This is a genomic window from Sinisalibacter aestuarii (assembly GCF_027923545.1).
GTDB lineage: Bacteria > Pseudomonadota > Alphaproteobacteria > Rhodobacterales > Rhodobacteraceae > Sinisalibacter > Sinisalibacter aestuarii.
Map to the genome: position 1 here is coordinate 1 of NZ_BROH01000012.1, position 55,393 is coordinate 55,393.

Below are 55,393 nucleotides of genomic sequence, written 5' to 3' on the forward strand. Positions count from 1 at the left end.
ACCGGAAAACCGGAAAACCGGAAAACCGGAAAACCGGAAAACCGGAAAACCGGAAAACCGGAAAACCGGAAAACCGGAAAACCGGAAAACCGGAAAACCGGAAAACCGGAAAACCGGAAAACCGGAAGGGTCTAGACTAGCAATCTAGTGAGTTCACGAACGAGGGTATCGTGATCCTTGCGCCAACGCCATTCACATTCCTTAAGGTGCAACTCGAAATTGGCGCGTGTTCCGTTGAACATCGCGAGCCGCCGTTTGGCAAAGGACCAGAAGCTTTCGATACCGTTGATGTGGACCGCGCCATCGACGAAGGCGGGGTGGCCGCTGGCCGCACGTTCGGCCTTTCTGATCCGGTAATGGGCGTCGTATCCGACATCGACCAGCCCGTCATAGCCGACCCATCCATCTGACATGATGACGCTCTCCAATGCCACCTTTCCCCGGATAAGGCCCTGTAATGTCTTCTTTTTACAATCCGGCACGACCTCGGTAAACACCCGCCCGTCACGCTCGATCACACCGAAGACCGGCTGCTTCTCCGAGCCCCGGCCGCGCCGCTTCGAACCGGGATCGCCGCGCCGGCGCGTGGCGCCGAAATAGCTCTCGTCCACCTCGACGGTGCCGGTGAACTGCTCGCGCAGGCCGAACTGGTGGGCACGGATCTGTTCGCGGAATATCCGGTAATACCTCCCTCTCGGGCATTTCATGCCCTGCCAGGCAATGATTAACGGTGTTGCGGTTGAAGCCGCCCACCCGGGCGGCCTGGATCGCGGTCAGATCGGCGCAGAACAATGAAACGAGTTTGCGCTGACGATGGCGGGACAAGCCATTCTTTTTGTCCATAGAAGTAGACTAGCCTTCCTGTTTTGCTAGTCTAGACCCATCCGGTTTTCCGGTGAACGGCGTCTCACAGCCTCTTGTTTGTCAACGGGTCGCTCCACAAGGAGCGGTGGCGCTATCTCGGCCGCCAGACCAGCCCTAGCTGTCACCCTTGTCGGGCATCCGGTCGCTCTTGGTCCCCCCGTCGCCGGCGCAATGCACCCGGGCCATGCCGTTGGAGTATCGGGTGAACAGGCGCGAAAAGGATTGAATATCCTCCGCGCTCCAATCGGCGAAAACCGTAAGCAGCTTGTCCCATTTCGCATCGCGGAACTGGCTGAAGGCATCGCGCGCCTTGTCGGTGATCACCAGGATCGACTTGCGCCCGTCGCCCTGCGCCACATCGCGGCGCAGCCAGCCCTCGGCGATCAGCCCCGAGGCGATGCGGCTCGCCCGCGACGGGTCGATCGCCATTTCCTCCGCAAGCAGCCCCACCGTGGCGGGTTCGGCCTGGGCGCGGGCGATGCCATGCTCGATGCGGTTGATCGCCATCAGGGCAAAGAACTGGCTGAGCTCCAGCCCCAGATCCATCTCCGAAAGCAAAAGCCCCACCAGCTCGCCCTTGGCCGCGCGGCGGTGCCAGACGAACATCTCGGCATCGAGCCCCAGCAGCGCCTCGACCACCGCCGGCGCAAATCCCGCCGCTTCCAGCCTGTCCGGCAGGTCGGCGTGAAACCGGGGCAAGGTCTTGGCATTGGCGCTCATGGCGGCGGTGTCGCAAGTTATCGTGCGATTGTCAATAATATGCCGTACACAATTATGTGCGGTTGACACATATATGCCGGAGGCGTAGGGAACGGCCATCACGGAAAGACGCGCGATGACCATCACAAACCCATCCCCCACCCCCTCCGCCGCTTCGGACACGCAGTCCGAACCCACCTCGATCCGGCTGATCATCGTGTCGATCGGCGCGCTGCTGCTGCTCGCCTCGCTCGACCAGACGATCGTTTCCACCGCCCTGCCCACCATCGTGGCCGATCTTGGCGGGCTCGAACATCTGAGCTGGGTGGTCACCGCCTATATTCTCGCCTCCACCATCGTCGCGCCCCTCTATGGCAAGCTCGGCGACCTCTACGGGCGGCGCAACATGGTGTTCATTTCGGTGGGCCTGTTCCTGCTCGGCTCGGCGCTGGCCGGCGCGGCCTGGTCGATGACCTCGCTCATCGTTTCGCGCGCCATTCAGGGGCTGGGCGGCGGCGGATTGTTCGTGCTCGCGCTGTCGGTGATCGGCGATGTGATCCCGCCGCAGGACCGGGGCAAGGTGCAGGGCGTGTTCGCCTCGATCTTCTCGGTCTCCTCGGTGATCGGGCCGCTGATCGGCGGCTGGTTCGTCGAACAGGCGAGCTGGCACTGGATCTTCTATATCAACATTCCCATCGGGATCGCCGCGCTGATCGGCTTCGCGATCTCGTTCAAGCCCACCGGGCGCCGCGTGCAGCACAAGATCGACTGGCTCGGCGCGGCCATGCTCTCGGTCACGCTGGCCGGGGTCACGCTGGCCACCAGCCTGGGCGGGCGCAGCTTTGCCTGGGCCAGCCCCGAGATCATCGGCCTCGGGCTGATCGCGCTGGCCGGCCTGCTCACCTTCCTCTGGGCCGAAACCAGGGCCTCCGAGCCGATCCTGCCGCTCGGGCTGTTCCGGATGAACGTGTTCTGGGTGACCTCGATCATCGGTTTCATCTCCGGCGCGGCGATGTTCGGCTCGGTCACCTTCCTGCCGATCTACCTGCAGATCGCCAAGGGCACCTCGCCTACGGTTTCGGGCCTGATGCTGGTGCCGATGACGGCCGGGATCCTGATCTCCTCCACCCTCGCCGGCCGGTATATGGGCCGCACCGGGCGCTACCGCTACCTGCCGATCATCGGCACGAGCTTTCTGTTTCTCGGCATGATCCTGCTGTCGACGCTTCAGGCCGATACGCATTGGCTGATCTTCTCGATCTTCCTCGCCTGCGTCGGCCTCGGCATGGGCAACATCTTCCCGGTGGTCACCACCTCGGTGCAGAACGCCGTGCCGCGCCACCAGCTCGGCACCGCCACCGCCGCCGGGCTGATGTTCCGCCAGGTCGGCGGTTCCATCGCCGTGGCCGCATTCGGCGCGCTGTTTGCCACGGGCATGGCGGCGAAGATGGGCGCGGCGGGGGCCGAGTTTGCCGGGGGCGGGCTGGAAATCAGCCCGCAGATGCTGGCGGCCCTGCCCGCCGAAGCGCGCGAACAGATCGGCGCAGCGGTGGTGAGCGCCATCCACCCGGTCTTCCTGATCGCCGCCGGACTTGCGGTGATCGGCTTCATCTTCGCGCTCATGCTGGAAGAAATCGCCCTGCACAACCGCGTGGTGCCGAAGGGCGAATAACACCACATTCCGCGCTCCGCCCGCAGGCGCGCGCAAACCGCGCAGGCCTGCCGCGGCACCTTGCGCCGCAGCGCAGCATACCCTACGACTCTGGCAAATGTCCGACAGGCCACGGAGAGACCGATGCCGGAATTCAACAAAATCCTCATTGCCAATCGCGGCGAGATCGCCATCCGCATCATGCGCGCCGCCAACGAACTCGGGAAGAAGACGGTCGCCGTCTATGCCGAGGAAGACAAGCTGGGGCTGCACCGCTTCAAGGCCGACGAAGCCTACAGGATTGGCGAGGGGATGGGGCCGGTGGCCGCCTATCTCTCGATCCCCGAGATCATCCGGGTGGCAAAGGAAGCGGGCGCGGACGCAATCCATCCGGGCTACGGCCTGCTGTCGGAAAACCCCGAATTCGTCGATGCCTGCGAAGCGGCGGGCATCACCTTCATCGGTCCGAAAGCCGAAACCATGCGCGCCCTCGGCGACAAGGCCAGCGCGCGGCGCGTCGCCATCGAGGCCGGCGTGCCGGTCATCCCCGCCACCGAGGTTCTGGGCGACGACATGGAGGCGATCAAGGCGGAGGCCGCCGAGATCGGCTTTCCGCTCATGCTCAAGGCAAGCTGGGGCGGCGGCGGCCGGGGGATGCGCCCGATCCACAATGTGAAGGAATTGCCAGAGAAGGTGCTCGAAGGCCGGCGCGAGGCCGAGGCCGCCTTCGGCAATGGCGAGGGCTATCTTGAAAAGATGATCACCCGCGCGCGCCATGTCGAGGTGCAGATCCTCGGCGACACGCAGGGCAATATCTACCACCTCTGGGAGCGCGATTGCTCGGTGCAGCGGCGCAACCAGAAGGTCGTCGAACGCGCGCCCGCCCCCTATCTGAGCGAGGCCCAGCGCGAGGAGATCTGCACGCTCGGCAAGAAGATCTGCGAACATGTGAACTATACCTGCGCCGGCACCGTCGAATTCCTGATGGATATGGAGACGGGCAAATTCTACTTCATCGAGGTCAATCCCCGCGTGCAGGTCGAGCACACGGTGACCGAGGAAGTGACGGGCATCGACATCGTGCGCGCCCAGATCCTGATCGCCGAGGGCAAGAGCCTGACCGAAGCCACCGGCGTGGCCAGCCAGTATGACGTGAAGCTGCACGGCCACGCGCTGCAATGCCGGATCACCACCGAAGACCCTCAAAACAACTTCATCCCCGATTATGGCCGGATCACCGCCTACCGCACGGCGACGGGCATGGGCATCCGCCTCGATGGCGGCACCGCCTATCCCGGCTCGGTGGTCACCCGGTTCTACGACTCGCTTCTGGTGAAGGTCACCGCCCATGGCCAGACGCCCGAACAGGCGATCGCCCGGATGGACCGGGCGCTGCGCGAATTCCGCATCCGTGGCGTGAGCACCAATATCGCCTTCGTGGAAAATCTGCTCCGGCACCCCACCTTCCTGTCGAACGCCTATACCACGCGCTTCATCGACGAGACGCCGGAGCTGTTCGAGTTTCCCAAGCGGCGCGACCGGGCCACGCGCCTGCTCACCTATATCGCCGACATCACCATCAACGGCCATCCCGAGACGGTTGGCCGCCCCGAACCGCATCCCGACCTCAAGCCGCCGCGCTGCCCGGGCCTGAAAGCCGACACGCCCCCCGCCGGCACCCGGCAATTGCTGGACGAGAAAGGCCCCAGGGCCGTGGCCGACTGGATGCTCGCGCAAAAGCAGGTGCTGCTGACCGACACCACGATGCGCGACGCGCACCAGTCGCTGCTCGCGACGCGGATGCGCAGCTTCGATATGGTGCGCATCGCGCCGGCCTATGCCGCCAACCTGCCGCAGCTCTTCTCGATGGAAATGTGGGGCGGCGCGACCTTCGACGTGGCCTACCGTTTCCTGCAGGAATGCCCCTGGCAGCGCCTGCGCGACATCCGCGCCCATCTGCCCAACGTGATGACCCAGATGCTGCTGCGCGCCTCCAACGGCGTGGGCTACACGAATTACCCCGACAACGTGGTCCAGGGCTTCGTGAAGCAGGCCGCCACCAGCGGCATGGACGTGTTCCGCGTCTTCGACAGCCTGAACTGGGTCGAGAACATGCGCGTGGCGATGGATGCCGTGATCGAGAACGACAAGGTCTGTGAAGCGGCGATCTGCTATACCGGCGATATCCTCGACCCCGACCGCTCGAAATACGACCTGAAATACTATGTCTCGATGGCGAAGGCGCTCGAAGCCGCCGGCGCCCATGTGTTGGGCGTGAAAGACATGGCCGGGCTTCTGAAGCCCAAGGCGGCGACGGCGCTGATCTCTGCCTTGAAAGACGAGGTCTCGATCCCGATCCACTTCCACACCCACGACACCTCCGGCGCCGCGGCCGCCTCCGTGCTTGCGGCGGTGGATGCGGGCGTCGATGCCGTCGATGCGGCGATGGACGCCTTTTCCGGCTCGACCTCGCAGCCCTGCCTCGGCTCGATCGTCGAAGCCCTGCGCCATACCGAGCGGGATACCGGCCTGGACCCGACCGAGATCCGCAAGATCTCGAATTACTGGGAAGCGGTGCGCGGGCAATACGCCGCCTTCGAAAGCGGGCTGGAGGCACCCGCCTCCGAGGTCTACCTGCACGAAATGCCCGGCGGCCAGTTCACCAACCTCAAGGCGCAGGCCCGCTCGCTCGGCCTCGAAGAGCGCTGGCACGAAGTGGCGCAGGCCTATTCGGACGTGAACAAGATGTTCGGCGATATCGTGAAGGTCACCCCCTCGTCCAAGGTGGTGGGCGACATGGCGCTGATGATGGTGAGCCAGGGCCTGACCCGGGCGCAGGTGGAAGACCCCGCCACCGAGGTCAGCTTCCCCGACTCGGTTGTCGACATGATGAAGGGCAATCTCGGCCAGCCGCCCGGCGGCTTCCCCGCGGGGATCGTGGCCAAGGTGCTCAAGGGCGAAAAGCCCGATACCGAGCGCCCCGGCAAGCATCTGGCGCCGGTCGATGTGGAAGCGGTGCGCGCGGAGGCCAGCGAGGCCCTGGAAGTGACGCTCGACGATGAAGACCTCAACGGCTACCTGATGTATCCCAAGGTCTTCTCGGACTATACCGAGCGCCACAAGCTCTATGGCCCGGTGCGCACCCTGCCGACGCGCACCTTCTTCTATGGCATGGAGCCGGGCGAGGAGATCGAAGCCGAGATCGACCCCGGCAAGACGCTCGAAATCCGCCTGCAGGCCATCGCCGATACCAATGACGAAGGCGAGGCCAAGGTGTTCTTCGAGCTGAACGGCCAGCCGCGCACCGTCCGCATCGCCGACCGCAAGGTGACCGCGACCAAGGCCGCGCATCCGAAGGCCGATCCGGGCAATCCCGCCCATGTCGGTGCGCCGATGCCGGGCGTGATCGCAACGGTGGGCGTGCAGCCGGGCCAGGAGGTGCGCGCCGGCGACCTGCTGCTGACCATCGAAGCGATGAAGATGGAAACCGGCATCTCCGCCGAACGCGATGCGGTGGTGAAAGCCGTGCATGTGCAGCATGGCAGCCAGATCGACGCGAAAGACCTGCTGGTCGAATTCGAAAGCTGAGATGAGGGGGGCGGAAAGCCGGTTTCCCAGTTTTCTGACATCCTTCTGAAAATGTGCAAAAAACCGGCCCATGGGCCGCCCGCGATCACACCGCTTTCAGTGCCGGTTTGCCCCTGGCTTTCGCCGCGCGCTTCTTCTTCGCCTGTTCGGCATGAGCGCCTGCGTTCTGGTCGATGAATTCCAGCACCAGCGGGCGGATATGATTGCGCCACGATTTGCCGGCGAAAATCCCGTAATGGCCCGCGCCGATCTCGATATAGCCCGCCTTCTTCTCTTCGGGCACGCCGGTGCAGAGCGGCAGGGCGGCGGCGCATTGGCCGGGGGCGGTGATATCGTCCTTCGAGCCTTCCACCGTCTTGATCGCCACATCGGTGATCTTGCCGATATCCACCCTGTGGCCGTTCACCACGAATTCGTTGCGGGCGATCTCGCGGTTCTTGAAGATGCGCTCGACGGTGGACAGGTAGAATTCCGCGGTCATGTCCATCACCGCGAGATATTCGTCGTAGAATTTGTTGTGCTTGTCGTGGTCGCCCGCCTTGCCCTTCATCACCTTCGAGATCTGGTTGGTGAAGGCGTTGGAATGCGTCTCGGCATTCATCGACATGAACCCGGCCAATTGCAGCAGGCCGGGATAGACCTGCCGCCCCACGCCCTTGTACTTCGCGCCGACGCGCTGGATCGCCATTTCCTCAAGCTGGCCCATCGTCACCCGGCGGCCGAAATCGGTCACATCCGTGGCGGCCACGTCCGGGTCGATCGGGCCGCCGATGAGGGTGAGCGTCTGCGGCTGCGCCTCCGGGTCGAGCTCGGCCAGATAGGCGGTGGCGGCCAGCGTGAGCGGGGCGGGCTGGCAGACGGCGATGACGTTGATATCCGGCCCCAGCGCGCGCATGAACTCGACGAGGTAGAGCGTGTAATCCTCGATGTCGAACTTGCCGAGCGAGGCGGGAATGTCGCGGGCATTGTGCCAGTCGGTGATATAGACCTCGGCATCGGGCAGGAGCGACGACACGGTGGAGCGCAGGAGTGTGGCGTAATGCCCCGACATCGGCGCCACCAGCAATACCCGGCGCGGCTTCGGATCGCGGCCCTGCACCTTGAAATGGATCAGATCGCCAAAGGGCCGCTCCACCAGTTTCTCGACCGAGACGACGTGATCGCGCCCGTCGGCGCCCACCACCGTGTAGATCCCCCAATCGGGCTTGGCGACCATCCGGGCGAAGCTGCGCTCGGTGACTTCGCCCCAGGCGGCGAGCCATTCGAACCACGGGTTCGGCAGCGCGGCGACGGCGGGGTAATTGCCGAAGGCAGCCGCCGTTGCGCCCAACCACTGGTTGGTGTTGCGCATCGTCTCCATCAGATCGTAGGTCGCCGTGTAGCGCATCTGTCGCCTCGCTGTTGCCTGCACCGGCCCCTCTCAGATAGCGTGGAACCAGGCAGGTGCCCCCGTGGCAAAATGCTGCGGGTGCAAAATAAGATAGGATCAATTTATTAACATGACAACAAAAGACATTGACCCGCCGGCCGTGAGTGAGACGCTGCAGGAAAACCTTGCGCGGATCGAGGCGCTGACGGCGCGGCTCGCGGCGGCGATGTCGCAGAAGAAGATGATCCGCCCGTCGCTGCAGGGGCCGGGGCCGGATTTTTACGGCAAGGCGATGGGGGCCTATTGGGCCGAATTGATGCAGAACCCGGCCAAGGTGTGGGAGAGCCAGCTCGAATACTGGTCGAAAACGCTGTCGCATGCGGTCGAGGCGCAGCAGGCACTGCTCGACGGCGCACCGCTGGTGCCGAAGGACGAAACTCCGAAGGACCGGCGCTTTTCCAACCCGCTATGGCAGACGCATCCCTGGTTCAATTACCTCAAGCAGCAATATTTCATCTCCTCCGAGGCCATCGAGAAGGGGGTGGAAGAGCTTGACGGGATCAGCGACCATGAGCGCCAGAGGATGCGCTACTTCACCCGGCAGATCGTCGACATGATGGCGCCGACGAACTTCTTCGCCAGCAACCCCGACGCGCTGGAAAAGGCGATCGAGACCGAGGGCCAGTCGCTGATCGACGGGCTTGAGAACATGATCCGCGATCTCGAAAAGAACGATGGCGAGCTGATCCCCACCTTGTCGGACCCGGACGCTTTTACCGTGGGCGAGAATCTTGGCACCTCCGAAGGCGCGGTGGTCTACCGCAACCGGATGTTCGAGCTGATCCAGTACAAGGCGCGCACCGAACAGGTGCACGAGACGCCGCTCATCATCTTTCCGCCCTGGATCAACAAGTTCTACATTCTCGATCTGAAGCCGGAAAACAGCCTGATCCGCTGGATCACCGAGCAGGGCTATACGCTGTTCGTGGTGTCCTGGGTGAACCCCGCCGATTCCAGCTATGCCGATGTCGGGCTGGAGACCTATATCGAAGAAGGCTTTCTCACCGCGATGCGCGAGGTCAGGGTGATCACCGGCGAGGAGAAGGTGAACGCCGTCGGCTATTGCATCGCCGGCACCACGCTGGCGGTCACGCTGGCGCTGATGAACAAGCGCGGCGATGACAGCGTGAACGCCGCCACCTTCTTCACCGCGCTCACCGATTTTTCCGATCAGGGCGAGGTGGGCGTGTTTCTCGACGACGATTTCGTCGACGGGATCGAGGAGGAGGCGCGCGAGACCGGGCTGATGTCGTCGCTCTACATGGCGCGGACCTTTTCCTTCCTGCGGGCGAACGACCTGATCTATCAGCCCGCGATCAACGCCTATATGCTCGGCAATCCGCCCCCCGCCTTCGATCTGCTCTACTGGAACGGCGATGGCACCAACCTGCCGGGCAAGATGGCGGTGGAATACCTGCGCGGGCTGTGCCAGCAGGATGAATTCGCCGGGGCGGGTGAGGGCTTTGCGATCCTTGGCGAGCGGCTCAGGATCACCGATGTGCAGGTGCCGCTCTGCGCCATCGCCTGCGAGACCGACCATATCGCCGCCTGGCGGTCGAGCTACCGGGGGATTCGGGCGATGGGGGCAGAGGACAAGACCTTCATCCTGTCGGAATCCGGCCATATCGCGGGGATCGTGAACCCGCCGGCAAAAAAGAAATACGGCCATTACACCAATACCGACTGGCCCGCCGATCCCGGGGCCTGGCGCGAGAGCGCCGCGTTCCACGAGGGCACCTGGTGGTTTCGCTGGAACGACTGGCTGGCGCCGCGCTCGGGGCCGATGGTGCCGGCGCGGGAGCTGGGCGATTCGGAGCATCCGGTGCTCGCCCCGGCCCCCGGTACCTATGTGCTGAGCCAGCCAAAGGCTTGATCCGGAACGGAATTGGCCCCGTGCCCGGGCTTTATGCTGCAGTGCAGAAAAAAATCTTGATTTTCTGCACTGCAGCATCCATATTCTTTGCAGACGCAGAATTTACCCCGGCGGGGCCGGGACGTTTGGAGAAAAGCAATGGCGAAGAAAAACGACTACATGAAGATGGTTCAGGACATGATGGGCAATTTCCCGATGGATATGTCGGCCTTTGAAGATGCGTTCAAATCGCAGGCCGCCCTCGGTGAGAAATTCTCGAAAGTGGCGCTGGACGCGGCCGAAAAGTCGGTCGAAATCTCGACCAAGTGGACGAAAGACACCCTGTCCAAAGTGGGTGACATGACCGCCGCCAAGACCGAAGCCGTCGACTACTCGAAAGCGATGACCGATTTCGCCTCGTCGCAGGCCGAGATGGCCGCCGAGAACATGGCCGCCTTCGCCGAAGTGGCGAAGAAGGTCCAGACCGAGACCGTTGAACTGATGCTCGCCGCCGGCAAGGACATGGGCGCCGAAGCCACCGCCGCGATGAAAAAGGCCACCGACGAGGTGACCAAGGCCGCCAAGAAAGCGACCGAAGCGGCCAAGTAATCCGACTTCCCGACGCCGGTCACCTCCTCCCGGCCGGCGCAACTTATGGGGCGAGCCAGCAGGCTCGCCCTTTTTTGCATCTGCCGGGCTTCCATTCGGCCCTGTGGCGAAGGGACGCTTGCTTTTCGTTTCAGCCGTAACGTAGAATTTTCTGCAATGGCGAAATGCCGAGATCCACAGGGAGGACATCGCGTGGCCAAATCCGGGGACCCGCTGCTCATCAAGCGCTATGCAAGCCGTCGGCTCTACAACACCGAGACGTCGGATTATGTGACGCTGGACGACATTGCGGGGTTTATCCGCGATGGCCGCGAGGTGCAGATCATCGACCTCAAGACCGGCGACGACCTGACCCGCCAATACCTGCTGCAGATCATTGCCGAGCACGAAAGCCGGGGCGAGAACGTGCTGCCGGTGGCGGTGCTGACCGACCTTGTGCGCACCTACAGCACCCAGGCGCAGTCGGTGGTGCCGCAATTCCTGGCCGCGTCCTTCGAGATGCTGCGCGACAGCCAGTCGAAGATGATGGAAAATCTCGGCGCGATGCCCAACCCGATGAAGAACGTGCCTGGCTTCGAGGCGATGCAGGCGCAGCAACAGGCGTTTCTGAACGCGATCATGCAGGGCTGGGGCGCGGCGGGCACGACGGCGCCGCAAGCCGGGGACGAGCCGGAAGACGACGACGACAAGGACGCCGAGCTCGAATCCATCAAGAAGCAGCTTGCCGAACTTCAATCCAAGCTCTCGGGGCTCTGATCCGCACGGCCCCACCGGCACAGGCGAAAGGCCGCTGCCATGGTTGATACCACCGGGCGGGTGACACTCTGGGGGATCGAGGTGTTTCTCGCCATTGCCGAGGAACAGTCGATCTCGGTGGCCGCGCGCCGGCTGGGCGCGAGCAATTCCGCCGTCAGCCAGCAGCTCAGCAATCTCGAAACCGCGCTGGGCGCGGTGCTGGTGGACCGGCGCGCGCGGCCCTTCCGGCTGACACCGGCGGGCGAGCTTTACCGCCGCCGGGCGCGTGCGATCCTCGATGAAGCCGAGCAGGCCCGCGCCGAGCTGGCCCGCGCGGAACTGGCGCAGCTCACCCGTCTGCGCCTTGGCATGATCGAGGATTTCGACGCCGACGTGACGCCGCGCCTGCTTACCGATATGGCCGACGATCTGACCGGCGCGCGCTTTTTACTGGAGACGGGGCCGTCGCACCGGCTGAACGACCAGCTCGACGCCCGTGCGCTCGACGTGATCGTCGCCGCCGAAATGGGGGCGCCCGCCGACTGGATGGAGGTGCATCCGCTGCTCGAAGAGCCCTTCGTCGCCGCCGTGCCGCGCGGCGCGGGCGATGCGAACGATGCGCTGCGCCAATTGCCCTTCATCCAGTATTCGCCGCGCCATCACATGGGCCGCAAGATCGCCGAGCACCTGGCCCGGCAGGAGATGCATCTCGGCCACCGGTTCGAGCTCGACAGCTATCACGCGATCATGGCGATGGTTGCGGTGGGGGCAGGGTGGACGATCCTCACGCCGCTGGGCGTGCTGCGCGCGCATCGCTTCGTCGAGGCGGTCGACATCCTGCCGCTGCCGGTCGCGCCGCTGAGCCGCCGGGTGTCGCTCTCGGCCCGCGCGGGTGTCCTGGGCGATATGCCGGGGCAGGTGGCGGCACGGCTGAAGCCGCTGCTCAGCGAGCTGATCGTCGCCCCGGCGCTGGCCCGCTACCCGTTTCTCGACGGGGCACTGCGGGTTCTTTAGCGCTCAGGTGCCGTAGGCCCGGCTCGCGCCCTTTACGTCTTCCGCCGCGCCGATCAGCGTATCGGCGATGAAATCGAGTTCGGGGCGTTTGAGGCGTACCGGCAGGCGGGTGTCGCAGGCGCGCATGAGCATGGCCGCGGTCTTGGGCAGCGGCCCCGGCTTTTCGGGCAGGAATTCCCAGTTCCAGAAGGCGCGGGCATTGTCTTCGGACATGCCGAACACCTGCACGCCCACGCCGCGCTCGCTGGCGATGGCGGCGAACATCTGCACCTCGCCATCGGACATGCCGGTGAGGTTGAACTGGATCGAATCCGGCGCGCGGGTTTCGGGCGGCAACGCCGGCGGCACCTCGATCCAGGGACTCGTGTTGAGCCGCTCGGCCACGTAATCGTGGTTGGCCAGCCCGTCGCGCACCCGGCCATCGAGCGCGGGGATCTGCGGGCGCACCACGGCGGCCGAGAGGTTCGACATCCGGGTATTGTAGAGCGGCAGCTTGTTCTGCCAGCGCGCGAAGGCTTCGGCCAGCTCCGCCGAATTCTGCCCGCGCGGGGTTTTGTGCTTTTTCCAGTTATGCTCATAGGCGCCCGACATGATGACGGCGCGGGCGATCACATCGGCATCGTCCGAGACGAGGATGCCGCCTTCGCCCGCGTTCAGCATCTTGTAGGACTGGAAGGAGAAGGCCCCGATCTTGCCGATGGTGCCGATCTTCTGGCCGTGCCAGAGCGTGCCGAGGCTATGGGCTGCGTCCTCGATCACCGGTATGCCGCGGGCGTTGCACAGCGCCATGATCGCGTCCATGTCGGAGGTGTGGCCGCGCATATGGCTGATGATCACCGCGCCGATATCGCCGGTCAGCCTGGCCTCGAAATCGGCCATGTCGATCCGGTAATTCGCGCCGACCTCGACCAGAACCGGGATGCAGTCGGCATGGATGATGGCCGAGGGCACGGCGGCGAAGGTGAAGGCCGGGATCAGCACCCGGGTATCGCGCGGCAGGCCGAGCGCCTTCAGCGACAGAAACAGCGCCGAGGAGCAGGACGACACCGCCAGCGCGTATTTCACCCCGAGGGCTTCGGCGAACTCGGCTTCGAGCAGCGACACGGGCGCATCTTCCGGCGCGGTGTAGCGGAACAGATCGCCCGAAGCGAGCAGGCGGTCGATCTCGTCGCGGGCCGCGTCTGGGATCGGTTCGGCGTCGTAGACGTTTGGGGCGAGGACCATGGCAGCGTTCCTTTTCGGGTTTTCCGAAACCTCTATTCAGGAAAACCGTAACAGGAATGTGACCCGCCGAGTAGTATTTTCGTCGCCGCGATGCAGCAGGGGCGCGGAGCGCCGCCGATCGCGCGCCGGCTTCGCGGGAAAAGTATGCCAATCAGACGTTTAGAAGAAGGTGCTCACGTTCCCACGGGCTGATCACACTGAGGAATTCGGCATGTTCCGAGCGCTTGATGGCGAGGTAGACGCGAACGAAATCGTCGTCCAGCAGCGCGCGCATGGCGGTCGACTCCTCGAGGATGTCCAGCGCCGCGCCAAGGTCGCGCGGGATGCCTTCGTCGCTGTCGTAGGCGTCGCCGCGGAACTGGGCGCTGGGGCGGATTTCTTCCATCAACCCGAGATAGCCCGCCGCGAGCGAGGCGGCGATGGCGAGGTAGGGGTTGGCGTCCATGCCCGCGAGCCGGTTTTCGACCCGGCGCGAATCCGGCCCCGAAATCGGGATGCGGATGCCGGTGGTGCGGTTGTCGCGGCCCCATTCGAGGTTGATGGGCGCCGCGAAGTCGCGCACGTAACGCCGGTAGGAGTTCACATAGGGCGCCAGCAGCGCGATCACCGAGGGCAGGTGCTTTTGCAGCCCGCCGATGAAGTGGAAGAAGGCATCGGTATCGCCGCCCTGCGGCCCGGCAAAGATGTTATGCCCGGTCTCGATATCCACGATCGAGTGGTGGATATGCATCGCCGACCCCGGCTCGTCGGCAATCGGTTTGGCCATGAAGGTGGCGAAGCAATCGTGGCGCAGCGCCGCCTCGCGGATCAGCCGCTTGAAGAAGAACACTTCATCGGCCAGCTTCACCGGGTCGCCGTGGCGCAGGTTGATCTCCAGTTGCCCGGCGCCGCCCTCCTGGGTGATGCCGTCGATCTCGAAGCCCTGCGCCTCGGCGAAATCGTAGATATCGTCGATCACCGGGCCGAACTCGTCGACGGCGGTCATCGAATAGGCTTGCCGGGCGGCGGCGGGGCGGCCCGAGCGGCCCATCATCGGCTCGATGGACTTGGCCGGGTCGAGGTTGCGGGCGACGAGGTAGAATTCCATCTCGGGCGCGACCACCGGCTCCCAGCCCTGTTTGCGGTAGAGATCGACCACCCGTTTGAGCACGTTGCGCGGCGCCAGCGGGATCGGGGCGCCGGTGCGGTCGTATGCGTCGTGGATCACCTGCAGCGTCCAGTCGGCCGTCCAGGGCGCGGCGGTGGCGGTTTCGATATCGGGCTTGAGGATCATGTCACGCTCGACAAAGCCGTCTTCCGCCGCCTCGTCGGGCCAGTCGCCGGTGATGGTCTGGAAGAAGATCGACTCGGGCAGGTGAAAATAGGCCTGCCGGGCAAACTTGCCGGCGGGCACCGCCTTGCCACGGGCGATGCCGGGCAGATCGCCGATGATACATTCCACCTCGTCGAGCCTGCGGCCTTCGAGATAGGCGCGCGCGGCGTCGGGGAGGTTTTCGGTCCAGTCTTTCGGGGCCATCATTTGCCTCCCTTGAGCAGAAATTCAGCCATGCGCGCGCCCATCGCCGCATTGTCGGTGCTCTGCGCCAGCGAGGCGCGGGCCTCGTCGACCAGCGCGGGCGCCACGGCGCCGGAGCGGTAGTCGATCAGCCCTTTCATCATCTCGGCGGCGAATTCGGGGTGCGGCTGGATCGTCAGCACATTGTCGCCGATCACCAGCGCCGCGTTTTCGCAGAAATTGTTCGAGGCGATCACCCGGGCGCCCTCGGGCAGCTCCACCACCTGATCCTGATGCCAGGCGTTGAGCGCCAGTGTTTCGCCGCCGAAATCGTAGCTTTGCCGCCCGACGGCCCAGCCGCCGGCAAATTTCTCGACCCGCCCGCCAAGCGCCTGAGCGATGATCTGGTGGCCGAAGCACACGCCCACCAGCGGCCGCCCCGAAGCCGCGATCTGGCGGATCAGCTCTTCCAGCGGCGCAATCCAGTCATGACCTTCATAGACGCCATGGCGCGAGCCGGTGATGAGCCACGCCTCCGCATCGAGCGGGCCTTCGGGAAAGATCCCGTCGACCACGTCCCAGCGCTGGAAGCTGAAATCATGCCCGCCGAGCAGGCGTTCGAACATGTCCGCATAGTCGCCCAGCTCGCCGCGAACTTCGTCGGGGGCGTGGCCGGGCTGAAGGATGCCGATCTTCATGGGTCACCAATTTGATCAAATTTCGCCCGCAATCTATCCGACGCCCGAAGGGGCGGCAAGGGGGGCTGTATGCGGGGTGTGGAATGGCAGCGGAGCAGCCGGTGACACGGGCGGCCGGAGCGTGCTTACACGCCCCAGACCGCACCGATCACGAGGTAGAACACAAGCGCGCCGCCGAGGCAGAGACCCATCGGAAAATCCTTGCGCTCCCAGCTTTCCCAATCCTGCGCGCGCGCCCGGATGGCGGGCACCTGGCGGGCGATGCGGTGAATCGCGAAGCCCGCGATCAGGGTCGCGGCGAAGAGGTAGAAGAACAGGATCAGGTCTTCACGCAGAATAAACGGCCCCATCGCGGCGGCGAATTTCGCGTCTCCCGCGCCGAGCAGGCCCGCCATGTTGGCGACGAAGCCGATGGCGAGCACCACCACGAGGTGGACCCAGCGCCAGCCATAGCTGTCCAGCGGCAGCGCGATCAGCCCGATCACGGCGAAGACGGCCACCAGGGCGATCACCGCCTTGTTGGGGATCTTCATCCGCGCCATGTCTGACCAGGCCACCCAGATCGCAATGGGCAGCGCGAAGGGCAGGAACCACAGCGCGGAACTGATCGTCTGTGCCGTCATGCCTTAGCCGCGCGCCACATTGCTGTCGAGCGCGCGCAGGGCGCGGACCGCTTCGTCGAAATGCTGCGGATGGGTGTCGATCGCCTCTTCCAGAAGCGTCTTGCCCATCACCACGTCGCCCTGCTTGATCGCGGCGAGCGCGAGGGTATGCAGAAGCTGGGCGCGTTCGGTCTGGGTGACGCTGATCACCGGCATATCGTATTTGCGCTGCGCGCCCCGGGCCATGACAAGGTTGTTCTTGGCGGTGAACATCGTGTTGTCATAGGTGAGCGCTTCCGTGAACAGCTTTTCGGCCCCGGCGAAGTCGCCGCGGGTCAGCTTGGAATAGCCCCAGTTGTTCAGCGTGCGCGCCGGCTGGGTGGTGAGGCCCACGGCGGTTTCGTAGAAGCTGTCGGCCTTGCTCCATTGCTGGCCGGCATCGGCCACCATCGCTTCCAGCCGGTAGCGGTCATAGGTTTCGTAGGTGGGCGGGATCTGGTTGAGGGCATCGCCCGCCTTGGTCCAGTCGCCGGCGCGGATCAGGGCATCGGCGTAGCCCACGCGGTCTTCGTTGGTGACCTCGTCGCTGGCGATGACCACGGACCAGACCCGCACGGCCTCGGCGGGCTTGCGGGCGCGCACCAGTGCCTTGGCGAGATCGCGTTTGAGGTCGATCCGGTCGGGGTATTGCTCCACCGAGCGGCTGAAATAGGCAACCGCCTCGTTCGGGTCGCCGGAGGCCAGCATCACGTCGTTCAGACCGCTCTCGTCGATCACGTTCACGCCCGCCACGGCGCGCTGGACTTCTTCGTCGGTCATGGTGCCTTCACATGCCGACAGCACGACAACGCTGCCAAGGCAGAGAGAGAATAGAAATGTATGGCGCATTTTGCCTGCGTCCTTTTCCTGCTCGTGAGACGCGCTTCGCTTGTTTTGTTATTGATGCGCGAGGAGCAGGTAATCGCCCTGGCCGCGACGCATCAGTGCAAAAGTCGCATCTTCGGGAGCATCATACGAAATGTTTTCGACTTTTGCGAGTGCCAAGGTGAGGTTTTGCTTGATCGAATCCGATTTGCCACCATCGAGCCCGTAGGCGACGCGAAACACCCGCGCGGCCTCGGCGAATTTGCCGGTTTCCATCAGCACGACGCCCAGATTGTTCCAGGCCGGGGCGAATTCGGCATCCTTCTTCACGGCGGCGCGCAGGTCGCGTTCGGCCTGGCCGAGACGGCCCAGCTTGAGATTGGCCGAGCCGATGGCCGACAGCACGTCGACGGTGATGCCGTGATCGGCGGCGGAGCGGGTATAGGCCTTCAGCGCCAGTTCGTATTCGCCCGCCGCCATCAGCCGGTGGCCGACGATCAGCCCGTCGACACTGTCTTCGCCATAGGGCAGGGCATCGGGCGCATAGAGGCCGTCGCCGCCGCGATTGCCGAGGCCGGTGTCACATGCCGAAAGCGCCAGCGTTGCCGCCAGCGCTATCGCGATTGTCTGCCTTGCGGTCAGGATGACCCGCCTCCCAGCTAGAAACTGATGCTCCGCAGCGTCTCGTACACGTTGTAGACCGACGGGCCAATCAGGATGATCAAGAGCGGCGGAACCGTCAGCATCATTGTGGCAAGGGTCATCTTCGTCGGCAAGGTATTTGCTTTCTCTTCCGCGCGCATCACCCGTTTGTCACGCATCTCTCCGGCATAGACGCGCAGCGCCTCAGCGATCGAGGTGCCGAAGGTGGTCGACTGGATCAGCACGGTGACAAAGCTCGCCACATCCGCCACGCCGGCACGGTCGCCCATGTCGCGCAGCACCTCGATCCGGTCCTTGCCGGCCTTCATCTCGTGGCTGACGATCTCGAATTCCTCGGCCAGCGCCGGGAAGCCGTTGCGGATTTCCTTCGACACCCGGATGATCGACTGGTCGAGCGACTGGCCGGCCTCGACGCAGACCAGCATCATGTCGAGCGCGTCGGGGAAGCCGTTGACGATTTCTTCCTTGCGGGTCTCGACCCGGCGGGTCACCCAGTATTTCGGCGCCATGTAGCCGATCCCGCCGGGAATGACGATCGACAGGATCGTCATCTGGGTCGACGGGGTGCCGGTGGCGGAGTTCAGCACCGCATAGGCCACGCCGACCAACAGCAGGCCCACGCCGAGCGCGAATTGCGTGAAGTGGAAGGTGCGCACCGCATTCTTGCCGGGATAGCCGGCCTGCAGCAGCTTGAGCTGGATCGCCGAATACTCGTCCTTGTCCTTCGGTTCGAGGAAGGCGGCGTATTTCTCCAGCTTGTCGTGGTTGCCGCTGCTGTTGCGCAGCTTCTGCTTCTGGCTGGAGGTCGGTTCGGGCTGGTGAACGGCCTTGTTGAGCTTGTCGAGCGGATCTTCGGGCCGGTTCAGCAGCATCGGCAGGGTGGCGACGACCAGCAGAATACCCAGCACGCCGATGGCGACGAAGGGGCCGAACGGGCCGAAATTGTCGGTCAGCATTTGCATGATCGCATCCATGACGTTGCCCTCAGACCTTGATGTTCACGAGCGCCTTCATCACGAAGATGTTGGCGATGAGGAAGGCGGCGGCGACGAGGGCCGCGGGCACGAAGGCGGCGGTGTCTTTCACGTCGTCGTAGTAATTGGGCTGGATCACGTTGATCATCACCAGCGCCAGGATCGGGAAGCCCGACAGGAAGGTGCCCGACCATTTCGATTCCGCCGTGATCGCCTTCACCCGGCGGAACAGCTTGAAGCGGGCGCGGATCACCTTGGCGAGCCCGTCGAGGATCTCGGCGAGGTTGCCGCCCGATTGCTGCTGGATCGACACGGCGACGGCGAGGAAGCGCAGATCCTGCATGTCCATCCGCTCGGCGAGGTGCTTGAGCGCTTCGCCGATATCGCGGCCATAGGCGCTTTCGTCGGCGATCACGCCCATCTCGGAGCCCAGCGGATCGGGCACTTCCTTGGCGACGATCTGGATCGCCGACGAGAACGGGTGGCCGACGCGCAAGCTGCGCACCATCAGTTCCACCGCGTCGGGAAGCTGCTCTTCGATCATCGACAGGCGCTTCTTGGCCTTGTTGTTGATCCAGACATAGACACCGCCAAAGCCCATCGTCGCGGCCACGGCCACGCGCACGACAAGCCCGGTCGAGGTGCCCACGGTGAGGCCGGCATAGGCCACCACCGAAACGCCGAGCATCACCATGACGAGCTGCTTGGGCGTGAAGGCGATGTTGGCCTTCTGCGCCTTTTCGGCCAGCAGCGAATAAAGCGGGATGCCGCGGGCATTCATGTGCTGGTGCATCTCCTTGCGGAGCTGTTCGAGCACCTGTTCGCGGCCGGCGCCCTTTTCGAGCATGTCGAGGCGGCGGTTGACCCGGCTGTTGAGGCTGATCGACTTGCCGAAGACCGTCAGATAGAGGCCCTCGACGATCACCAGAACGGCGATGAAAATCAGCAGATAGATAAGCGGTTCCGCACTCAGGATCATAAGACTTACTCCGCGGCGACGGGTTCGAAGATGGAGGAGGGCAGGTCATAGCCCCACTGCCGGAACCGCTCGGAGAAGTGCGAACGCACGCCCGTGGCGGTGAAATGGCCGATGATCTTGCCTTCGGGGCCGAGCCCGACGCGCTGGAAGCGGAACACTTCCTGCATCGACAGCACGTCGCCCTCCATGCCGGTGATCTCGGTGATCGAGGTCATCCGGCGCGTGCCGTCCTGCAGGCGGCTGGCCTGCACGATCAGGTGCACGGCGCTGGCGATCTGGGCGCGCATGGCCTTCAGCGGCATCTCGATCCCGGCCATCGAGACCATGTTTTCAAGGCGCGACACGGCATCGCGGGCATTGTTGGCGTGGATCGTGGTCATCGAGCCGTCATGGCCGGTATTCATGGCCTGGAGCATGTCGATAACCTCTTCGCCGCGCGTTTCGCCGACGATGATCCGGTCCGGGCGCATCCGCAGGGCGTTGCGCAGACAATCGCGCTGGGTAACGGCGCCCTTGCCCTCGACGTTGGCGGGGCGGCTTTCCATCCGGCCCACATGGGTCTGCTGGAGCTGAAGTTCCGCCGTGTCCTCGATGGTGAGAATGCGCTCGCTGTCGTCGATGAAGGACGACAGCGCGTTGAGCGTGGTGGTCTTACCCGAACCCGTGCCGCCTGAGACGATGATGTTGAGCCGGGTGGCGACGGCGGCCTGAAGATAGGCGGCCATCTCTTCCGAGAAGGCCCCGAAGCGCACGAGATCGTCGATCCCGAGCTTGTCTTTCTTGAACTTACGAATGGAGACGAGCGAGCCGTCCACCGCGATCGGCGGCACCATCGCGTTGAAACGCGAGCCATCGGCAAGGCGGGCGTCGACGTAAGGGTTCGATTCGTCGACGCGCCGGCCGACGGCCGACACGATCTTGTCGATGATCCGCAGAAGGTGGCGCTCGTCCTTGAAGGTCACGTCGGAAAGCTGGAGCTTGCCGTCGCGTTCGACGAAGACCTGTTGCGGGCCGTTCACCAGAATATCGTTGACCGTGTCGTCCTGCAGCAGCGGTTCGAGCGGGCCGAGGCCCTTCACCTCGTCGAAAAGCTCGCGGTTGAGCTGCGCGCGCTCGTCGCGGTTCAGCACCACGTTCATCTCGTTCAGCGCTTCCGAGGCGATATCCTGAATCTCGGAACGCAGATCTTTCTCGGTCGCGGTTTCGAGCGCGCTGAGATTGAGGTTGTCGAGCAGGCGGGTATGCAGCTCGACCTTGATTTCGCCCAGGCGCTCCTTGCGCTTGCGCTCCTTGTCGGAGGGCGCGGGCTGGGCCGGGGTCTTGTGCACCGGCGCCATCTGCGCGGGCTTTTTCGGCGCCGTCAGCTTGGCGCGGGGCGCTTCGCTCGGGGCGGCGGCGGGCGCCGCAGCCGGGGCCTGGCCGCCCTCGACGGCATGCAGCTTCGGCGTGCCGGCGGCGGTGCCGGGTTTTTCGGAGCCGGGTTTCTTGTAACGCGAGAACATCTGCCCGGTTCCTTCTATTTCGCTGCCGCTTCGGCGGATTCGTTGACCTCGTGCACCGATTTGGCGAGCTTCTGGATTTCCTTGCGAAGCGGGTTCTTCGCAATGGTCTCGGCCAGCGGCAGCCCGTGATCGCAGGCCTGCACGATCGGCTTGCCGCCATCGGGCATCATCACGTCGATGGAGATATCGAGGCTCTCGGCCAGCCGTTTGACCCGGCTCTTGCCGTTGAGATCGGTGAATTTCGGCGCACGGTTGAGGATGTAGCGCAGTTTGGTATGCGGCAGATCCTCGGCTTTCAGCGCCCGGATCATCCGCAGCGCGTTCTGGGCCGAGCGCATGTCGAGCTCGATCGGCGCGAAGTAGACATGGGCGGCGTTCAGCACCGTCTCGGTCCAGCTGACCACCGTGGTGGGCATGTCGATCACCACATAGTCGAAATTCGACCGCGCCATCGCGATGATGCGCTCGATATCCTCGTTGGTGACGAGATCGAGCGGCAGCATGTCATTGGGCGCGGTGAACACGTGCAGCTTGTCGTTGAAGGTGACGAGCGCGGCCCTGAAGCTTTCTTCGTCCATCGATTCGGTGTCCGACAGCATCTCATAAACCGTCTCGCGCCGGGGCAGATCGAGATAGGTCGCGATCGAGCCCATCTGCAGATCGAGATCCAGCAGGCAGACGCGCGGCGGCTCTTTCTTGTCTTTCTTGTCGGCCTTCTCGATATTGGCCAGTTCCCAGGCGAGGTTGACCGCCAGCGTGGTCGCGCCGACGCCGCCGGCAAGGCCATGAACGCCAAGCACCACGCCCTCGCGCCCGCCTTGCGGCTTGGTCGTCGGGGGCACGGCACTGTGGGCCGGGGCTTCCGGTTCGGGGTCCGGCGCACGCAGGCGCTCGATGGCGTCGTGCAGCGCACCTTCGGGAAGCGGGTAGGGGACGAACTCTTCGGCCCCCATCTTCAGAAGCTGGTGCAGCGCGATCGGGCTCACTTCCTCGGCGATCACGATGGCCTTGATGCCACGCGCCGTCGCCTCGCGGATCACTTCCGCGATCTGGGCCAGGTTGCTTTCGTCCCGGTCGTCCATCGCCACGGCGATGAATTCCAGCGATTCCGCTTCCGGCTGGGTGAGAAATGCCCGGGCATCGTCAAGCGATAGATCGCCCCAGCTCTCGCCGAGCTCGGTCTCCATGTCTTCGATCAGAAGATCGAACTCCTGAACATCCCGCGAGACCGTGCAAGCTACGATCGGGGCCGGGTCTGCCTGGAGTGCCGCATTGCCACTCATGTGCCTCTTCCTTACCTGACGGAGCCGGCCGGGATACGCTGGTTGATCCGGCGCATCTGCCGCCTCCTGCCGCACGACTCGTGCGTGGGTTTGCTCGTTACCTTGGGAAAATCGCAGGGAATGGGGGCAAGAATGGGGCGGAAAGCGCGAAAATGTGCGGTCTTTTAAGACGATCCCGTCTCATTGGCGCGGCTGTTTCCACTGGGCCAACATAAAACGGCCGGCGAGGGCCGGCCGTTTCGATTTTGCAAATCCGGGAGAGGTCAGCTGCCGCCGCCACCCCCGCCATTGGAGCTTGACGATGGCGGCATCTCGGTCGCCGAGCGGACATATTCGCGGGCAATCACCTCGGCATATTTGCCATTGAGGATCAGCGGCGCATCTTCCACGAAGCCCGACACTTCGGTCACCGTGCGCCGGTTGCGGCGCTCGCGGTCCTGGGTGTTCACCACCGGGCGGGTTTCGCCGTAGGAGACCATCGCCTCCAGCCGCGAGCGGCTCACGCCCCTGGTCGCCAGATAGGCGACGACGGCCTGGGCCCGGCGCAGGCCGAGGCCCTTGTTGTAGGCGGTGGAGCCGACCAGGTCGGTATGGCCGTAGACGCGGAAGCGCACTTCCGGGAACTGGCGGATGAAATGCGCCTGCCGGTCGAGGACCGTGCGGGCATCGGCATCGAGCTGCGCCGAATTGAAGGCGAAGTTCACCGTGTCGGCCACTTCGCGGTTGAACCGCTCGGCCAGGCTGACCACGTAGCTCTGGGTGCCGTTCATCATGCCGACATTGTTCTCGACCGAGCTGCCCCAGCCCTCCGAGTCCGGCGCATGGCCGGCCTCACCGTAGCGCGAGAGCGTCTCTTCGCAGCCGGTGAGCAGGGCGAGGATCGAGGTCGCGGCGAGGAATTTCTGGGTCCGGGTAAGGGCCATGATCAATCCTCCATCACGTAGCCGTAGGAACCGCCGAAGTCCTGCTGCGCCACTTCGCCGGCGGCGCCGGTGGTGGGCCGGTTGGGCGCGGCGGTGCGTCCGAACAGGAACAGATCGGTCTCCGACGGAGGCCGGATACGGTCGGTGGGCAGGCTCAGAGCCTCGCCGCGGGTCGGGGTAACGAGGTGCGGGGTGATGATGATCACCAGCTCCGACTGGGCCCGCTCGTAATCGGCGGAGCGGAACAGCGCGCCGAGGATCGGGATATCGCCGAGCCAGGGCACCTGGCCGTTGAGATCGCGGAAATCGTCCTGCAGCAGCCCGGCGATGGCGAAGCTCTGGCCATCGCGCATCTCGACGGTGGTCGAGGTTTCACGCCGTTTGAAGGCGTTGACGGCGATCGAGCCGCCACCGAAGCTGATGGCGGAGTCGAGCGCCGAAACCGAGGCCATCAGTTCGAGGTTGATGATGTCGCCATCCACCACGCGGGGGGTGAACTCAAGCTCGACGCCGATCGGTTTGTAGTCGATCGAGATATTGCCGTCCGAGTCCTGCACCGGGATCGGGTATTCGCCACCGGCCAGGAAGCTCGCCCGCTGACCGGAGAGGGCGGTCAGGTTCGGTTCGGCCAATGTGCGGACCATGCCTTTGTTTTCAAGGGCTTCGATCATCACCTGGAATTGCAGCGCCGAGGTGCCGAGGCCAAAGCCGAAGGTGCCGAAGCTGTCGTTGGTGGAGTTCATGAGCGTGCCGGCATCGCCGTCGAAGGCGCTGTTGAAATTGTTGCCGTCCGACATCAGGCCGGTGCCCATCGCCACGCCCGCGCCGATGCCGGTGCCGGTCAGGGCGCCGCCGATGCCCATCGAGGACGACAGGCTCTTGGTGACGGAACGCTGCATCTCGGCGAAGCGCACCTTCAGCATCACCTGCTGCGTGCCGCCCACATTCATCAGGTTGGACACCCGCTCCGGGGCATAGCGGTTGGCCAGGTCGATTGCGCGGTCGAGCGCCATCGTCGAGCTGACCGTGCCGGACAGGACGATGCCGTCATTCGCCGTGCGCACCTCGATGCCCTCGCCGGGCAGGATCTGGCGCAGCCGTTCCTTGAACTCGGCGATGTCGGGCGTGACCTGCACCTCGACATTGGTGATCAGCGAGCCATCGGCGGCGAGCAGGGTGAGCGTCGTGCGCCCCGGCGCCTTGCCGAGCACGTAGATCGTGCGGTCGGAGAGGGTGGAGATATCGGCGATGCCGGGATTGGCGATCGACAATTCTGCGAAAGGTTGGTCGCTTTCGACCACCACCGCCCGGTTCATCGGAACGCTGAGCGCCGCAGAGGCGGCGCCATTCAACACACGCAGTGTTTCGGCCTGTGCGCCGGGGGTGGCCGCCAGGCCCATCCCGAGGCCCAGAAGTGCCGCCTTAAGGAATCTGTCAAATTTCATTGTGATCCTGCCTCTCTGATCACGATTTTATCTGGCCCGCCCGGAATGTTCTTGTGGGTCTTGGCCGGTCTGCTCGTCGTGTCGCCCGTTTGCCGGGCTTGGTGTGAATTTCCGCGCAGGATGCGACAGAAATCGGTTTTATGCAAGAATCAAGCACTTGGCTTGAGTTATATATGCGTCACCAGAGCAACAGTTTTGCCGGTATCCGCAATATTTTGGGGGGCACGCGGCGGTGCCCCCCTGTATCTGTCCTGTCATCCGTCCGGCTCAGTTGGTCGGGCAGGGGATCGGCGTTTCGACGATCTCGCCGCCCTTGCGCGTGCGCACCGTGCAGATCTGCGGCGCCTGTTCGGCCTCGACCACCCGCCGCTCGATGCCGAGAAGCTGGTCCTGGTCCACTTCCACGTTCTCGGCCACCGTATCGTCGCCATGCCCGACGAGCGAGAGGGTGAGCCTGCCGGTGGCGCGGGCCTGGGCGAGCGCCGCCACCTGTTGCGGCGTGGCCTCGACGGTTACCGTGCGCGCCACGGTGGGCGAGGTGCGGTCGAGATCGGCGGTCTGGTCGATGGCGATGATCTGGATGTTCGATTCAATCAATTTCGTCACGTCCTCGGCCCGGCGTTCGCCGTCCGACGAGGCGCGGCCGGTCCAGTAGACATCGACCCGGTCGCCCGGGGCGAGAAAGCCGGAGACGCCCGAGGTGACATCGACCCGGATCGCGAAGGCGCGCATGCCGGTGGCGAGCCGCGAGGCGACGCCGGCATCCTGGCCCGGCCCGGTCACCTTGACGGCAAGGATCGCCTCGTCCTTTTCCATGGTGCGCAGGACCGTGCGGAACCGCTTTTCGCCTTCCGGGAACAGCGTGTCGAGCGAGGTGAACGCCCCTTCCGGGATCGCGCTCTTGGGCCAGTTCACGGCCCGGATGTTTTGCTCGGTGATCTGGGTGCCGTAGCGAACGCCTTCCTTCACGACAAAGACGCTGGTGGTTTCCACCACATTCGCCCGCGCCGCGCGTTCGGCTGCGAGTGCCGACTGGTAGTCGCCGAACACACCCTTTGCCATGTAGACGGCGAAGCCAGCCAGGCCGACGCCGAGGACCAATACCAGCGAGAATACCGCGCGCATGTCCCTTCCTTTCCCTATGTAAAACCGGAAGCCCGGTTACTGCCTTGCCGAAGCTGCCGGTCAAATAGGGCAGAAATCAGGACAAAGCGTGATATTGAAAAGATTTTGTTCCAGTCGCGCAACAAAGCCCCGTTGCCTGGCGGCGCCTTGTTGAACGGGGAAGGGGCCACGCCGATCCGGCGAGGCCCCGTTCCGTCTTATTCGCGTAAAGCGTGAGCCAACAGGCTTACACCTTATTCGGTCGTGGTCGTCCCGCCGCCAGCGGTGTAGTCCGGCATGTCGCCGCCAACCGCGGTGCCCATGCCGCCCACTTCGTCGCCGATGGCGCCGGCGAGTTCGGTGACGCCACCGCCCACCGAGGTCAGCACGGCGATGCCGAGGCCGACGATGGCGGCGGTCAGCACGACCCAGTCAACGGTCACGGCGCCGGATTCGTCATTCTTGAAGTTCTTCGCAAACTTGATCAGTTTCATCTCTATGTCCCTCCGAAAGGTCTCTGCTTGGTTTCACTCTGCCTCCAGCCGAACCCCGAACCGCCTGTGAACCGATCCGCTGCCCTGCTTGGCATGATGCGAATACACTCCCGGATTGGGGCGAGAGTTTGGCTAAGATCGTACATTTTTTGGGGGTGTACTTTTTGTTGGAGAGGTCAGTATTAGTGCATTGAAAATAAACAATATTTTTTTCTTTATTCTTGCTTGAAAGCAGCGATGCCGCGGGTTTTGGCGCAACAGAATAGATATAAAAACAAGGAAAAACTGGCGCTGAATCGGGATTTTTGCGAAACTTTCAACAAAACAAAGAATACGAGGCAGAGCAGTCCCCATGCGGACATTGGCACCATTCCTGATCGGGGTGACGATTCTGGCCTGCGCGCCCGCGCAGGCCCAGGAAGCGGCCCCGGGCGATTTTACCTTTCGCCGGATCGCAGCGCCGCCCAAGGGGCAGGCGCCCCGGATCGACGTGCAGGTCGATCCCGAAGCCTATAATGCCTGGATGGAAGGGCTTGGCGACGCCGCGCGCGACGAGGCGGTGGTCGAAGCCTCGGCCCCCGCCACCGTGGTGCCGACCGGCTGGGAGTGGTTCTGGGGCAATGTCTCGTCCGAACTCAGCGCCTCCGGGCCGGCCAACATGGCCAAGGCGCTGGCGGCGATCGAAAGCGGGCAGGGGCCGCAGCCGCGGCTCCAGCATCTGCAGGATATCGCCGCGCGCTACGGGCGCGAGATTCTGGGTGCGACGGTGGGCACCGATGTATCGCCCGCGCTCGTCGTGGCGCTGATCGCGGTGGAGAGCAGCGGCAATGTCACCGCCGAGAGCCATGCCGGCGCGCAGGGGCTGATGCAGCTCATCCCCGACACCGCGGCCCGCTTCGGCGTGGAAGATCCGAACGATCCGCTCCAGAACATCAAGGGCGGGGTGGCCTATCTCGCCTGGCTGATGAAGCATTTCGACCGCGATCCGATCTTTGCGCTGGCAGGGTACAACGCGGGCGAGAACGCGGTGACGCAACATGGCGGCGTGCCGCCCTATGCCGAAACGCGCGCCTATGTGCCCAAGGTGCTGAGCGCCTGGCAGGTGGCGCGCGGCCTCTGCCTCACGCCGCCGCAGCTCATCACCGATGGCTGCGTCTTCGCGGTGTCCGGCTGAGTGGCGGTCAGATCGACAGCTTCTTGAAGATCCGCTCGGGGATCAGCCTGATGATCGTCATGATGATCCACCAGAAGCCGGGCGTGTAGATCACGTTGCGCTTCTTCTCCACGGCTTTCAGGATGTCGCCCGCCACCTTGTCGGGCGAGGCGACGAGGAACATGCCCTCGATCCCCCAGGTCATCGAGGTGTCGACAAAACCCGGTTTCACCGTCACCACATGCCCGCCCGCGCGCGTAAGGCGGTTGCGCAGGCCCGAGAGGTAGGTGGCGAAGCCCGCCTTGGCCGCGCCGTAGGTGTAATTGCCGATCCGCCCCCGGTCGCCCGCCACCGAGGCCACGCCGACGATGGTGCCGCAGGCGCGCGCCTCCAGCACCGGCAGGATTTCGGCGAGAAAGCGGGCGGGGCCGGTGAAGTTGTCGATGGCAACGCTGCCGATCAGCGCGGGATCGGCGTCGATCTCGGCCTGTGGGGGCATCGAGCCGACGAAGCTTGCCACGTTGATCTCGCCCGGCTCGATCTCGACCTTGCGGATGATCGGGGCAAAGGTGGCGGGATCGCGCGCGTCGAATGTCAGCGCCGAGGCTTCCGCCGCGCCGCGCGCCGAAAGATCGGCCGCCAGCGCCTTGAGGTCGTCCATGTCGCGGCCGGCGACGATCACGCTGTGGCCGTGTTCGGCAAGCTTGCGGGCAAAGGCGCGCGCCATCGAGGAGGTGGCGCCGAGGATGATCCAGGTCTTCGTCATGTCGCGTCCCTCAATTGCAGCCGGCGCACCATGTCGGTGATCAACACGCCGTCCGGGTCGGCCCTGGCGGCCTCCTTCGCCCAGTCTTCCCATTCGGGATACATCGCCTTGATGGTCGCGCCGCTGGCCAGCGCATCCTTGCCGAGATAGAGCCGCCCCGTCGCCTCGACGGTCATCGCCTCCAGCTCGGCGATCAGCATCTCCGCCTTCTCGCGGGCGGGAAAATCAATGGCCAGCGTGTAGCCTTCCATCGGAAAGCTGAGCATCCCGGCGCGGCCGTCGCCCATGCGCTTGATCACGGCGAGCGGCGAGGCGAGGCCGGAGCGCGCGATCTTCGCCACCATCTCTTTCAGCGCCCCCGCCTCGGCGACGGGCACCACGCACTGGAACTGGTGAAAGCCGCGTTTGCCGTAGAGCCGGTTCCAGTCGTGCAGCTTGTCGAGCGGGAAGACGTGCTGCGCGATCGGCATCACATGCACGTTGCCCTGGCTCGGCACCTTGCGCCAATAGGCGGCGTTGAAGGCTTTGACCGTGGGGCCGGACAGGGCGAACGAGGGCAGATCGACCGGCACGGTGATCGGCGGCAGGGCGCGCCCGGCGCGCGGCCCGTCGGTCAGCTCGGCCTCTTCGAGAATGCCCCGGCCCAGCCCGCCACCCTTTGCCGTGCCGTCGATCCAGCCCACATTGTAGCGGAAGGTGGAGGCGTCGAGCAGGGCGAGGAACTCGTCGAAGCTTTCCACCCGCGTGGACTTCACCCGCATCGAGGGGCCGGGCGTGGGGATAAGCTGCAACCTGGCCGAGACGATCACCCCGGTCTGGCCGATCCCGCCCATGGTGGCGCGAAACAGCGCCTTGCCCCGCTGCGGCGAGGCGGTCACCCGCTTGCCGCCCGGCTGGATCAGCGTGACCGACAGCACATGCTGGCCGAAAGAGCCAAGCACATGGTGGTTTTTGCCGTGGATATCGTGGGCGATGGCCCCGCCCACGGTGGGAAAGCCGGTGCCGGGCACCACCGCCGGGATCCAGCCGCGCGGCGCGAAGAGGCGGATGAGATCGCCCAGTTGCACCCCGGCCTCCACCTCCAGCACCCCGGTTTCGGGATCGAAGGCAAGGATCTTGTCCATCCGCGTCATGTCGATGGCGCGGCCGCCATCGTTGAGCGGTGAATCGTTGTAGGAGCGCAGCATCCCGTAAGCCGGGGCGGGCCGGTCCTGCATCAGCCGGGCGAGATGGGCGCCGCGCTCGGGCCGGGCAACCTCGCCATGCGCCTTGTGAACCCGGCCCCAGCCGGAATAATCAGTCTGTTTCCACAACATGTCTGTGCCTCAAAGAATATCGTTCGGCGATGGGGAAGACCGCGAGGCCGATCCCGATCGCAAACCAGAGCGTGGTGACGCGGATGATCGCGGTGGCGGGGATCGAGGCATCGAGCCCGACGCCTTCGAGCGAGAGCAGCGCGATCATCGCCGCTTCGGCCCCGCCGACGCCGCCCGGCGCGCCGGTAAGCCCGCCCGCCAGCCCGGAGAAGACGAAGATCGCCACCGCCTTGGCCACGCCGATATCGGCGCCCATCCAGGCAAGCAGCAGGTGGAAGGCATAGCCTTCGGCAAACCAGCCGGCGAGCCCGAGCAGCCCGGCAAGGGCCATCAGCCCGGGCGAAGAGAACACCGACAGCGCCCGCGCGGCACGGCGCAGCCTGGCAAAGAGCCGCCCGAACCGCCCGGTCACCCGGTGGCCCAGACGGGCAATCCCGGCGAGCAGGGCGGGGCGGGTGGCGATCACCGCCGCCGACAGGGCCAGAACGGTGACGGGCAGGCCGAAGGCGATGCCGGTGGCCGAGAAGGCAAGCGCGGTGCCCAACAGCAGGCCCATCGCGGCAAGGTCCGACGCGCGGTCGACCAGCATCAGCGGCGCCGTGGTCTCGAAGGGCGCGCCGGTTTCGCGCCCGATCCAGCGCATCCGCACCAGCTCGCCCAGCCGCCCCGGCGTGACGCTCATGGCGAAGCCGCCAAGGAAATGCCGGTAATCGGCGGCGAGCGTGGTGCCGAGGCCGAGGCGGCGCGAAAACAAATGCCAGCGCAGGCCGCGCGCGAGGTAATTGACGAGCGACAGCCCGAGCAGCGCGACGATCTGCCAGCCCGAGAGCCGGGCGATCTGCGCCCGGGTCTCGTCCCAGCCGGTGGCGGCGGCAAGCCCGACCAGCCCCGCGAGCACGAGGGCGAACAGCCCGGCGAGAACGGCCACGTCCCGCAGGCGTCGGTTCGGCGCGGTGGCGCCCGGGGGCAGGGGGTGCATGCTCGACATTGCCTAAGTCGCCTGTTCGGCGTCGCTTTGGCCCAGAATAGGCAAAACCGGGCGAGATGCGAACCGAAAACAGGCCCCGCCCGGCCATCTGGCCGATTTGCCCGGGAGCCGGCCACACGCGGATGGCCGCGCGTGGCCGGGAGCGGATCAGTCGATGCCCGCGCCGGAGCGGTCGTCGAGGTCGTCGCCCACGATATGCTCAGGCAGGATCAGGTTCAGCACGATGGCGAGGAAGGCGGCGGGCAACAGGCCCGATGAGAGCAGAATCTGCGCCGTTTCGCCGGTATGCTGCAGCGCCGATGGCTCAAGCTGCAGCCCGAAGCCCACGCTGAGGCTGATTGCGAAGATCACCATGTTGCGCCGGTTCCAGGCGACGTCGGAGAGCATGTTCACGCCCGAGGCCGCGACCATGCCGAACATCACCACCACGCCGCCGCCGAGCACATTGATCGGCACCGTGTTGATCGCCGCGCCCACCTTCGGGATGAAGCCCGCGACGATCAGGAAGAGCGCGCCGATGGTCACCACATGGCGGCTCATCACGCCGGTCATGGCGACGAGGCCGACATTCTGGCTGAACGAGGTGTTGGGCAAGCCGCCGAACAGCCCGGCGATGGCGGTGCCCAGCCCGTCGGCGAAGGTGGCGCCGGTCACTTCCTTGTCGGTCGCCTCGCGGCCCGCGCCGCCCTTGGTGATGCCGGAGGCGTCGCCCACGGTTTCGATGGCCGAGACGATGGCCATGAAGCACATGCCGATCACGATGGCCCAGTTCAGCTCGAACCCGTATTTGAACGGCACCGGCGCGGCCACCCAGGAGGCCGAGCCGATGGAATTGAAGCTTACCTGCCCCATCATCAGAGCAACGAGATAGCCCGCGACGATGCCGACGAGCACGGCGGCAACCGAAACGATGCCGCGGGTGAAGAACTTGAGGATCAGGGTGACGACGATCACCACCAGCGCCGGTGTCCACATCGCCAGCGTGCCGAAATCCGGCGTGCCCATCTTCGGCACCCCGCCGGCGGCGTACTGGATGCCCACGCGCAGGAGCGCGAGGCCGATCATCAGCACGATCAGCCCGGTCACCAGCGGCGGCAGCGCCTTGCGCAGCGGGCCGACCACGAAGCCGAGCAGGAAGTGAAAGACGCCGCCGAGCAGCACCCCGGTCATCAGCCCGGCCAGCCCCGCCGTGCCCGCGCCCGCCACCGCCGGGATCATCACCGGCACGAAGGCGAAGGAGGTGCCCTGTACGATCGGCAGACGCGCGCCCACCGGGCCGATCCCGATGGTCTGGATCAGGGTGGCGATGCCGGCGAAGAGCATCGACATCTGGATCATGTAGGTCATGTCGGGGAAACCGAGCGCGCCCTGATCGGAGCCGAAGCCGATCCCCGCCGCCCCGGCCACGAGGATCGCCGGTGTGACGTTGGAGACGAACATCGCCAGAACGTGCTGAAGCCCCAGCGGCACCGCCTTGGCGAGCGGCGGGGTATAGTCGGGATCGCGCAGCTGTGCCGGCGTCCCGATCGAGGTATCGGTCATGGATTGTCCCTCCCTGATGGCCGCCCCGTTTTTCGGGCATCTGCCGTATTATCGGGCGAACTCTACCACATATGGGGTGTCCAACCAATGCTCTTCGAGATTTGGTGTGTCGCCGATCCGGTCGATCACCGCGAAAAGACCGGGTGCACTGAGCGGCGTGAGCACGCCGTGCCAGGTGCCGCGATGGAAGCTGACCGCCTGTCCGGGGGCGGTGAGAAAGGCGCGGGGGCGTCCCGGCCTGCCGCCCTCGTCGGGGGCGGCGATGACGAGGAAGGGTTCGATGCTCATCGGCACGAAGGTCTGGCTGCCCTCGGGATGGCGCTCCAGCAGGTCGAGCATATAGGGCAGGGTGCGCGGTTCTGCCCTGAACAGGCTCACCCCCGCCCGCCCGCCGGGGCCGAAATCGAGCCGCGCCCGGTCGTGAAAGCGCCCGCACTTGCCCTGGTTGATGATCCTGTCCGGCTCGCCCGCCGCTTCCAGCACGTCGCCGAAGGGGGCGAAGGCATCTGCCGTCAGCGGCTCCGTATGGAGGATGCGGGTCATGGCAGGATCTCTTTCAGCCGGATCAGGGCGATGCGCTCGACCTGACGGCAGGCTTCGGCGACTTCGGTTTCGCTGTCGTTCTCCAGCCGGCGGCGGAAGGCTTTGAGGATGCCCGCCTTGTCATGGTCGCGCACCGCGATGATGAAGGGAAAGCCGTGTTTGTCCACATAGGCCGCGTTGAGCGCGGTGAAGGCGGCGCGCTCGTCGTCGGTGAGCGCGTCGAGCCCGGCGGCGGCCTGTTCGGCGGTGCTCTCCGCCGTCAACCGCTTCGCCGCCGCCAGTTTGCCCGCAAGGTCGGGATGGGCGGTGAGCACGCCCAGCCGCTGCTCATATGTGGCCGAACGGAACACCCGCGCGAGCGCGTTGTGCAGCCCCAATGCGCTGTCATGCGCCGGGCCAAGCTCCAGCGCGTGAGCGCCTTCGGCGATCCAGGGAGAATGTTCGAAAATTGATCCAAACCGGGCCACAAACTCGGGTTTCTCCAGGGCTGAAGGTTCGATTCGGTCAACCGGCGGGTGATGTTCCGCCCAGTGCCGGGCGATCTCGATCCGGCGCGGGAACCATACGCCCTCGTGCCCGGCGGCATAATCGAGGAACCGGCGCAGCCCCATGATCCGCCCGGGCCGGCCGATCAGCCGGTTGTGCAAGCCCACGCTCATCATCTTCGGCGCGCCCGCCAGCCCCTCGGCATAGAGCGCATCGAAGGCATCCTTGAGATAGGTGAAGAAATGGTCGCCGGTGTTGAACCCCTGCGGCGTGGCGAAGCGCATGTCGTTGGCGTCGAGCGTATAGGGGATGATGAGCTGATCGCGCCCGCCGATCTTAAGCCAATAGGGCAGATCGTCGTCATAGGTGTCGGAGATATAGGCCATCTGCCCGGTCTCGGCGGCGAGCCGCACCGTGTTGATCGACGACCGCCCGGTATACCAGCCCTCCGGCGGCGTCCCCACCACCTCGGTATGCAGCCGGATCGCCTCGGCGATGGCCGCGCGCTCCTCGTCTTCGGGCATATCCTTGTGCTCGACCCATTTCAGCCCGTGCGAGGCGATCTCCCAGCCCGCGTCCTTCATGGCGGCGACCTGTTCGGGGCTGCGCGCGAGGGCCGTGGCCACGCCGTAGACCGTGGGCCTGATGCCGAATTCCTCAAACAGCCGGAACACGCGCCAGAATCCGGCCCGCGCGCCGTATTCGTAGATCGATTCCATATTGGCATGGCGCTGGCCGGGCCATTGCGCCGCGCCCACGATCTCGCTCAGGAAGGCTTCGGAGGCGGCATCGCCATGCAGCAGGCAGTTCTCGCCGCCTTCCTCGTAATTGACCACGAATTGCACCGCGATCCGCGCGCCGCCCGGCCATTGCGGGTCCGGCGGGTTGGGCCCATAGCCGCGCATGTTGCGAGAATAACGTGACATTTCGGCCCCCGTCGCTGGTTTTTTCGGCATTTTCACCCGAAAAGGGATAGGGTCTTGTGAACGGGATTGAAACTGTTTTCACTCGCAATGCCGGGGGCGTGCATCACTTGATCGTCGCCGGGCAGGGCCGGGAGCGCGAAAGGGGAAGATGTGGGCGGATATCTGACGACGCATGTGCTCGACACGGCCAGCGGGCGGCCCGCCGCCGGGCTTGCCATCGACCTCTACCGCATCGACGGCGTCGATCGCCGGCTGCTGCGCTCGATGGTGACCAATGCCGATGGGCGCACCGATGGGCCGATCCTGCCTGAAGCCGACTTCGCCACCGGCAGCTATGAGCTTGTCTTCCATGCCGGGGCCTATCTCGACGCCATCGGCGTGCCGCCGGAGGCCCCGCGCTTTCTCGACGAGGTGCCGATCCGCTTCGGCATGTCGGAGGCTCAGCATTACCACGTGCCGCTGCTCCTCTCGCCCTTCGGCTATTCCACCTATCGCGGCAGCTAGGCAGGCGGCGCGTTTCACAGGAGTGACCCATGCTTGAAACAACCGTGCTGATGGAATGGCTGGAATTCGCCGTGCGCTGGCTGCACCTGATCACCGGCATCGCCTGGATCGGCTCGTCCTTCTACTTCATCGCCCTCGATCTCGGCCTGCGCCCCTCGGTGCAGAAGGCCGAAGGCGTGGGCGGCGAGCAATGGCAGGTGCATGGCGGCGGCTTCTACCACATCCAGAAATACATGGTCGCGCCGGGCCACATGCCGAAAGAGCTGATCTGGTTCAAATGGGAAAGCTACATGACCTGGATCAGCGGCGCGGCGATGCTGATCCTGATCTACTGGCTCGGCTCCGAGCTCTACCTGATCGACCCGGCCAAGGCCGAGCTTGCGCCCTGGCAGGCGGTGCTGATCTCGGGCGCCTCGCTCACCATCGGCTGGCTGGTCTACGATTTCCTGTGCAAATCGGGCCTCGCCGGGAAACCGACCGCGCTGATGGTGCTGCTGTTCCTTCTGCTTCTGGCGATGGGCTGGGGCTATAACCAGATCTTCACCGGCCGCGCCGTGATGCTGCATCTGGGCGCGTTCACCGCCACGATCATGACGGCGAATGTGTTTTTCATCATCATCCCGAACCAGAAGATCGTGGTGGCGGACCTTCAGGCGGGCCGTGCGCCGGATGCGAAATACGGCAAGATCGCCAAGCTGCGATCGACGCATAACAACTACCTGACGCTGCCAGTGATCTTCCTGATGCTGTCGAACCATTACCCGATGTCCTTCGCCAGCAGCTATAACTGGGTGATCGCCGGGCTCGTCTTCCTGATGGGGGTGACGATCCGGCATTTCTTCAACTCCCACCACGCCCACAAGGGCAAGCCATGGTGGACATGGGCGGCAACGCTCGTGCTGTTCCTCGCCGCTGTCTGGCTCTCGACCAGGGGGCAGGAATACCAGACATGGGAAGAGGCCGATGCCCGCGCGCTCACGCCCTATGAACAGCGTTTTGCCGCTGCCGAGGGGTTTGAGGACATTGCCGGGCTGGTGATGGGCAATTGCTCGATGTGCCATTCGCGTGACCCGGCCTGGGACGGGATCGGCACCGCGCCGAAAGGCGTGATGCTGGAGACCGAGGCCGATGTGGCCAGGCACGCAAAGCTCATCTTTCTGCAGGCCGGCCTCACCAATGCCATGCCGCCGCCCTCGGCGAGCTTCATGGAACCTGCCGACCGGGCCAGCATCGTGGCGTGGTATCTCGCCGCCGAAGGGTAGGGGCCGCGCCGGGTCAGTCGGGCGACGAGAACCGATAGGTCAGCCCCAGGCCAACCGTCAGATTCTCGAACGAATTGGTGAAGTTCGGCTCCAGATACTGGCCCAGCGATGCGGTTTTTCCGAATTGTCCGTAGATCGCGTAATTGTCGCTCAGGCTGTAATTGAGGCCGACCGACGGATATAGCAGCGCGCCGACGTCGCGCGCCGCGTCGATGCCGATATCGTTCATGCCATACATGACCTGCGCGAAGCCCTGCAGCCGGTCGGAGAAAAACATATCGCTCTGCCAGCCGATGCCCACGAGGCCCTCGACATATCCGGCATAGCCTTTGAACTGGTTCGTCGCCGCGGCGATCTGCGCGGTGACATACCAGTGGTCGTCGAAGGCATAATCCGCCTGCAGGGCAACCAGGTTGAGATTGTCGATCTTCTGGCCGTTGGATTCGACGGCGAAGGCATAGCGGTCGAACAGGTTGAGCCGAATGCCGCGAAGCGTGGAATCGGGCGCGGTGTCCGGGCCGCTGGCCGCCGGCGTTCCCGCATCGAAATGGTAGTTGAGCCCGGCGCCGATGGTCCAGTTCTTCGAGGTGCCCATCGGGGCCCAGTAATACCCGGCCGAGGCGGTCGCGCCGATCCTGCCTTGCCGGAGTTCCGCCTTCACCTTCGGATAGATGACCAGCCCGGGGCCGGTGTCGAACGTGTCGGTCACCCAGCCGCCGGTGCCCAGCCCCAACTGGCCGTAGAGGTGGAAATTCGGTGTGAGAGACAGGCGGCGGCCAAATCCGCCCTGCGCCTGATTGTACCAGATCAGGCCGGAATAGCCGAGATCCAGCCCGAGAAACCAGTACGTGTCGTCGTCGATGAACTGGGAATATTGCGGCGAGACCAGGCCGATATCGCCGCCGTATTTGCCGGTCGGGTTGATCTGGGTGACGTGGTTGTAATCGAACGAGACGATGCTTTCATGCGCGCGGTAATCGGCATCCACCGCGCCGAGCGCGCGGCCGGAATCGCCATAGGAGCCGATCGAGTAGGATATCGGCTTTTGCACGAAGAAGCTGAAGGAGGCGCCGTCGATCTGCGAATTCGCGATGGCGACATCGCTGTAATTCACGCCCAGAATGTAGCCGCCCATGTCATAGCCGAGGCCCGCATATTTTCGCACATAGGTGCCGTCGCCCGACAGCACCTTGATGTTCTGAACGCTCGATCCGCCCGCGCCCGCACCGACCGACAGGCCGGCATCGACATACCAGTTGCCGAACAGCCTTTGCTGGGCGTGAAGGGTGGCGGCTGCAGTGAAGAAGCCGCCGTAATCGCCATGCAGCATCGGCCCGCTCAGACCGGCGCCGAAATAGAGCCAGTCCGTCAGCGGGTGCAGATATTGCACCCCGTGCAGATCGAACTTCTCGCCGGTTGTGAGCGTCAGGCTCTGGTAGTCGAACATGAGGATCCCGGAGGCATCCTCAAGCAGGCTCTGCTCCGCCGGCGATGGGGCCTGATCCGCGCCCTCGGCAAAAACGGCCTGACCGCTGCAGGCCAGGCAAACAAGGGCGGCATGAACTTTGTGCATTACGGGATCGCTCCGGATCTGGCCTGTTCGCTTTGTGCGCTATCCGCCCGCCAGCCTTCGCGGCATGGCGGGGCCATGCTCTGAGAAGGCGCAGGGGCGGTGTGGTGTCAGTTTGAACAACTCGCGGATGGCGATGCAAGCGGCGGGGCCGGTCTGCGATCATCCCCCGCGAAAACGTGGCAAAAAGACCGCTTTGCCCCTGGTCGGCCCCGGATCAGAACGCCTTGAAGGTCATCGTGGTGAAGCTGTGCTCGATATCGGGGATGTCGAGAAGCTGCTCGTTGACGAATTTGCCCACATCTTCGCCCTCCGGCACGTAAAGCTTCAGCAGCAGGTCATACTCCCCGCTGGTCGAGTAAAGCTCGGAATGGATCTCGCGCAGCGCGATCTCTTCGGCGACGCGGTAGGTGGTGCCGGGCTTGCAGCGCAACTGGATGAAAAGCGGTGTGCTCATCGGGGGCCTCGTTTCTGTTGGCGGCAGACTGGCATGCCACACCCGCCCCAACAAGCCGAATTTGCCGCCTTTTCAGGCCCGCCGCCCCCGCCTATAAGCAGGGCGCACAGCGAAGCGGAGGCAGCGATGCGCAGAGCCACGGTCAGCCGCCAGACGGCAGAGACGCAGATTTCCGTCGAGATTACCCTCGACGGGACGGGGGCCTATGACAACCAGACGGGCGTGGGTTTCTTCGACCACATGCTCGACCAGCTCGCGCGCCATTCGCTGATCGACATGAAAATCCGCGCCGTGGGCGATCTGCATATCGACGATCACCACACGGTGGAAGATACCGGCATCGCGCTCGGCCAGGCTTTGCGCGAGGCGCTGGGCGACAAGACGGGCATCCGCCGCTACGGCGAATGCCACCTGCCGATGGACGAGGCGCAGGTTCGCGCAGCGCTCGATCTGTCGGGCCGCGCCTTCCTTGTCTGGAACGTCGAGTTTCCGACGCCGAAGATCGGCAGCTTCGACACCGAGCTGGTGCGCGAGTTCTTCACCGCTTTCGCCGGCAATGGCGGCATCACCCTGCATGTCGACAAGCTTCACGGCTTCAACTCGCACCACATCGCCGAGGCGGCGTTCAAGGCTGTCGCGCGGGCGCTGCGCGACGCGGTCGAGACCGATCCGCGCAAGGGTGATGCGATCCCCTCCACCAAAGGTGCGCTGTGACCGGGCTGACGGCGCTCATCGACTACGAGAGCGGCAATCTGCACTCGGCCCAGAAGGCGTTTGAGCGCATGGCGCGCGAGACCGATGCGGGCGAGGTCGTGGTTACCTCCGACCCGGCACTGGTGGCGCGCGCCGACCGGATCGTGCTGCCGGGCGATGGCGCCTTTCCCGCCTGCCGCCGCGCGCTGTTTGAGCATTCGGGCATCTTCGAGGCGATGGACGAGGCGGTGAACCGCCGGGGCGTGCCGTTTTTCGGGATCTGTATCGGCATGCAGATGCTCGCCGATACCGGCCGCGAATACGAAGATACGCCGGGCTTTGGCTGGATCGGCGGCGAGGTGGTGGAAATCGCCCCCGAAGACCCGGCGCTGAAAGTGCCGCATATGGGCTGGAACGATCTGGTGATCGACCATGCCCACCCGGTGCTCGCGGGGATCGAAACCGGCGACCATGCCTATTTCGTCCATTCCTACCACTTCCGGGTGGCAAATCCGCAGGAGCGGCTGGCGCATGTGGATTACGCGGGCGAGGTGACCGCCGTGGTCGGCAAGGGCAATGTCTTCGGCACCCAGTTCCACCCGGAAAAAAGCCAGGCGGCGGGGCTCAGGATCATCGCCAATTTTCTCGGCTGGCAGCCCTGAACCGGGCTATTGCAACCGGGTCCAGGTCTGGGCCTTGCACAGAAGCCCGCCCGCGACGCAGCCCGACAGGCTCAGCGTGTTGCCCGCAAGCTCCATCTTGCCGATATAGATCTTGTCGTTGGCCGGGCGCCAGACCGATCCGCGATATTGCCCGTCGCCGGTGTTTTCCATGTTGATCACCAGCGCCTTGCCGATGTTTTCGGAGTCGTATTCGCCGGTATCGTCAAAGGTGCGTCGGATCCAGCCGCAGGTCTTGCCGCCCGAGCAGGCGGCCATCTCGACATAGGCATAGGACCCGTCATCCACCTCCGTTTTCCACATCCCGTGAACCGGGTCGGCCAGGGCGAGGCCGGGGGCGAGGGCGAGAGCCGCGGCGAGCAAGGTTTTCTTCATGGAATCCTCCCTGATATGCGGCCATCCTGCCCGTCAGCGTCTGGCGCGGCAAGCGTGCTGGACGCAGGGCGCGCGGCGTGCGAAAAGCCGCGCGTGACAATCCGGAGCCCGGCCATGATCCTCTACCCCGCCATCGACCTGAAAGACGGCCAATGCGTGCGCCTGCTGCGCGGCGAGATGGAGGCGGCGACCGTCTTCAACGACGATCCGGCGGCGCAGGCAAAAGCCTTCGAGGCGGCGGGCTGCGAGTGGATCCATCTCGTCGATCTGAACGGCGCCTTCGCCGGCGCGCCGGTGAATGCGGCGGCGGTCGAGGCGATCCTCGCCGCCATCGACGTGCCCGCCCAGCTTGGCGGCGGCATCCGCGACATGGCGACGATCGAAAGCTGGCTCGCCAAGGGCCTCGCCCGGGTGATCCTCGGCACCGTGGCGGTGGAAAACCCCGATCTGGTGCGCGAGGCGGCCCGCGCCTTCCCCGGCCAGGTGGCGGTGGGGATCGACGCGCGCGGCGGCAAGGTGGCGACGAAGGGCTGGGCCGAGGAAACCGATGTCGAGGTGACCGACCTTGCCCGCAGCTTCGAGGATGCCGGCGTCGCCGCGATCATCTACACCGACATCATGCGCGACGGCGCGATGCAGGGCCCGAATATCGAGGCGACGGCAGCGCTCGCCAAGGCCGTCTCGATCCCGGTGATCGCCTCTGGCGGGGTGAGTTCGCTCGACGATCTGCGCGCGCTCAAATCCTGCGGCGCGCCTCTGAATGGCGCCATTTCCGGCCGCGCGCTCTATGACGGCGCCATCGACCTCAAGGAAGCGCTCTCGGTGATGAAGGGCTGAGCGGGGTTCCACCGCCCGCCCTGCCTCGCGGCGACGTGAGCCGACAAAACGCCCCGGACCGCCTAGTCTGATGGCATGGCGCGCGCCGTGCCCGGTGCGCACGGTGCGCCCGCAGGCACTGTGCCGCGAGAGGATTCGGTGCCTCCAACCGACCCAACGGGAGGAGCAATGTCGACACTCACCGCCCTCTACCTCAACACCTCGCTGAAGCGCGACGGGGCCGGGAGCCACACCGCGCTCTTGATGTCGGCCTCGGCCCGCATTCTGCGCAACGAAGGCGTGGCGGTCGATACGATCCACATGCTCGACCACCAGGTGCCGCCCGGCATCTACCCCGACATGACCGAACATGGCTGGGAGCGCGACGACTGGCCGGCGCTGTGGCAGAAGGTCAGGGCGGCCGATATCCTCGTGGTCGGCACCCCGCTCTGGCTCGGCGAGGAAAGCTCGGTGTGCCGGGTGCTGATCGAGCGGCTTTATGGCATGTCGGGTCTGCTCAACGACCGGGGGCAATCGGTGTTCTACGGCAAGGTCGCGGGGTCGGTCATCACCGGCAACGAAGACGGCATCAAGCACGCGGCGATGACCCTCGGCTTTGCCATGAACCATCTCGGCTACACGATCCCGCCACAGGCCGATTGCGGCTGGATCGGCGAAGCCGGGCCGGGGCCGTCCTATGGCGACGAGGCGGAGGATGGCAGCCGGGCGGGCTTCGGCAACGATTTCACCCAGCGCAACACCACGATCATGACCTGGAACCTCCTCCACCTCGCCCGCATCCTCAATGCCGCCGGCGGCTACCCGCGCGAGGGCAATGACCGCGAAGCCTGGCAGGCGGGGGAACGTTTCGGGTTCGTCAATCCCGACCGGCGCGTTTGAACGCTGCCCGCGCTACACCCTTCATCTTGCCCAAAATATCCCGGGGGTGCGGGGGCAGCGCCCCCGCCTCGGTCGGATTGGCGAAGCCAATTCGACATCACATGCTGCCGGCGGTCATGTCATAAGCCCCGGCGCTGCATATCCGCGCATCGTCCGAGGCCAGAAACAGCACCATCCGCGCCACGTGCACCGGGTCGATCAGCTCGGGCATGCATTGCGCCGCCCCTTGCCGCGCCGCCGCCCGCACCGTATGTGAACCCCATGTTGAAGACCCGCATCATCCCCTGCCTCGACGTGGCCGATGGCCGCGTGGTCAAAGGCGTGAATTTCGTCGATCTCGTCGATGCCGGCGATCCGGTCGAGGCCGCCAAGGCCTATGACGCGGCGGGGGCGGATGAGCTGACCTTCCTCGACATCCACGCCACCCATGAGAACCGCGGCACGATGTACGATCTCGTCACCCGCACGGCGGAGCAATGCTTCATGCCGCTCACCGTCGGTGGCGGCGTGCGCACGCAGGACGATGTGCGCCAGCTCCTGCTGGCCGGGGCCGACAAGGTAAGCTTCAATTCCGCCGCCGTGGCCGATCCGAACGTGGTGGCCGAGGCCGCCGACCGCTTCGGTTCGCAATGCATCGTCGTCGCCATCGACGCCAAGACGGTGGAGACCGACGCCGACGGCATCGGCACGCGGTGGGAAATCTTCACCCATGGCGGGCGCAAATCCACCGGGGTGGACGCGGTGGACTTTGCCCGCACGGTCGTGGCGAGAGGGGCGGGGGAGATCCTGCTCACCTCGATGGACCGCGACGGCACCCGCGCCGGGTTCAATATCCCGCTTACCCGCACCATCGCCGATGCGGTGGAGGTGCCGGTGATCGCGTCCGGCGGCGTCGGCACGCTCGACCACCTCGTCGAAGGGGTGACCGAGGGGCACGCCTCTGCCGTGCTGGCCGCCTCGATCTTTCATTTCGGCGATTACACCATCCGCGAGGCCAAGGAACACATGGCCGCAGCGGGCATCCCCATGAGGCTCTGAGATGACGACGCCGCAAAACGCCCTCGACCGCCTTGCCGACACCATCGAGAAACGCCGTGGCGTGAACCCGCGCGACAGCTGGACGGCGGCCTTGCTCGCCAGGGGGCCGGAGAAATGCGCCGAAAAATTCGGCGAAGAGGCGGTGGAAGCGATCATCGAGGCGGTGAAGGGCGACAATGACAAGCTCGTCGCCGAGGCTGCCGATGTGCTCTATCACCTGCTCGTCATGCTGGCCGCGCGCGAGGTGAGCTTTGCCGATGTGCTGGCCGAGCTGGAGCGGCGCGAGGGCACCTCCGGCATCGCCGAGAAAGCCTCGCGCGGCTGAGCGGGCCGGCTTTCAGAACAGGAAATCCTTCGCGGTCAGATCGTCCAGCGCGATCCCGTCGAGCGTGAGCGTCTCGCCGGTATCGGTGGTGATGACCACATCGTCGCCCACCTGCGCCGCATGGTTCGCCTTCAGATCGGCAAAGCCGGTGATCGAGGCCACCCCGGCCAGACGCAGGCTATCGCCGCCGCCGGGCGCGAAATCCGTGATCCGGTCATGGCCGAAGCCGTCGGCGAAGATGAAAACGTCCTTGCCGCCGCCGCCGGTCAGAATGTCGTCATCGGCCCCGCCCGACAGCAGGTCGCCATGCGCGCCGCCCGAGATCACGTCATTGCCGGTGCCGCCATAAAGCTTGTCGGCGCCCAGGCCGCCCAGGATCGTGTCGTCGCCCTCATTGCCGTAGATCCGGTCGGTGGCGTTCAGGCCGGTCAGCCAGTCGGCTCCGTCGCCGCCGAATATCCGGTCGCGGCCGGCGCCGCCGAAGATGGTATCGGCGCCGATGCCGCCATAGAGCAGATCGTTGCCGCCCGCGCCGCGAAGCAGATCGTCGCCATCGCCACCAAGGCCGAGATCGTTGCCCCGGCCGGCGAGAAGCCGGTCGTTCCCGTCGCCGCCCAGAGCCGCGTCATGACCGCGGGCGCTGTTCAGCCTGTCGTCGCCGGACCCGCCCGACAGCACGTCACGCCGCCAGTCGCCGGTGAGCACGTCGGCCACCCCGTCCGCGCCGATCTGAAGGCTGAGATGGGCGGCAAAGGTGGCCTCGATCCGCGCCTGCAGCTTTTGCGGCAGATCCGCGATCAGATCGCCAATCGCCTCCAGCGTCGCATCGCCGGTGCCGAAGGGCAGGGCATAGCCGCCGAACATCGCGATATATTCCGAGATCGGCGTGCCATAGGCGTCGGCGAGCCGGGCGTTGCCGCCGGAGTCGAGCCAGTCGATCACATTGCCCGAGCCGAGCAGATGCGCGCCGGCGATGAGGCCGCTGGCGGTGATGCGGATGCCGCCCACCGTCTGGCCCAGGTAGTCGTCGGCGCCGACGGCCTTGAGATATTGCCAGACCAGCTTGAACCAGTCATCCGCGGCGGCGTCCTGCGCCGCGGCGCTGGCGAGGAATTCGGCCTTGCTGTCGATCCCGAGCTTGCCGGTCCAGCCGCCGGAATAATCGTTGTCCCACCACTTGCCGTCACCGTTGACGAAGCCGAGATCCACCAGCGCGCCTTCGCCGAACTGGTAGGCGCCCAGATAGTCGAGCGTATTCACGAGGGTGTAGTTGCCGGAACTTTCGCGAAACCTGATCGCGGATAGAAAATCCTCGTAGGAAAAGCCCATCTCCTGCCTCCTGCTCTGTGCAAGTTATCGTGGTATTGCCAGAGCAATGCGGCAAAAGTTTGGAACGGGTCAAGCCAGCAGGCGGCTATGTTCGATCTTTGGGCAATGATCCTCCACATAGGCGAGCCCATGATCGGCGGACATCTGCCGGGCCTCGTCCGAGACCACGCCGATCTGGAGCCAGACCGTCCTGAGATCGGGTAACTCGTTCAGCGCGGTCGCGACGATGGGCGGCACATGTTCCGAAGCGCGGAAAACGTCGAGCATGTCGACCTGCGCGTCTTTCGGGATCGAGGCAAGATCGGCCACCACCGTTTCGCCCATGAAGTCCTGCCCGGCGAGGCCGGGGTTTACCGGGATCACCCGGTAGCCCTGCTCGGCGAGGTATTTCGCCACTTTGTGGCTGGCCCGGTCGGGTTTGGCGGAAAACCCCACCAGCGCGATCACGCGGGTGGTGGTGAGGATCTCGCGGAAATGGTCGTCGGAATACTTTGTCATGCGCCCCGTGATACGCCGGTGCCGGACCGAGGGGAAGCGCGACCTTTTGGCCCGGCAGGCGAGGCGGATGAGGCTGGCAAAGAAAGCGCCCGGGAAGGGCCCGGGCGCAGTTTGTGGAACGAGGGACAGTGAATTGAGATTACGGACGTTCCACGGTCCGCTCTCGGTATCTCACATATGATGCGCCGGGCGCGGAAAAAGGGGTGGTCAAGAAAGCGTGAGATCACCGGAACGTGTCGGCGGAAACCGGCCGACCCCGGTATCGCCCGCCCGCGCTACCCGTCAGCCCCGCGCGACGGCGGCATAGAGCGCCACGGCGGCGGCGTTGGACACGTTGAGCGAGCCGAAATCGCGGGCGAAGGGGATCTTCACCAGCGAATCGCAGGTCTCTTTCGTCTTGTCGCGCAGGCCCGGCCCTTCGGCGCCGAGCACCAGGCCCACCGGCTGGCCGGCAAGCGGCGTGAGCGCCTCGCCAAGCGTGGCTTCGGCGTCGCCATCGAGGCCGAGAAGCGTGTAGCCCAACGCCTTCAGCTCCTCCATCGCGCGGGCGAGGTTGGCCACCCGCAGATAGGGCTGGCGCTCCAGCGCGCCCGAGGCGGTCTTGGCCAGCGCCCCCGTCTCCGGCGCCGAGTGCCGTGCCGGCGCGATCACCGCCACTGCGCCGAACACCTCCGCCGAGCGCAGGATCGCGCCCACGTTATGCGGGTCCGACACCCGGTCGAGCAGCACCACGAGCGGGGCCGGCTGGCCGGGATGCGGCGCGCAGAGATCGTCGGGCCTGCCCCAGTCGAGCGGCTTCACCTCCAGCGCCGCGCCCTGGTGCACCGATTGCGGATCGAGCGGGGCGGGGAACTTGCGCGCATCGGCCATTTCGGGCGCGATCCCGCCCGCGGCGATGGCCTCGCCGAGCCGGTCGGCGGCGTTCTTGGTGACGATGAGGCGCAGCTTTTCGCGGGCCGGGTTCATCAGCGCGTCGCGCACCGCATGGAGGCCGAAGAGCCAGACGGTTTCAGCCGCCGCCGCCCGCCGCCCGCGCTCCTTCTCCACCACCCATTTCGGCTTTTTCGTCACCATCCGGCTCCCGCTGCATCGGGGGCGGACAATGGGCGGGGCCCGCGCCGAGCGCAAGGGATTTTCGGCTTGACGGAGGCCGGGGGCGCTTGTATCTCCCCCCTCGTTCCGGCCTTCGTGGCCGGCACGGGCGACGAGCTGCAAGGTGCGGCAGCGGACTGTAACTCCGCCGGGGAGACCCATGCCTGGTTCGATTCCAGGGTCGCCCACCATTCCTCCTCTTTTCAAGTGCTTAGAACGCAGAACCTCCCGGTGCGACAAACTGGTGAGACATATCTATGCGCTTGGCGGCTTATCTAAGTACCTCAAGGCACGGCATTTTCTACTTCCGCTGGCCGATCCCCCCAAGTTTGCACCCTGAGCAAAAACGTCGAGACATCAAGGTTTCTTTGGGCACAAGATGCCCGAGGAGCGCGAGGCAAGTTTCGAGGCTGCTCGGCATAGCTGGACATTCCATGCTCACCGCCCCAACAGTGCGGCGCATGAGATACGACGACATCCGCAAACACGTTCAAGAGCACTTCCGCGAGCTGCTCGCCCAGTTCAAGGATGAGGTGGCGGAAGGCGGCCCGATGGACGGGATGCGGCTAGAGGCGCTGGTAAACGCTCAGGGCCTTGCTGAGGGCGATCCCGAAGGCTGGGCGGCACTGATATCCGCCCTGACGGCGCTGACAGGCTCCTGAGGGCGTTCTGTGAGCGTCGTGGCCTGTCCTATGACGATCTCGCAGCGGATGACCGCACACACATTCTCTCGATGCTGCAAAGTGGCCAGCGGGCGTATGCTACGGCGGCGCTCGATCACAATGCGGGCCTCGGCGTCCTCGACTTGGACGATGGGCCTGTACGGGCGGCTGAGGCGCGCGCAGATCCCGCTCCGCCTCCGATGTGGTCGAGAGTGCAGCCTACGTTAAGATGTTTCAAACGTCAACGTAGGTTGTGCATGTTACAAAGCGGACAGCATGACGGGCTGCGGCGGGCAGGGGGGTATGGGGGAAACTGGGGGCGGGCAGTGGGATAGATAGGGGCACAGAAAAATGTGTCGGAAAATTACGCCGAGTTGTGGCGCAGATTGGGCCTATCTCATTTGGCGTTCCCATTCGCTCCAATCAACGGGTCCATGGTCTTTGACTTCTTCGAAGCTACCCGGGCCTGCGTTGTCGCAGAAGATGACTAGGTTCGAACAATCCCACCTCGCGTTTGGAACCTTCAGACCCTGGATTAGCCGGTCATTACCTGACCCTAAGAAATGCGCGGCCTCCGCAACTTCTTGGCATCGCGGGTACTCGTCGGCACGCTCAGCGTAGGACAGTTGACCGTAGCTGGCCGTATTGACCCCGAGTGCCGCGATTGTTGCCAAGTCGCTCAAATCGAGGGTGGCGTCCAGTTCAATGTCAAGCTCATGTAGCCGATAGCGAACTTGCGAGGGAAATACTGGTTGGCCCCGTTTCAGGTGGAAGTACATTTCGGCAACTGCGCCTTCCCGGGTAGTGGAGGTGTACAGTACGTCGAAGCTGCCGTCATCCCAGCGACCGCCCGCAGATGCGCAGTCGCATGGGCTGCGAGTATCCCGAACAACGCGCCAAGCTGGGCCTCGGTGCTGAATTACTTCAAGCGCCTCGATTGCGTCCAATAGGGCACTGTCTCTCGGCAGGGTTGCCATGTCCTACAAGAATACCTCTGCTGCGAGGCGATTGATGACCTTCAGGACGTCCTCTGTCCTGCCCTCGTGGATTAGGTCAATGGCGCGCTCATCCGACAGTTGTGGGTGGCGGGCATACAGCCACGCCCTGATCTCTGCACTGGTATAGAAATCTCTCAGCCGCTGAACGACATAGTGAAGATCTGAAAGGACCAACTCGTTCTTGGGTTGTGGGTTCAGGGACCCCGACTTCCAGCGAGACACTGTTGCCTTAGACACCGAGGTGATGTTGGCAATATCAGTCCCTTTAAGCCCACCGTCTTTGGATAGGTCTTCGATATTTCTAGCAACTGGCGTCATGTGAAGCTGGTTCATGATTTTTGTCCGATTTCGATGTCTGTGCCGCTATCCCGCCGGGGGCAAACTGGTCGCGCGCGGTGGGGGCGGTCTTTCTTCTCCTCATGCATGTGCTCGAACGCACTGCGCATCTTCCCGATCTTGTCGCTGTGATCTGCCAGTCTTACCAGCAGCCTTTCGAGGTCTACCCCGCGCTGCTCAGCTTCTTCTTTCTTCGGTTTCAAGTTCTTAACCTGACGAGCGTTACGATCCACTTCTTTGACGCGGTGCTCCAAGAAGTGGTCGGCTCTGCGTTGGTCCGGCACCGCAGCAATGGTCGCCAGATGCGTCAAAGCCTCATGCGCTGCGACGCGCTTCGTGTCCGCGATCATGTCGCCAATACCATTTGGGCACACCTTTCGATCCGGGCATACCAGCAACCTTTTGCCGCCGCGCGCCGAGCACATAACCTCAAACTCCGGAACGGACAGTGAGCGATTTAGGCCGGGTACGCTCACTCGCTTCTGTGATCCACCCTTTTGCCCATCGCGCGGAGCAGGGGGCTTCTCCCAACCGGACGCCGAAAAACGTTCCCTTTCGCCTATCCCGTGTGCCAGCCCAGACACCGCACCGAAGGCAACAGCAGCTTCGCCAACCAGACCGCCTAGGTAGTCGGAAATAATGGGCTTGCCAAGGTTGTGCAGGCCGTGAAGCGCACTGAGAAACCTCGCGGCAGCAAGCGGACCAGCATCATTGCCAAATCCGGAGGCGCGAAGCCAGAGATTGTCAAAGGGCAACCCGTCGAGGCCTGCAACGAACTCGCTGCGTTTTGCGGCATCGTTGATCTCTGTATGTTTGGTCACAAGTAAGTAGTCGATGCCAATGCTGCTACCGCCCTCGCGGTCCAGAGCCTCACGCAGATATTCACAAGAGCGCCGGTCAACTTCAAACCAACCGTCGAAGTCCTTCGCATTGATGAAGTGGCCCGGTGCAAGCACTGCATCGACGCCGAACTCAACAGCGCAGCGCGCGATCTCGCCGAAAATATCATCAGCCCGTTTGGCCGCGAAGAACTCGGGGCCAATTGGGCCTCCCGGGTTCATTGCGCCCCACGGAGCGTGTTTGGGCCAGCCTCCAAACTTGTTGTGGGCTGCTAGTTCGGCCGCCTTCGTGTCCATCACAACTTCCGCGCCAGCAGCCTTGAATGCTCGAATGATCTCACGCTGATGCGATATGCGAGAGGCATCCACCACGACACGGGTCGCGGGTAGGCGTCCTTCAACAAGCATAGAGCCAAGCCGCTGATAGGCCGTTTCGCCAAGGCGGATGTACTGGCCGACAGGCGTAGTCGGGTGAGCTGCAAAGGGGAACTCTACTACGTTGGTAGGCATCGCGGGCCTCGCGAGTTGATGTTCTTGTTGCATCAATGTACGCCCGTGAAACAAAAAAGTCAATCTTTTGCCCGAGCAGTCCACTGCACCTTGCGCGCAATACGCTGGTGCGACACAAGAGTGAGACACAACGCAAACCTCGCTCTTGGCGAGTTCTGCAATATCAAGCGCTTGCGGTGATGGTGGGCATTCCAGGGTCGCCCACCATTCCCCCACACCACGATCACACATTGCGCGCCATTGTCGTGCCGGGGCAAAGCCTGTAGCCTCACCCTATGATGTTCACGTCCACATTCTTCCCGCTGGTCTGAACGGCTGATGTCGTTTCGGCGCCGCTGCGCCGGTCAGATCAGAACGGCCCCGCGGAGGCGGTGGCCGATAGGGAGAATGTTTCATGCACGACAATGCAATAACCGGCCTGACCGAGCGTCAGGTCCGCACCTTCATCGACGAGGGATTCGTCAAACTCGAACAGGCGTTCAGCCCCGAACTGGCCGCGCAATGCAGGGATGAGCTGTGGCGCGATATCGGCCTGTCGCCGGACGCGCCCGAGGACTGGCGTGCGCCGGTCGTGCGGGTGGCGGCGAAGGCCACGCCGCCTTTCGTGGCCGCGGCCAACACACCCCGGCTGCATGCGGCTTACGATCGGCTGGCCGGTGTGAACCGCTGGCTGGCGCCGGGCGGGCTGGGCACCTTTCCGATCCGCTTCCCGTCGCCCGAGGATCCGGGCGATCTCGGCTGGCATGTGGATGCCAGTTTCGGCACCGACAACCCGGACTTCATGGAATGGCGGGTGAACGTGACGAGCAGCGGGCGGGCCTTGCTCATGCTGTTCCTGTTCTCCGATACCGGCCCCGAGGATGCGCCGACGCGCATCCGCAAGGGCTCGCACAGGGTCATCGCGCGTGAGCTGCTGCCTTACGGCACCGCGGGCGCGACGTTGCGGCAGCTCGGGCGCGACGGGTTTTCCTCGACCGAGCGGTGCGAGGTGGAGCTGGCGACGGGGGCGGCGGGCACGGTCTATCTGTGCCATCCGTTCCTGGTTCATGCCGCCCAGCCGCATCGTGGCACCGTGCCGCGCTTCATGGCGCAGCCGCCGCTGGTGCCGAGGGGCGCGTTCGACCCGGCGCTGCCGCCGTCGCCGGTGCAGATCGCGATCCGCGAGGCCTGCGGTTTGACGCTGTAGGCACAAACGGGTCCGGGGCTGTTCGAGCGGCCCCGGATTTGTGCGGCTGGTGCCGAGCCACGGGGTGCCGGCAACAATATTGCCCCCTCCCAAGCCGCGCCGATCCATCCTTGCGCGGGCCGAATTTGACGCGGGAAAAAACCTTGCCCGGGCCAAAAACCTTGTCACAGATCATGGTTTGGCAGGGGCACAGCCCGCACAACGGAGCCAACCCGGCGAATCCTCCGCGCGCGTTTCGCGCCCGTGCCGGGGCCTTGGCATCCAGAGAGGCACACAATGATCGAATACAGAATTCATGGCCGAGGGGGGCAGGGCAGCGTTGCCGCTGCCTACCTGCTCGCCGCCGCCGCCTTTGAGGCGGGGTTTACCTGTCAGGCATTTCCCGCCTTCGGCGCAGAGCGGCGGGGCGCGCCGGTGATGGCCTTCGTGCGGATCGACGACAAGCCGATCACGCTCAGGAGCCAGGTGCGCAATCCCGATTTCATGATCGTGCAGGACGATACGCTGCTGCTCGATCCGAACCTGACCGCCGGGCTCAGGCCGGGCGGCGCGATGCTGGTCAATTCCCGCCGTCCGGCCGAGGATTTCGCAAAGCGGTTCGATACGCGGGTGGTTGCCTTCCCGGCGACGGACCTCGCCGTTGAGGTGATCGGCAAGCCGATCCCCAATACCGCGCTGCTCGCCGCCTTCCTCGCGCTGACCGAAACGGTGCCGCAGGAGGCGCTGGCCGCCGCGCTCAGGGGCCGGTTCCACGGGGCTGTGCTCGATAAAAACCTCGTTCTGATCGAAACAGCCGCCAAGGCCGTCGAGCAGGGCGCCTGGAAGGAGTTGGCCGATGCGTGAAGCACTTGAAGGCTCGCTGGCCATTGCCCGCGCCGTGTCGATGGCCAAGCCGGACGTGGTGGCCGCCTATCCGATCACACCGCAGACCCATATCGTCGAGAATATCTCCAAGCTGGTGGCCGAGGGCGATCTGCACACCGAATTCGTGAGTGTCGAGAGCGAGTTCTCGGCGGCTTCGGTGGTGCTCGGCGCCGCCGCCGCAGGCGCGCGCGCCTATACCGCCTCGGCCTCGCAGGGCATCCTGTTGATGAGCGAGGTGATGTTCAACATCTCCGGCCTTCGTGTGCCGCTGGTGATGACCATCGCCAACCGTGCCGTCGGCGGCCCGCTCAACATCTGGAACGACCAGTCCGACACGATGGCGGTGCGCGATGCCGGCTGGATTCAGCTGCACTGCATCTCCAATCAGGAGGCGGTGGATACCACGCTTCAGGCGTTCCGCATCGCGCAGGAAACCGACCTGCCGGTCGCGGTGAACATGGACGGGTTCGTGCTCACCCACACGATGGAAGTGATCGACATGCCGACGCAGGCCGAGGTCGATGCCTTTCTGCCGCCGTTCGAATTCGCCGGTCAGCTCGATCCGGCCAATCCGCGCTCGATGGGCACGCTGGTCGATCCGAACTTCTTCCCCGAAGTGCGCCACAGCCATCATGCGGCAATGGGCAAGGCGCTGGCCAAGATCGAAGAGATCGACGCCGCTTTCGCCAAGGTCTTTGGCCGTGAAAGCGGCGGGCTGCTCACCGTCGAGGGCGACAAGAAGGCCAGGGTAGGCATACTCGCCATGGGCTCGGTCGTCGGCACGATGCTGGCGGGCTATGAGGACTTCAAGGACGAGGTTGGCCCCGCCCGGATCATCAAGCTGCGCAGCTTCCGGCCCTTCCCGGCCAAGGCGCTGCGCAAGGCGGTGAAAGGGCTCGACAAGCTGGTGGTGATCGACCGCGCCATTTCGCCCGGCATGGGCGGCGTGCTCGGCACCGAGGTCTCCGCCGTGCTCTCGACCATGGACAAGGCGCCCAAGGTCTACAACTACGCGCTGGGCCTCGGTGGGCGCGACATTCCCGAAAACATGTATCGTGATCTGTTGAAGCTGGTCGAAGACAAGAAAGCCCCGCGCTTTGCCGTCCTCGACGCCGATCTCGAAAAACTTGCGCCGGAGGACAGGTAATGGCCCCACGTTCCGACACATCCAAGCGCCTGAGCGAGCTCAGGATGAAACATGGCCGGCCCCCGGCCTCGCCGCTGGAGCCGAAGGCCGAGAAGGCCGAAACGCTGCGTGAGGCGCAGCCGCGCTTCCGGGGGCTGGAAAGCGGCCACCGCGCCTGTCAGGGCTGCGGCGAGGCGCTGGCCGCCCGGCTGGTGATGGAAAGCGCGGGGCCTGACGTGATGGTGGCCAACGCCACCGGCTGCCTAGAGGTGTTCTCCACCCCGTGGCCGCAATCGGCCTGGCGGGTGCCGTGGATTCACTCGCTGTTTGAAAACTCCGCCGCCGTCGCCTCCGGCATGGAGGCGGCGATGAAGGCGAAGGGCAAGAACACCAAGGTGCTCAGCTTCGGCGGCGACGGAGGCACCTACGATATCGGCTTTCAGGCCCTGTCGGGGATGCTGGAGCGCCACCACAACGTGCTCTACGTCACCTATGACAACGAAGCCTACATGAACACCGGCATCCAGCGTTCGTCGTCGACGCCGCACGCGGCCACGACCACCACCAGCCCCGCCGGCAAGGAACGGATGGGCAAGCGGCACCTGAAGAAAGACCTTCTCAGCATCATCGCCGCCCACCACATTCCCTATGCCGCCTCGGCCTCGGTGGCCTATCCGGCGGATTTGCAGCGCAAGGTGCGCTACGCGATGGGGGTGGAAGGGCCGACCTTCCTCGTCATCCACTCGCCTTGCCCGCTCGGCTGGCGGCATGACAGTGCGCTCACCGTCGAGGTCGCAAGGCGCGCGGTGCAATGTGGTCTGTTCCCGCTCGTCGAGCTGGAACGCGGGGCGCTGACCAATATCATGCCGATCCGCGAGCCGCGCCCGGTGGCCGATTACCTCGAATTGCAGGGCCGCTTCGCGCATCTGTTCCGCAAGGACGATTACCGCGCGCAGGAAGAGCTCGACCACCTTCAGGCGCTCGCCGATCACAATATCGAAACCTATGGCCTCAAGGGCGAAGGGCTCGACCCGATGGATTCCACCGGCATGTCCCATGTGCGCCGCGGCGGCCCGCTGGCGGGGAGGAGTTGAGATGGTGCAACTGACACGCGGAACCTGGGCGCAGGCCGGCACCTCGCTCGATTTCAAAACCGGCAACTGGCGCTCGACCCAGCGCCCGGTGCATGTGCACGCGAAAGCCGCCTGCCACGCCGCCTGTCCGGCGGGGGAAGACCAGCAGGCCTGGTTTGCCCTGTTGCAGGAGCAGAAGGTGCAGGACGCTTGGGTCTCGCTCGTTCACGCCAACCCGATGCCGGGGGTGACCGGGCGGGTCTGCCCGCATCCCTGCGAAACCGCCTGCAACCGCACCGGCGTCGATGGCGCTTTGGCGATCCACAATGTCGAACGCTGGCTCGGCGACGAGGCGGTGCGGCTGGGCTGGGATTATCCGGTGGAACCGCCGGCGGCGAATGCGCCGACCGTGGCGATCGTCGGCGCCGGGCCGGGCGGCATTTCTGCCGCCTATCACTGCGTCCGGCTCGGCATGAAGGCCGAGATCTTCGAGGCGCTGCCCGAGGCCGGCGGGTTGCTGCGCTCGGCGATCCCGCCCACCCGTCTGCCCCGCAATGCGCTGGACGGCGAGCTCAACCGCATCCTCGATCTGCCCGGCATCACGCTCAACACCCGCCAGCGGCTGGGGCGTGACCTGACCATTGACGGGTTGCGCGCGCAATTCGCCGCCGTGCTGCTCTCGCCCGGCTGCGAGCTGCCCAAACACTGGTCGGTCAAGGGCGCCGTGCCCGCCGATCTGCACGAGGGCCTCCAGCTTCTGCGCGACTTCATGGATCACGGCGCGCTGCCGGATGCGGCCAAGGGCGACGTGATCGTTCATGGCGGCGGCAACACGGCGATGGATATCTGCCGGATCATGAAGCGCGCCGGCGCGAAATCGGTCACCCTCATCACCGCCTCCGGCCTGCCCGGGCCCGGCACGGCGCCCGACGACATCATCAACGTCGTCCCGCGCGAGCTGGAAGAGGCGCAGGAAGAGGGGATCGAGATCATCGACCACGCCACCGTGAGCCGCCTGATCATGAAGGGCAGCCGGGTGACCGGCGTCGAGATCGTGTCGCTCAAGAAGGAAGCGGGCAAGGACGGGCGCAAGCGCCGGGTCGAATTCGAGGGCACCGAACGGGTGGTCTCGGTCGACATGGTGGTGCCCTGCGTCGGCGAACAGGTCGAGCCGGAGGCGTTCGAGGGCTATCTCGACGGCGCCTATTTCTGGCCCGACAACCCGTTCGGCCGGATCGCCGACCGGGTCTTCGCCATCGGCGACGCGCGCGGCAACCGTGGCACGGTGGCGGCCGCCATCGGCGACGGACGGCTGGCAGCCGAAGCGGTGGCCGCCGAGCTTTCGGGCGAGGCCGACCCCTTCGCCGACGAGCGCCCGGTTATGGAACTCGACGGGCTCAACACCGCCTATTACGCCGGCTCGTCGCGGGCGCGGGTGGCGAAACTGCCGGTGAGCGAACGCACCTTCGAGGCCGAAATCGAAGGCCCGATCAGCCGCTCGGAGGCGCTGGCCGAGGCGCAGCGCTGCCTGTCTTGCGGCAATTGCCTGGCCTGTGACAATTGCTGGACGATGTGCCCCGACAACGCGGTGATCAAGACCACCGAACTGGCGATGGACGGTTCGCATTACGTGTTCGACTACGATTACTGCAAAGGCTGCGGGCTCTGCGTGCAGGAATGCCCGACCGGCTATATCCAGTCGGTGCCGGAAACCGCCTGAACCATTGGGATGGGAGGAAGGGCCGGGGGGCAGAGATGCCTCCCGGCCTTTCCTTTTGGCAGGCCGGGGCAGGGGGGCGCTGCCCCCCTCTTGGCCTTTGGCCAATTCACCCCCCGAGGTATTTGGCGA

Annotated in this window: 52 protein-coding genes, 1 tRNA gene and 2 pseudogenes; 23 read left to right on the forward strand and 32 right to left on the reverse strand. The window is 64.9% G+C overall.

The window, feature by feature from the left end:
- Positions 1-131 precede the first annotated feature (131 nt).
- Positions 132-843: pseudogene (locus tag QMG28_RS16540) on the reverse strand (IS1595 family transposase).
- A gap of 135 nt (positions 844-978) precedes the next feature.
- Positions 979-1,584, reverse strand: a complete 606-nt coding sequence (locus QMG28_RS16545) for a MarR family winged helix-turn-helix transcriptional regulator (RefSeq protein ID WP_281843430.1) — start codon at positions 1,582-1,584, stop codon at positions 979-981.
- A gap of 115 nt (positions 1,585-1,699) precedes the next feature.
- Between QMG28_RS16545 and QMG28_RS16550 the strand changes: the two genes are divergently transcribed.
- On the forward strand, positions 1,700-3,235 hold the full coding sequence (locus tag QMG28_RS16550; protein WP_281843431.1) for an MDR family MFS transporter: 1,536 nt from the start codon (positions 1,700-1,702) through the stop codon (positions 3,233-3,235).
- Between the two features lie 123 nt (positions 3,236-3,358).
- A complete protein-coding gene (locus QMG28_RS16555) occupies positions 3,359-6,802 on the forward strand; it encodes a pyruvate carboxylase (RefSeq protein WP_281843432.1) in 3,444 nt (1,147 codons plus the stop codon).
- A gap of 85 nt (positions 6,803-6,887) precedes the next feature.
- Here QMG28_RS16555 and phaZ read toward each other — a convergent pair whose 3' ends face one another.
- Positions 6,888-8,189 (reverse strand): polyhydroxyalkanoate depolymerase, encoded by a 1,302-nt coding sequence (gene phaZ / locus QMG28_RS16560; protein ID WP_281843433.1) that lies wholly within the window; start codon positions 8,187-8,189, stop codon positions 6,888-6,890.
- A gap of 112 nt (positions 8,190-8,301) precedes the next feature.
- On the opposite strand from phaZ, the gene QMG28_RS16565 reads away from it, so the two are divergent.
- The 4 genes from QMG28_RS16565 to QMG28_RS16580 all read left to right on the forward strand — a co-directional run bounded on the left by QMG28_RS16565 (position 8,302) and on the right by QMG28_RS16580 (position 12,441).
- On the forward strand, positions 8,302-10,104 hold the full coding sequence (locus QMG28_RS16565; RefSeq protein ID WP_281843434.1) for a PHA/PHB synthase family protein: 1,803 nt from the start codon (positions 8,302-8,304) through the stop codon (positions 10,102-10,104).
- Positions 10,105-10,242: 138 nt separating this feature from the next.
- The gene (locus tag QMG28_RS16570) at positions 10,243-10,692 is read left to right on the forward strand and encodes a Phasin (protein ID WP_281843435.1); all 450 of its coding nucleotides are present in this window, start codon (positions 10,243-10,245) and stop codon (positions 10,690-10,692) included.
- 192 nt (positions 10,693-10,884) lie between these two features.
- Positions 10,885-11,448 carry a polyhydroxyalkanoate synthesis repressor PhaR gene (gene phaR, locus QMG28_RS16575; RefSeq protein ID WP_281843436.1) on the forward strand — a complete coding sequence of 188 codons (564 nt, stop codon included), beginning with the start codon at positions 10,885-10,887 and terminating at the stop codon, positions 11,446-11,448.
- 39 nt (positions 11,449-11,487) lie between these two features.
- Complete coding sequence (locus QMG28_RS16580; RefSeq protein ID WP_281843437.1) at positions 11,488-12,441, forward strand: LysR family transcriptional regulator; 954 nt, start codon at positions 11,488-11,490, stop codon at positions 12,439-12,441.
- A gap of 3 nt (positions 12,442-12,444) precedes the next feature.
- On the opposite strand, the gene QMG28_RS16585 is transcribed toward QMG28_RS16580, so the two are convergent.
- From QMG28_RS16585 to QMG28_RS16650, 14 genes are all read right to left on the reverse strand, one after another.
- On the reverse strand, positions 12,445-13,665 hold the full coding sequence (locus QMG28_RS16585; RefSeq protein ID WP_281843438.1) for a DegT/DnrJ/EryC1/StrS family aminotransferase: 1,221 nt from the start codon (positions 13,663-13,665) through the stop codon (positions 12,445-12,447).
- A 151-nt stretch (positions 13,666-13,816) separates the two neighbouring features.
- Positions 13,817-15,181: a glutamine synthetase family protein gene (locus tag QMG28_RS16590; protein WP_434784451.1), complete on the reverse strand. Its 1,365-nt coding sequence runs from the start codon at positions 15,179-15,181 to the stop codon at positions 13,817-13,819.
- Entirely contained in the window at positions 15,181-15,858 is a 678-nt protein-coding gene (locus QMG28_RS16595; protein WP_281843440.1) for a type 1 glutamine amidotransferase, read from the reverse strand. Before QMG28_RS16595 ends, QMG28_RS16590 begins: the two co-directional genes overlap by 1 nt.
- A 125-nt stretch (positions 15,859-15,983) precedes the next feature.
- Positions 15,984-16,481: a prepilin peptidase gene (locus QMG28_RS16600; protein ID WP_281843441.1), complete on the reverse strand. Its 498-nt coding sequence runs from the start codon at positions 16,479-16,481 to the stop codon at positions 15,984-15,986.
- 3 nt (positions 16,482-16,484) lie between these two features.
- Positions 16,485-17,348: a tetratricopeptide repeat protein gene (locus QMG28_RS16605; protein ID WP_281843442.1), complete on the reverse strand. Its 864-nt coding sequence runs from the start codon at positions 17,346-17,348 to the stop codon at positions 16,485-16,487.
- Positions 17,349-17,396: 48 nt separating this feature from the next.
- Positions 17,397-17,804, reverse strand: a complete 408-nt coding sequence (locus tag QMG28_RS16610) for a tetratricopeptide repeat protein (protein ID WP_307726358.1) — start codon at positions 17,802-17,804, stop codon at positions 17,397-17,399.
- Positions 17,805-17,983: 179 nt separating this feature from the next.
- Positions 17,984-18,961 carry a type II secretion system F family protein gene (locus QMG28_RS16615; protein ID WP_281843443.1) on the reverse strand — a complete coding sequence of 326 codons (978 nt, stop codon included), beginning with the start codon at positions 18,959-18,961 and terminating at the stop codon, positions 17,984-17,986.
- A gap of 10 nt (positions 18,962-18,971) precedes the next feature.
- Positions 18,972-19,940: a type II secretion system F family protein gene (locus tag QMG28_RS16620; protein WP_281843444.1), complete on the reverse strand. Its 969-nt coding sequence runs from the start codon at positions 19,938-19,940 to the stop codon at positions 18,972-18,974.
- A gap of 5 nt (positions 19,941-19,945) precedes the next feature.
- Entirely contained in the window at positions 19,946-21,442 is a 1,497-nt protein-coding gene (locus QMG28_RS16625; RefSeq protein ID WP_281843445.1) for a TadA family conjugal transfer-associated ATPase, read from the reverse strand.
- A gap of 14 nt (positions 21,443-21,456) precedes the next feature.
- The gene (locus tag QMG28_RS16630) at positions 21,457-22,725 is read right to left on the reverse strand and encodes a CpaE/TadZ family protein (protein ID WP_281843446.1); all 1,269 of its coding nucleotides are present in this window, start codon (positions 22,723-22,725) and stop codon (positions 21,457-21,459) included.
- Positions 22,726-22,988: 263 nt separating this feature from the next.
- Positions 22,989-23,648: an OmpA family protein gene (locus QMG28_RS16635; protein WP_281843447.1), complete on the reverse strand. Its 660-nt coding sequence runs from the start codon at positions 23,646-23,648 to the stop codon at positions 22,989-22,991.
- A gap of 2 nt (positions 23,649-23,650) precedes the next feature.
- Positions 23,651-25,093 carry a type II and III secretion system protein family protein gene (locus QMG28_RS16640; protein WP_281843448.1) on the reverse strand — a complete coding sequence of 481 codons (1,443 nt, stop codon included), beginning with the start codon at positions 25,091-25,093 and terminating at the stop codon, positions 23,651-23,653.
- Positions 25,094-25,360: 267 nt separating this feature from the next.
- Complete coding sequence (gene cpaB / locus QMG28_RS16645) at positions 25,361-26,218, reverse strand: Flp pilus assembly protein CpaB (RefSeq protein ID WP_281843449.1); 858 nt, start codon at positions 26,216-26,218, stop codon at positions 25,361-25,363.
- 233 nt (positions 26,219-26,451) lie between these two features.
- Positions 26,452-26,691, reverse strand: a complete 240-nt coding sequence (locus QMG28_RS16650) for a Flp family type IVb pilin (RefSeq protein ID WP_281843450.1) — start codon at positions 26,689-26,691, stop codon at positions 26,452-26,454.
- A 352-nt stretch (positions 26,692-27,043) separates the two neighbouring features.
- Between QMG28_RS16650 and QMG28_RS16655 the strand changes: the two genes are divergently transcribed.
- Complete coding sequence (locus QMG28_RS16655; RefSeq protein ID WP_281843451.1) at positions 27,044-27,865, forward strand: lytic transglycosylase domain-containing protein; 822 nt, start codon at positions 27,044-27,046, stop codon at positions 27,863-27,865.
- A gap of 7 nt (positions 27,866-27,872) precedes the next feature.
- Here the strand turns inward: QMG28_RS16655 and QMG28_RS16660 are convergent, their stop codons facing one another.
- The 6 genes from QMG28_RS16660 to puuE form a co-directional block, all read right to left on the reverse strand.
- Positions 27,873-28,610: an SDR family oxidoreductase gene (locus QMG28_RS16660; protein WP_281843452.1), complete on the reverse strand. Its 738-nt coding sequence runs from the start codon at positions 28,608-28,610 to the stop codon at positions 27,873-27,875.
- The gene (locus QMG28_RS16665; protein WP_281843453.1) at positions 28,607-29,926 is read right to left on the reverse strand and encodes an FAD-binding oxidoreductase; all 1,320 of its coding nucleotides are present in this window, start codon (positions 29,924-29,926) and stop codon (positions 28,607-28,609) included. The genes QMG28_RS16660 and QMG28_RS16665 overlap by 4 nt, the downstream gene beginning before the upstream one ends.
- Positions 29,907-30,905 carry a lysylphosphatidylglycerol synthase transmembrane domain-containing protein gene (locus tag QMG28_RS16670; RefSeq protein WP_307726359.1) on the reverse strand — a complete coding sequence of 333 codons (999 nt, stop codon included), beginning with the start codon at positions 30,903-30,905 and terminating at the stop codon, positions 29,907-29,909. Before QMG28_RS16670 ends, QMG28_RS16665 begins: the two co-directional genes overlap by 20 nt.
- A 156-nt stretch (positions 30,906-31,061) precedes the next feature.
- A complete protein-coding gene (locus QMG28_RS16675) occupies positions 31,062-32,456 on the reverse strand; it encodes a uracil-xanthine permease family protein (RefSeq protein ID WP_281843455.1) in 1,395 nt (464 codons plus the stop codon).
- 48 nt (positions 32,457-32,504) lie between these two features.
- Positions 32,505-32,999 carry an ureidoglycolate lyase gene (locus QMG28_RS16680; protein WP_281843456.1) on the reverse strand — a complete coding sequence of 165 codons (495 nt, stop codon included), beginning with the start codon at positions 32,997-32,999 and terminating at the stop codon, positions 32,505-32,507.
- Entirely contained in the window at positions 32,996-34,411 is a 1,416-nt protein-coding gene (puuE, locus tag QMG28_RS16685; protein WP_281843457.1) for an allantoinase PuuE, read from the reverse strand. Before puuE ends, QMG28_RS16680 begins: the two co-directional genes overlap by 4 nt.
- Before the next feature lie 150 nt (positions 34,412-34,561).
- Here puuE and uraH point away from each other — a divergent pair, with 150 nt between their 5' ends.
- Together uraH and QMG28_RS16695 are read left to right on the forward strand one after the other, a co-directional pair.
- Positions 34,562-34,915: a hydroxyisourate hydrolase gene (gene uraH / locus QMG28_RS16690; protein ID WP_281843458.1), complete on the forward strand. Its 354-nt coding sequence runs from the start codon at positions 34,562-34,564 to the stop codon at positions 34,913-34,915.
- A gap of 29 nt (positions 34,916-34,944) precedes the next feature.
- Complete coding sequence (locus QMG28_RS16695) at positions 34,945-36,177, forward strand: urate hydroxylase PuuD (protein WP_281843459.1); 1,233 nt, start codon at positions 34,945-34,947, stop codon at positions 36,175-36,177.
- A 13-nt stretch (positions 36,178-36,190) separates the two neighbouring features.
- Here the strand turns inward: QMG28_RS16695 and QMG28_RS16700 are convergent, their stop codons facing one another.
- Positions 36,191-37,750 carry a hypothetical protein gene (locus tag QMG28_RS16700; protein ID WP_281843460.1) on the reverse strand — a complete coding sequence of 520 codons (1,560 nt, stop codon included), beginning with the start codon at positions 37,748-37,750 and terminating at the stop codon, positions 36,191-36,193.
- Between the two features lie 214 nt (positions 37,751-37,964).
- Positions 37,965-38,204 (reverse strand): Lrp/AsnC ligand binding domain-containing protein, encoded by a 240-nt coding sequence (locus tag QMG28_RS16705; RefSeq protein ID WP_281843461.1) that lies wholly within the window; start codon positions 38,202-38,204, stop codon positions 37,965-37,967.
- Positions 38,205-38,330: 126 nt separating this feature from the next.
- On the opposite strand from QMG28_RS16705, the gene hisB reads away from it, so the two are divergent.
- Together hisB and hisH are read left to right on the forward strand one after the other, a co-directional pair.
- Positions 38,331-38,918 (forward strand): imidazoleglycerol-phosphate dehydratase HisB, encoded by a 588-nt coding sequence (gene hisB / locus QMG28_RS16710; RefSeq protein ID WP_281843462.1) that lies wholly within the window; start codon positions 38,331-38,333, stop codon positions 38,916-38,918.
- On the forward strand, positions 38,915-39,559 hold the full coding sequence (gene hisH, locus QMG28_RS16715; protein WP_281843463.1) for an imidazole glycerol phosphate synthase subunit HisH: 645 nt from the start codon (positions 38,915-38,917) through the stop codon (positions 39,557-39,559). Before hisB ends, hisH begins: the two co-directional genes overlap by 4 nt.
- 6 nt (positions 39,560-39,565) lie before the next feature.
- Here the strand turns inward: hisH and QMG28_RS16720 are convergent, their stop codons facing one another.
- Positions 39,566-39,952 (reverse strand): DUF2147 domain-containing protein, encoded by a 387-nt coding sequence (locus tag QMG28_RS16720; RefSeq protein WP_281843464.1) that lies wholly within the window; start codon positions 39,950-39,952, stop codon positions 39,566-39,568.
- A gap of 114 nt (positions 39,953-40,066) precedes the next feature.
- Here QMG28_RS16720 and hisA point away from each other — a divergent pair, with 114 nt between their 5' ends.
- The 4 genes from hisA to QMG28_RS16740 all read left to right on the forward strand — a co-directional run bounded on the left by hisA (position 40,067) and on the right by QMG28_RS16740 (position 43,031).
- Positions 40,067-40,789, forward strand: a complete 723-nt coding sequence (hisA, locus tag QMG28_RS16725; protein ID WP_281843465.1) for a 1-(5-phosphoribosyl)-5-[(5-phosphoribosylamino)methylideneamino]imidazole-4-carboxamide isomerase — start codon at positions 40,067-40,069, stop codon at positions 40,787-40,789.
- 168 nt (positions 40,790-40,957) lie between these two features.
- Complete coding sequence (locus QMG28_RS16730; protein WP_281843466.1) at positions 40,958-41,668, forward strand: flavodoxin family protein; 711 nt, start codon at positions 40,958-40,960, stop codon at positions 41,666-41,668.
- Between the two features lie 261 nt (positions 41,669-41,929).
- The gene (hisF, locus tag QMG28_RS16735; RefSeq protein ID WP_281843467.1) at positions 41,930-42,706 is read left to right on the forward strand and encodes an imidazole glycerol phosphate synthase subunit HisF; all 777 of its coding nucleotides are present in this window, start codon (positions 41,930-41,932) and stop codon (positions 42,704-42,706) included.
- A gap of 1 nt (position 42,707) precedes the next feature.
- Positions 42,708-43,031: a phosphoribosyl-ATP diphosphatase gene (locus QMG28_RS16740; RefSeq protein ID WP_281843468.1), complete on the forward strand. Its 324-nt coding sequence runs from the start codon at positions 42,708-42,710 to the stop codon at positions 43,029-43,031.
- A gap of 12 nt (positions 43,032-43,043) precedes the next feature.
- Here the strand turns inward: QMG28_RS16740 and QMG28_RS16745 are convergent, their stop codons facing one another.
- The 3 genes from QMG28_RS16745 to rlmB all read right to left on the reverse strand — a co-directional run bounded on the left by QMG28_RS16745 (position 43,044) and on the right by rlmB (position 45,932).
- Positions 43,044-44,360: a calcium-binding protein gene (locus tag QMG28_RS16745; RefSeq protein ID WP_281843469.1), complete on the reverse strand. Its 1,317-nt coding sequence runs from the start codon at positions 44,358-44,360 to the stop codon at positions 43,044-43,046.
- Between the two features lie 69 nt (positions 44,361-44,429).
- Positions 44,430-44,858 carry a CoA-binding protein gene (locus QMG28_RS16750; protein ID WP_281843470.1) on the reverse strand — a complete coding sequence of 143 codons (429 nt, stop codon included), beginning with the start codon at positions 44,856-44,858 and terminating at the stop codon, positions 44,430-44,432.
- A 282-nt stretch (positions 44,859-45,140) separates the two neighbouring features.
- The gene (gene rlmB / locus QMG28_RS16755; RefSeq protein ID WP_281843471.1) at positions 45,141-45,932 is read right to left on the reverse strand and encodes a 23S rRNA (guanosine(2251)-2'-O)-methyltransferase RlmB; all 792 of its coding nucleotides are present in this window, start codon (positions 45,930-45,932) and stop codon (positions 45,141-45,143) included.
- 125 nt (positions 45,933-46,057) lie between these two features.
- On the opposite strand from rlmB, the gene QMG28_RS16760 reads away from it, so the two are divergent.
- From QMG28_RS16760 to QMG28_RS16765, 3 genes and pseudogenes are all read left to right on the forward strand, one after another.
- Positions 46,058-46,141 (forward strand) — tRNA-Tyr (locus QMG28_RS16760).
- Positions 46,142-46,207: 66 nt separating this feature from the next.
- Positions 46,208-46,354, forward strand: a pseudogene (locus tag QMG28_RS20985) (DUF6538 domain-containing protein); the annotation flags it as partial.
- Between the two features lie 57 nt (positions 46,355-46,411).
- Positions 46,412-46,612 carry a hypothetical protein gene (locus QMG28_RS16765; RefSeq protein WP_281843472.1) on the forward strand — a complete coding sequence of 67 codons (201 nt, stop codon included), beginning with the start codon at positions 46,412-46,414 and terminating at the stop codon, positions 46,610-46,612.
- Positions 46,613-47,004: 392 nt separating this feature from the next.
- Here the strand turns inward: QMG28_RS16765 and QMG28_RS20990 are convergent, their stop codons facing one another.
- The 3 genes from QMG28_RS20990 to QMG28_RS16775 are packed head-to-tail and all read right to left on the reverse strand — an operon-like array spanning position 47,005 to position 49,328.
- The gene (locus QMG28_RS20990; RefSeq protein ID WP_353545365.1) at positions 47,005-47,589 is read right to left on the reverse strand and encodes an RES family NAD+ phosphorylase; all 585 of its coding nucleotides are present in this window, start codon (positions 47,587-47,589) and stop codon (positions 47,005-47,007) included.
- A 3-nt stretch (positions 47,590-47,592) separates the two neighbouring features.
- A complete protein-coding gene (locus tag QMG28_RS16770; RefSeq protein ID WP_281843473.1) occupies positions 47,593-47,943 on the reverse strand; it encodes a hypothetical protein in 351 nt (116 codons plus the stop codon).
- On the reverse strand, positions 47,940-49,328 hold the full coding sequence (locus QMG28_RS16775) for a phospholipase D-like domain-containing protein (protein WP_281843474.1): 1,389 nt from the start codon (positions 49,326-49,328) through the stop codon (positions 47,940-47,942). The genes QMG28_RS16770 and QMG28_RS16775 overlap by 4 nt, the downstream gene beginning before the upstream one ends.
- Before the next feature lie 361 nt (positions 49,329-49,689).
- Between QMG28_RS16775 and QMG28_RS16780 the strand changes: the two genes are divergently transcribed.
- The 5 genes from QMG28_RS16780 to QMG28_RS16800 all read left to right on the forward strand — a co-directional run bounded on the left by QMG28_RS16780 (position 49,690) and on the right by QMG28_RS16800 (position 55,264).
- Positions 49,690-50,481, forward strand: a complete 792-nt coding sequence (locus QMG28_RS16780) for a phytanoyl-CoA dioxygenase family protein (protein WP_281843475.1) — start codon at positions 49,690-49,692, stop codon at positions 50,479-50,481.
- A gap of 276 nt (positions 50,482-50,757) precedes the next feature.
- Positions 50,758-51,324, forward strand: coding sequence for a 2-oxoacid:acceptor oxidoreductase family protein (locus tag QMG28_RS16785; RefSeq protein ID WP_281843476.1), 567 nt, complete (start codon positions 50,758-50,760; stop codon positions 51,322-51,324).
- Positions 51,317-52,492: a transketolase C-terminal domain-containing protein gene (locus tag QMG28_RS16790; protein ID WP_281843477.1), complete on the forward strand. Its 1,176-nt coding sequence runs from the start codon at positions 51,317-51,319 to the stop codon at positions 52,490-52,492. The genes QMG28_RS16785 and QMG28_RS16790 overlap by 8 nt, the downstream gene beginning before the upstream one ends.
- Positions 52,492-53,565 (forward strand): thiamine pyrophosphate-dependent enzyme, encoded by a 1,074-nt coding sequence (locus QMG28_RS16795; protein WP_281843478.1) that lies wholly within the window; start codon positions 52,492-52,494, stop codon positions 53,563-53,565. The genes QMG28_RS16790 and QMG28_RS16795 overlap by 1 nt, the downstream gene beginning before the upstream one ends.
- A gap of 1 nt (position 53,566) precedes the next feature.
- Positions 53,567-55,264 (forward strand): FAD-dependent oxidoreductase, encoded by a 1,698-nt coding sequence (locus tag QMG28_RS16800; protein ID WP_281843479.1) that lies wholly within the window; start codon positions 53,567-53,569, stop codon positions 55,262-55,264.
- Positions 55,265-55,393: the final 129 nt, after the last annotated feature.

Excerpts from the sequence above, each read along its gene's own strand:
- QMG28_RS16545 (WP_281843430.1), bottom strand. The coding sequence starts at position 1,584 with ATGAGCGCCAATGCCAAGACCTTGCCCCGGTTTCACGCCGACCTGCCG.
- QMG28_RS16550 (WP_281843431.1), top strand. The coding sequence starts at position 1,700 with ATGACCATCACAAACCCATCCCCCACCCCCTCCGCCGCTTCGGACACG.
- QMG28_RS16555 (WP_281843432.1), top strand. The coding sequence starts at position 3,359 with ATGCCGGAATTCAACAAAATCCTCATTGCCAATCGCGGCGAGATCGCC.
- phaZ (WP_281843433.1), bottom strand. The coding sequence starts at position 8,189 with ATGCGCTACACGGCGACCTACGATCTGATGGAGACGATGCGCAACACC.
- QMG28_RS16565 (WP_281843434.1), top strand. The coding sequence starts at position 8,302 with ATGACAACAAAAGACATTGACCCGCCGGCCGTGAGTGAGACGCTGCAG.
- QMG28_RS16570 (WP_281843435.1), top strand. The coding sequence starts at position 10,243 with ATGGCGAAGAAAAACGACTACATGAAGATGGTTCAGGACATGATGGGC.
- QMG28_RS16580 (WP_281843437.1), top strand. The coding sequence starts at position 11,488 with ATGGTTGATACCACCGGGCGGGTGACACTCTGGGGGATCGAGGTGTTT.
- QMG28_RS16585 (WP_281843438.1), bottom strand. The coding sequence starts at position 13,665 with ATGGTCCTCGCCCCAAACGTCTACGACGCCGAACCGATCCCAGACGCG.
- QMG28_RS16590 (WP_434784451.1), bottom strand. The coding sequence starts at position 15,181 with ATGGCCCCGAAAGACTGGACCGAAAACCTCCCCGACGCCGCGCGCGCC.
- QMG28_RS16595 (WP_281843440.1), bottom strand. The coding sequence starts at position 15,858 with ATGAAGATCGGCATCCTTCAGCCCGGCCACGCCCCCGACGAAGTTCGC.
- QMG28_RS16600 (WP_281843441.1), bottom strand. The coding sequence starts at position 16,481 with ATGACGGCACAGACGATCAGTTCCGCGCTGTGGTTCCTGCCCTTCGCG.
- QMG28_RS16605 (WP_281843442.1), bottom strand. The coding sequence starts at position 17,348 with ATGCGCCATACATTTCTATTCTCTCTCTGCCTTGGCAGCGTTGTCGTG.
- QMG28_RS16610 (WP_307726358.1), bottom strand. The coding sequence starts at position 17,804 with ATGGCGGCGGGCGAATACGAACTGGCGCTGAAGGCCTATACCCGCTCC.
- QMG28_RS16615 (WP_281843443.1), bottom strand. The coding sequence starts at position 18,961 with ATGGATGCGATCATGCAAATGCTGACCGACAATTTCGGCCCGTTCGGC.
- QMG28_RS16620 (WP_281843444.1), bottom strand. The coding sequence starts at position 19,940 with ATGATCCTGAGTGCGGAACCGCTTATCTATCTGCTGATTTTCATCGCC.
- QMG28_RS16625 (WP_281843445.1), bottom strand. The coding sequence starts at position 21,442 with ATGTTCTCGCGTTACAAGAAACCCGGCTCCGAAAAACCCGGCACCGCC.
- QMG28_RS16630 (WP_281843446.1), bottom strand. The coding sequence starts at position 22,725 with ATGAGTGGCAATGCGGCACTCCAGGCAGACCCGGCCCCGATCGTAGCT.
- QMG28_RS16635 (WP_281843447.1), bottom strand. The coding sequence starts at position 23,648 with ATGGCCCTTACCCGGACCCAGAAATTCCTCGCCGCGACCTCGATCCTC.
- QMG28_RS16640 (WP_281843448.1), bottom strand. The coding sequence starts at position 25,093 with ATGAAATTTGACAGATTCCTTAAGGCGGCACTTCTGGGCCTCGGGATG.
- cpaB (WP_281843449.1), bottom strand. The coding sequence starts at position 26,218 with ATGCGCGCGGTATTCTCGCTGGTATTGGTCCTCGGCGTCGGCCTGGCT.
- QMG28_RS16650 (WP_281843450.1), bottom strand. The coding sequence starts at position 26,691 with ATGAAACTGATCAAGTTTGCGAAGAACTTCAAGAATGACGAATCCGGC.
- QMG28_RS16655 (WP_281843451.1), top strand. The coding sequence starts at position 27,044 with ATGCGGACATTGGCACCATTCCTGATCGGGGTGACGATTCTGGCCTGC.
- QMG28_RS16660 (WP_281843452.1), bottom strand. The coding sequence starts at position 28,610 with ATGACGAAGACCTGGATCATCCTCGGCGCCACCTCCTCGATGGCGCGC.
- QMG28_RS16665 (WP_281843453.1), bottom strand. The coding sequence starts at position 29,926 with ATGTTGTGGAAACAGACTGATTATTCCGGCTGGGGCCGGGTTCACAAG.
- QMG28_RS16670 (WP_307726359.1), bottom strand. The coding sequence starts at position 30,905 with ATGCACCCCCTGCCCCCGGGCGCCACCGCGCCGAACCGACGCCTGCGG.
- QMG28_RS16675 (WP_281843455.1), bottom strand. The coding sequence starts at position 32,456 with ATGACCGATACCTCGATCGGGACGCCGGCACAGCTGCGCGATCCCGAC.
- QMG28_RS16680 (WP_281843456.1), bottom strand. The coding sequence starts at position 32,999 with ATGACCCGCATCCTCCATACGGAGCCGCTGACGGCAGATGCCTTCGCC.
- puuE (WP_281843457.1), bottom strand. The coding sequence starts at position 34,411 with ATGTCACGTTATTCTCGCAACATGCGCGGCTATGGGCCCAACCCGCCG.
- QMG28_RS16695 (WP_281843459.1), top strand. The coding sequence starts at position 34,945 with ATGCTTGAAACAACCGTGCTGATGGAATGGCTGGAATTCGCCGTGCGC.
- QMG28_RS16700 (WP_281843460.1), bottom strand. The coding sequence starts at position 37,750 with ATGCACAAAGTTCATGCCGCCCTTGTTTGCCTGGCCTGCAGCGGTCAG.
- QMG28_RS16705 (WP_281843461.1), bottom strand. The coding sequence starts at position 38,204 with ATGAGCACACCGCTTTTCATCCAGTTGCGCTGCAAGCCCGGCACCACC.
- hisB (WP_281843462.1), top strand. The coding sequence starts at position 38,331 with ATGCGCAGAGCCACGGTCAGCCGCCAGACGGCAGAGACGCAGATTTCC.
- QMG28_RS16720 (WP_281843464.1), bottom strand. The coding sequence starts at position 39,952 with ATGAAGAAAACCTTGCTCGCCGCGGCTCTCGCCCTCGCCCCCGGCCTC.
- hisA (WP_281843465.1), top strand. The coding sequence starts at position 40,067 with ATGATCCTCTACCCCGCCATCGACCTGAAAGACGGCCAATGCGTGCGC.
- QMG28_RS16730 (WP_281843466.1), top strand. The coding sequence starts at position 40,958 with ATGTCGACACTCACCGCCCTCTACCTCAACACCTCGCTGAAGCGCGAC.
- hisF (WP_281843467.1), top strand. The coding sequence starts at position 41,930 with ATGTTGAAGACCCGCATCATCCCCTGCCTCGACGTGGCCGATGGCCGC.
- QMG28_RS16740 (WP_281843468.1), top strand. The coding sequence starts at position 42,708 with ATGACGACGCCGCAAAACGCCCTCGACCGCCTTGCCGACACCATCGAG.
- QMG28_RS16745 (WP_281843469.1), bottom strand. The coding sequence starts at position 44,360 with ATGGGCTTTTCCTACGAGGATTTTCTATCCGCGATCAGGTTTCGCGAA.
- QMG28_RS16750 (WP_281843470.1), bottom strand. The coding sequence starts at position 44,858 with ATGACAAAGTATTCCGACGACCATTTCCGCGAGATCCTCACCACCACC.
- rlmB (WP_281843471.1), bottom strand. The coding sequence starts at position 45,932 with ATGGTGACGAAAAAGCCGAAATGGGTGGTGGAGAAGGAGCGCGGGCGG.
- QMG28_RS16765 (WP_281843472.1), top strand. The coding sequence starts at position 46,412 with ATGAGATACGACGACATCCGCAAACACGTTCAAGAGCACTTCCGCGAG.
- QMG28_RS20990 (WP_353545365.1), bottom strand. The coding sequence starts at position 47,589 with ATGGCAACCCTGCCGAGAGACAGTGCCCTATTGGACGCAATCGAGGCG.
- QMG28_RS16770 (WP_281843473.1), bottom strand. The coding sequence starts at position 47,943 with ATGAACCAGCTTCACATGACGCCAGTTGCTAGAAATATCGAAGACCTA.
- QMG28_RS16775 (WP_281843474.1), bottom strand. The coding sequence starts at position 49,328 with ATGCAACAAGAACATCAACTCGCGAGGCCCGCGATGCCTACCAACGTA.
- QMG28_RS16780 (WP_281843475.1), top strand. The coding sequence starts at position 49,690 with ATGCACGACAATGCAATAACCGGCCTGACCGAGCGTCAGGTCCGCACC.
- QMG28_RS16785 (WP_281843476.1), top strand. The coding sequence starts at position 50,758 with ATGATCGAATACAGAATTCATGGCCGAGGGGGGCAGGGCAGCGTTGCC.
- QMG28_RS16790 (WP_281843477.1), top strand. The coding sequence starts at position 51,317 with ATGCGTGAAGCACTTGAAGGCTCGCTGGCCATTGCCCGCGCCGTGTCG.
- QMG28_RS16795 (WP_281843478.1), top strand. The coding sequence starts at position 52,492 with ATGGCCCCACGTTCCGACACATCCAAGCGCCTGAGCGAGCTCAGGATG.
- QMG28_RS16800 (WP_281843479.1), top strand. The coding sequence starts at position 53,567 with ATGGTGCAACTGACACGCGGAACCTGGGCGCAGGCCGGCACCTCGCTC.